This window comes from Flavobacterium ovatum, assembly GCF_040703125.1.
Taxonomy (GTDB): Bacteria; Bacteroidota; Bacteroidia; order Flavobacteriales; family Flavobacteriaceae; genus Flavobacterium; species Flavobacterium ovatum.
On sequence record NZ_CP160035.1, the window covers coordinates 1,038,085 to 1,095,755 of the forward strand.

General features: G+C 34.1%; 42 protein-coding genes and 1 tRNA gene (2 of these 43 only partly in view). 32 read left to right on the forward strand and 11 right to left on the reverse strand.

Annotated features, from left to right (window positions below):
• Positions 1-273, forward strand: the final stretch of a protein-coding gene (locus ABZP37_RS04625) for a hypothetical protein (RefSeq protein WP_366186019.1). Its footprint begins 684 nt before the window's first position; only the last 273 of its 957 coding nucleotides appear in the window; its start codon lies beyond the left edge, outside the window; it ends in the stop codon at positions 271-273.
• Between the two features lie 547 nt (positions 274-820).
• On the opposite strand, the gene ABZP37_RS04630 is transcribed toward ABZP37_RS04625, so the two are convergent.
• Positions 821-891 (reverse strand) — tRNA-Trp (locus ABZP37_RS04630).
• Positions 892-1,457: 566 nt separating this feature from the next.
• Between ABZP37_RS04630 and ABZP37_RS04635 the strand changes: the two genes are divergently transcribed.
• From ABZP37_RS04635 to ABZP37_RS04645, 3 genes are all read left to right on the forward strand, one after another.
• Entirely contained in the window at positions 1,458-2,852 is a 1,395-nt protein-coding gene (locus tag ABZP37_RS04635; protein WP_366186021.1) for a HAMP domain-containing sensor histidine kinase, read from the forward strand.
• Positions 2,853-2,917: 65 nt separating this feature from the next.
• Entirely contained in the window at positions 2,918-3,088 is a 171-nt protein-coding gene (locus ABZP37_RS04640; RefSeq protein ID WP_366186023.1) for a hypothetical protein, read from the forward strand.
• A 96-nt stretch (positions 3,089-3,184) separates the two neighbouring features.
• A complete protein-coding gene (locus tag ABZP37_RS04645) occupies positions 3,185-3,724 on the forward strand; it encodes a hypothetical protein (protein WP_366186025.1) in 540 nt (179 codons plus the stop codon).
• Between the two features lie 178 nt (positions 3,725-3,902).
• Here the strand turns inward: ABZP37_RS04645 and ABZP37_RS04650 are convergent, their stop codons facing one another.
• Together ABZP37_RS04650 and ABZP37_RS04655 are read right to left on the reverse strand one after the other, a co-directional pair.
• Positions 3,903-5,513: a DUF1501 domain-containing protein gene (locus ABZP37_RS04650; protein WP_366186026.1), complete on the reverse strand. Its 1,611-nt coding sequence runs from the start codon at positions 5,511-5,513 to the stop codon at positions 3,903-3,905.
• Between the two features lie 12 nt (positions 5,514-5,525).
• Positions 5,526-7,319 (reverse strand): DUF1800 family protein, encoded by a 1,794-nt coding sequence (locus ABZP37_RS04655; RefSeq protein ID WP_366186028.1) that lies wholly within the window; start codon positions 7,317-7,319, stop codon positions 5,526-5,528.
• Positions 7,320-7,817: 498 nt separating this feature from the next.
• On the opposite strand from ABZP37_RS04655, the gene ABZP37_RS04660 reads away from it, so the two are divergent.
• The 21 genes from ABZP37_RS04660 (at position 7,818) to ABZP37_RS04760 (ending at position 36,438) form a co-directional block, all read left to right on the forward strand.
• On the forward strand, positions 7,818-10,082 hold the full coding sequence (locus tag ABZP37_RS04660) for a heparinase II/III family protein (protein WP_366186030.1): 2,265 nt from the start codon (positions 7,818-7,820) through the stop codon (positions 10,080-10,082).
• 6 nt (positions 10,083-10,088) lie between these two features.
• On the forward strand, positions 10,089-10,448 hold the full coding sequence (locus ABZP37_RS04665; RefSeq protein ID WP_366186031.1) for a cupin domain-containing protein: 360 nt from the start codon (positions 10,089-10,091) through the stop codon (positions 10,446-10,448).
• A gap of 267 nt (positions 10,449-10,715) precedes the next feature.
• On the forward strand, positions 10,716-11,582 hold the full coding sequence (locus ABZP37_RS04670; RefSeq protein WP_366186032.1) for a polysaccharide lyase family 7 protein: 867 nt from the start codon (positions 10,716-10,718) through the stop codon (positions 11,580-11,582).
• A gap of 107 nt (positions 11,583-11,689) precedes the next feature.
• Complete coding sequence (locus tag ABZP37_RS04675; RefSeq protein ID WP_366186033.1) at positions 11,690-12,397, forward strand: FadR/GntR family transcriptional regulator; 708 nt, start codon at positions 11,690-11,692, stop codon at positions 12,395-12,397.
• Between the two features lie 178 nt (positions 12,398-12,575).
• Positions 12,576-13,841 (forward strand): MFS transporter, encoded by a 1,266-nt coding sequence (locus ABZP37_RS04680; RefSeq protein ID WP_366186034.1) that lies wholly within the window; start codon positions 12,576-12,578, stop codon positions 13,839-13,841.
• Positions 13,842-13,903: 62 nt separating this feature from the next.
• Positions 13,904-14,668 (forward strand): SDR family NAD(P)-dependent oxidoreductase, encoded by a 765-nt coding sequence (locus ABZP37_RS04685; RefSeq protein WP_366186035.1) that lies wholly within the window; start codon positions 13,904-13,906, stop codon positions 14,666-14,668.
• A 356-nt stretch (positions 14,669-15,024) separates the two neighbouring features.
• Positions 15,025-16,047 carry a sugar kinase gene (locus tag ABZP37_RS04690; RefSeq protein ID WP_366186036.1) on the forward strand — a complete coding sequence of 341 codons (1,023 nt, stop codon included), beginning with the start codon at positions 15,025-15,027 and terminating at the stop codon, positions 16,045-16,047.
• Between the two features lie 11 nt (positions 16,048-16,058).
• Complete coding sequence (locus ABZP37_RS04695) at positions 16,059-16,727, forward strand: bifunctional 4-hydroxy-2-oxoglutarate aldolase/2-dehydro-3-deoxy-phosphogluconate aldolase (RefSeq protein ID WP_366186038.1); 669 nt, start codon at positions 16,059-16,061, stop codon at positions 16,725-16,727.
• Positions 16,728-17,401: 674 nt separating this feature from the next.
• Positions 17,402-20,431, forward strand: coding sequence for a TonB-dependent receptor (locus ABZP37_RS04700; RefSeq protein ID WP_366186040.1), 3,030 nt, complete (start codon positions 17,402-17,404; stop codon positions 20,429-20,431).
• A 22-nt stretch (positions 20,432-20,453) separates the two neighbouring features.
• Positions 20,454-21,995: a RagB/SusD family nutrient uptake outer membrane protein gene (locus ABZP37_RS04705; RefSeq protein ID WP_366186042.1), complete on the forward strand. Its 1,542-nt coding sequence runs from the start codon at positions 20,454-20,456 to the stop codon at positions 21,993-21,995.
• A 446-nt stretch (positions 21,996-22,441) separates the two neighbouring features.
• Positions 22,442-23,272 (forward strand): cupin domain-containing protein, encoded by an 831-nt coding sequence (locus tag ABZP37_RS04710; RefSeq protein ID WP_366186044.1) that lies wholly within the window; start codon positions 22,442-22,444, stop codon positions 23,270-23,272.
• Between the two features lie 430 nt (positions 23,273-23,702).
• Positions 23,703-26,528, forward strand: coding sequence for a chondroitinase-B domain-containing protein (locus tag ABZP37_RS04715; RefSeq protein WP_366186046.1), 2,826 nt, complete (start codon positions 23,703-23,705; stop codon positions 26,526-26,528).
• Between the two features lie 183 nt (positions 26,529-26,711).
• The gene (locus ABZP37_RS04720) at positions 26,712-28,010 is read left to right on the forward strand and encodes a T9SS type A sorting domain-containing protein (protein WP_366186048.1); all 1,299 of its coding nucleotides are present in this window, start codon (positions 26,712-26,714) and stop codon (positions 28,008-28,010) included.
• A 174-nt stretch (positions 28,011-28,184) separates the two neighbouring features.
• Positions 28,185-29,456 carry a serine--tRNA ligase gene (gene serS / locus ABZP37_RS04725; RefSeq protein ID WP_366186050.1) on the forward strand — a complete coding sequence of 424 codons (1,272 nt, stop codon included), beginning with the start codon at positions 28,185-28,187 and terminating at the stop codon, positions 29,454-29,456.
• 175 nt (positions 29,457-29,631) lie between these two features.
• The gene (locus tag ABZP37_RS04730; protein ID WP_366186052.1) at positions 29,632-31,410 is read left to right on the forward strand and encodes a tetratricopeptide repeat protein; all 1,779 of its coding nucleotides are present in this window, start codon (positions 29,632-29,634) and stop codon (positions 31,408-31,410) included.
• Between the two features lie 57 nt (positions 31,411-31,467).
• On the forward strand, positions 31,468-31,779 hold the full coding sequence (locus ABZP37_RS04735) for a DUF4286 family protein (RefSeq protein ID WP_366186054.1): 312 nt from the start codon (positions 31,468-31,470) through the stop codon (positions 31,777-31,779).
• Between the two features lie 209 nt (positions 31,780-31,988).
• The gene (gene rsmA, locus ABZP37_RS04740) at positions 31,989-32,777 is read left to right on the forward strand and encodes a 16S rRNA (adenine(1518)-N(6)/adenine(1519)-N(6))-dimethyltransferase RsmA (RefSeq protein ID WP_366186056.1); all 789 of its coding nucleotides are present in this window, start codon (positions 31,989-31,991) and stop codon (positions 32,775-32,777) included.
• Positions 32,758-34,110, forward strand: a complete 1,353-nt coding sequence (mgtE, locus tag ABZP37_RS04745) for a magnesium transporter (protein ID WP_366186058.1) — start codon at positions 32,758-32,760, stop codon at positions 34,108-34,110. The genes rsmA and mgtE overlap by 20 nt, the downstream gene beginning before the upstream one ends.
• Positions 34,111-34,194: 84 nt before the next feature.
• Positions 34,195-34,974 carry a pyrroline-5-carboxylate reductase gene (gene proC / locus ABZP37_RS04750; RefSeq protein WP_366186060.1) on the forward strand — a complete coding sequence of 260 codons (780 nt, stop codon included), beginning with the start codon at positions 34,195-34,197 and terminating at the stop codon, positions 34,972-34,974.
• Between the two features lie 151 nt (positions 34,975-35,125).
• Positions 35,126-36,031 carry a 2-hydroxyacid dehydrogenase gene (locus tag ABZP37_RS04755; protein WP_366187479.1) on the forward strand — a complete coding sequence of 302 codons (906 nt, stop codon included), beginning with the start codon at positions 35,126-35,128 and terminating at the stop codon, positions 36,029-36,031.
• 125 nt (positions 36,032-36,156) lie between these two features.
• Positions 36,157-36,438: a TM2 domain-containing protein gene (locus ABZP37_RS04760; protein WP_366186061.1), complete on the forward strand. Its 282-nt coding sequence runs from the start codon at positions 36,157-36,159 to the stop codon at positions 36,436-36,438.
• Between the two features lie 33 nt (positions 36,439-36,471).
• On the opposite strand, the gene ABZP37_RS04765 is transcribed toward ABZP37_RS04760, so the two are convergent.
• A complete protein-coding gene (locus ABZP37_RS04765) occupies positions 36,472-38,289 on the reverse strand; it encodes a GNAT family N-acyltransferase (RefSeq protein WP_366186062.1) in 1,818 nt (605 codons plus the stop codon).
• Between the two features lie 141 nt (positions 38,290-38,430).
• On the opposite strand from ABZP37_RS04765, the gene ABZP37_RS04770 reads away from it, so the two are divergent.
• The 3 genes from ABZP37_RS04770 to ABZP37_RS04780 all read left to right on the forward strand — a co-directional run bounded on the left by ABZP37_RS04770 (position 38,431) and on the right by ABZP37_RS04780 (position 41,306).
• Positions 38,431-39,195 (forward strand): exodeoxyribonuclease III, encoded by a 765-nt coding sequence (locus tag ABZP37_RS04770; protein ID WP_366186064.1) that lies wholly within the window; start codon positions 38,431-38,433, stop codon positions 39,193-39,195.
• A 29-nt stretch (positions 39,196-39,224) separates the two neighbouring features.
• Positions 39,225-40,166: an OmpA family protein gene (locus ABZP37_RS04775; RefSeq protein ID WP_366186066.1), complete on the forward strand. Its 942-nt coding sequence runs from the start codon at positions 39,225-39,227 to the stop codon at positions 40,164-40,166.
• A gap of 99 nt (positions 40,167-40,265) precedes the next feature.
• Positions 40,266-41,306: an aldo/keto reductase gene (locus ABZP37_RS04780; RefSeq protein ID WP_366186067.1), complete on the forward strand. Its 1,041-nt coding sequence runs from the start codon at positions 40,266-40,268 to the stop codon at positions 41,304-41,306.
• Positions 41,307-41,388: 82 nt separating this feature from the next.
• Here ABZP37_RS04780 and ABZP37_RS04785 read toward each other — a convergent pair whose 3' ends face one another.
• The 7 genes from ABZP37_RS04785 to panC form a co-directional block, all read right to left on the reverse strand.
• A complete protein-coding gene (locus ABZP37_RS04785) occupies positions 41,389-42,900 on the reverse strand; it encodes a T9SS type A sorting domain-containing protein (RefSeq protein ID WP_366186069.1) in 1,512 nt (503 codons plus the stop codon).
• A 106-nt stretch (positions 42,901-43,006) separates the two neighbouring features.
• Complete coding sequence (locus ABZP37_RS04790) at positions 43,007-44,509, reverse strand: tetratricopeptide repeat protein (protein ID WP_366186071.1); 1,503 nt, start codon at positions 44,507-44,509, stop codon at positions 43,007-43,009.
• A 144-nt stretch (positions 44,510-44,653) separates the two neighbouring features.
• Positions 44,654-46,639: a biosynthetic peptidoglycan transglycosylase gene (locus tag ABZP37_RS04795; RefSeq protein WP_366186073.1), complete on the reverse strand. Its 1,986-nt coding sequence runs from the start codon at positions 46,637-46,639 to the stop codon at positions 44,654-44,656.
• 155 nt (positions 46,640-46,794) lie between these two features.
• Positions 46,795-47,202, reverse strand: a complete 408-nt coding sequence (locus ABZP37_RS04800; RefSeq protein ID WP_366186075.1) for a hypothetical protein — start codon at positions 47,200-47,202, stop codon at positions 46,795-46,797.
• Between the two features lie 455 nt (positions 47,203-47,657).
• Positions 47,658-49,019, reverse strand: coding sequence for a DNA repair protein RadA (gene radA, locus ABZP37_RS04805; RefSeq protein WP_366186077.1), 1,362 nt, complete (start codon positions 49,017-49,019; stop codon positions 47,658-47,660).
• A 307-nt stretch (positions 49,020-49,326) separates the two neighbouring features.
• Positions 49,327-49,677, reverse strand: a complete 351-nt coding sequence (panD, locus tag ABZP37_RS04810) for an aspartate 1-decarboxylase (protein WP_366186079.1) — start codon at positions 49,675-49,677, stop codon at positions 49,327-49,329.
• Positions 49,678-49,691: 14 nt separating this feature from the next.
• Entirely contained in the window at positions 49,692-50,570 is an 879-nt protein-coding gene (panC, locus tag ABZP37_RS04815) for a pantoate--beta-alanine ligase (RefSeq protein ID WP_366186081.1), read from the reverse strand.
• A gap of 78 nt (positions 50,571-50,648) precedes the next feature.
• Between panC and ABZP37_RS04820 the strand changes: the two genes are divergently transcribed.
• The 4 genes from ABZP37_RS04820 to ABZP37_RS04835 form a co-directional block, all read left to right on the forward strand.
• Positions 50,649-51,455, forward strand: a complete 807-nt coding sequence (locus ABZP37_RS04820) for a glycogen/starch synthase (protein WP_366186083.1) — start codon at positions 50,649-50,651, stop codon at positions 51,453-51,455.
• Between the two features lie 18 nt (positions 51,456-51,473).
• A complete protein-coding gene (locus ABZP37_RS04825; protein ID WP_366186085.1) occupies positions 51,474-53,030 on the forward strand; it encodes a DUF4270 domain-containing protein in 1,557 nt (518 codons plus the stop codon).
• A 9-nt stretch (positions 53,031-53,039) separates the two neighbouring features.
• The gene (glmS, locus tag ABZP37_RS04830; protein ID WP_366186087.1) at positions 53,040-54,884 is read left to right on the forward strand and encodes a glutamine--fructose-6-phosphate transaminase (isomerizing); all 1,845 of its coding nucleotides are present in this window, start codon (positions 53,040-53,042) and stop codon (positions 54,882-54,884) included.
• Positions 54,885-55,188: 304 nt separating this feature from the next.
• On the forward strand, positions 55,189-57,671 hold the 5' portion of the coding sequence (locus ABZP37_RS04835) for a TonB-dependent receptor (protein ID WP_366186088.1). It continues 292 nt past the right edge of the window; 2,483 of the gene's 2,775 nt are visible here — the first part of the coding sequence; its start codon is at positions 55,189-55,191; the stop codon falls past the right edge of the window.

Here is a 57,671-nt window from a genome sequence, read left to right on the forward strand (position 1 = left end):
TGGGCTGCAAATCAAACTGCAGAAGTTGCTTATCAAGTTGGCGAAATACTTGCAACAGTAGATCCATCGTCATCATGTTTTGGAGAGGTCAAAGCGCTTACTAATAAAATTGCTGCGAGGGTGAAAGAAATTGATGCTCGTGAATGGAAATATACTTTAAAACAGCAAGCTCAAGAAAGTGAAAGAATTAAAGCTTATAGAGACATCGGAGTAGCTTATGGCAACGGACCAAAAGCCACCGTTGTTAAATATAACATCAGAGGTTGGTGGTAATATTAAAACTCCTTATGGCGCTCATGGCTGAAATTAATCATTCTGGCACTGCGGTTTTGTATACTTTCCTGATATTTAAAGTCAAAAGTAATTGAAATAGTACATGATATTTTATATAGACATATTGATTGTCTTTTGACTTAGTTTGTCGGTACGTAATGCATAAACAATGGTCAATTGATTTTTAATGCAACCTCATTGATCCGTTTATTTACCTTTACAACTTAAATAATAGATTCAACACCATGCCAAAGGACCTGAAAAAAACACCAAAAACAAAGCCTTGCATAACAAATTGCTCAATAAAAAGAAGAAAGTGTCTTGCGTTTGAAAACTTTGGTGACCAAAATAAACTAACAGAAGGGTAATTAAGTAGGTGTAAATCGACTTTTCTTTTCTACCTTTTACTATGCACAACACGTATCAGAAGAATGCCCTTTACTGATTAATTTTTGTCCAGAACTTGTCTTAAAAATAAAAATGATTTTAATTTAAATGATAAAGTCTAAGGTATAACCCTTAGACTTTATCATTTAAATTTAACTTGCACGGGCGGAGGGATTCGAACCCCCATCAACGGTTTTGGAGACCGCTATTCTACCCTTGAACTACGCCCGTAGTACAGAAAGCGGAAGCTGTTTTCAAGAAACAAATATACATTTATTTGGCATAAAAACTATCAACAACGGGCGGTATAGCCAATAAATTATACATATTTCCGTAATGAATTGGAAGTCAGATGATACTATTTAATTCCAAATAGACTACTTTCATATTCATTAATACAAATACATTTGCAGACTGGACAGATGTAAAGTACGCCATGCTAATTAGGTATAGTTTTATAGGTCAAGACAAGCGCTTTTTAAAAAAAAAAAGGAACCGATTACAAAACCAAAGAAGTCAAAGAATTTGCCCTTGAATTAAAGAATAATAAAAAACGATAACTAGACACTAATAAAATAGAAAAATTAAAAGATGCATTTGAAAACTTTTTGCCAAGTATATTTAACCATCTCCAATGATTAAACTTAGGTAACCATATCATAAATATATAGTTGGGGCTATATACATCAAAAAAAACCAATAACTTCTACCTATAATAGTAAGGATTATATTAAAATAGATATATTTTTGTAAAACCACGAATTCAAATAAGCCAAAAACAAAGATTGTAGCTAATTATGGAAACCCTTAATCAATTTTCGAAATTATTTCTATTGGAAATTCGCAATACAATGGGATTGTTGTTTTGGGGAAACTTGGTTTTGGCTGCGCTTGTTTTTACTTTTCGATTTGCACTTTTTAGCAAGGATAGCCAAAGACACTTATTGGTATTTGGATTTTCCAAAATTTTTCAAACTCTTGCTTGGATGGCTTTTTTTCTAAGAACAAATACGGTTACATTCAATGCAATCATTATTCTTATCCCTAACACACTAATTTTTGCCAGTTATTACCTAGAGTCTATCGCTATGTTAATGTTGGTTAAGGGTAGTTCTAAGAAAGCGTATCGAATACAAACCATTCTTTTTGCACTAGGTTTATTGAGTTTTTATTATGTTGTTTGGATACAATCGGCAAGTAATATTCTTGTTTCATTGGCTTCATTAAATATTTTTTTACTGTTAATTATTCCGGCTTTGCGATTTTTAACAGAGACGCGCAGTAGTTTATTCAAAAAAATTCTAGGGTTTAATTATATTATTTTATTAGTAGTCTTAATTTTTAGAATGATTTACCCACTTATTAAAACATCAACTACTTTATATTCCGTAGATGTAACGCAGAAAATTATATTCTTAATTGTGTTTCTTATGATGATGATTAGCGGAGTGGGTTATTTGCTTTTATTACAAGAAGAAAAAGAAATACAGATCAAAAAACTACTTGAAGATAAAGACAAATTCTTTTCTATTATTGCTCACGATTTAAGAGGTCCTTTTAATGGTATTATTGGTTTATCAGAATTGCTTTTGGAAAAAGACAATCAATTGGAGCCAAAGGAAACTAATGAATTCATTCATTTGATTCATCAATCCTCAAAAAACACTTTCTCACTTCTAGAAAACCTGTTAACTTGGGCGAAATCTCAAACAGGAAGCCTAGAGTTTAGTCCAGTACAATTAGAAATAAGTGCCATAACTAATAAAACAATTAGCCTATTGGCTAATATTGCCAAAAGTAAAAATATTACACTACGATCTGAAATAGTGGGTAATCAATATGTGGTTGCTGATAAAAATATGCTTGAAACTATTTTCCGGAACTTGATTACAAATGCACTGAAATTTACGGAAGCTGATGGTGAAGTTCGGATTTCGATAAAAAAAGAAAAAAACCAAACTATATTTTCCATAAAAGACAATGGTATTGGAATTGCTCCTCAAAAAATAACGAATCTATTTGCTATTAATTACAGGAAAAATACTTTAGGTACAAACGATGAAACGGGATCAGGATTAGGATTAATGCTGTGTAAGGATTTTGTTGAAAAACATAATGGTGAAATTTGGGTAGAGAGTGAAGTTGGAAAAGGAAGTGAATTCAAGTTTAGTATACCTGATACTTTTGATTAATTTGAACTCTTAAGCAAATCCCTTTTATTTATCTTTACGCTCGTAATCATAATAGATTCAGCACCATGGCAAAAGGACCCGAAAAAAACACCAAAAACAAAGCTTTGCATACCAAATTACTCAACCGTAAAAAGGCAAAGCTACAAGCAGAAAAAAAAGTAAGCGCCTTGCGTCTGAAAGCTTTGGTGACCAAAATGAATCAGCAAAACAACAGGAACGATTCGGATAGCGAGTAAATCTGTGCTAATCTTTGAAATCTGTGTTCAAAAAGATTTCATCCTTCAGTTTTTTACCCGAAATTTGCTTTTTCAACTCTTTAAAACAATAATTCCATGGAATTTGGTACAATCATAATCTCAGAAACTGCAGCCAATAGTGGCAATCCACAAGACATCATCAACTCCAATATATCGGTTATCAACCTTATGCGTGAAGAAAAAATCGATGACGATTTGATTCACGAAGATGCGATTATGAGTTACTACATGGATTATTACGTTTCGCTATGCACTCAAGGGAATTTTGCGCAGTTTGTCTATAATTCAAAATGGAACATGGAATTGAACGGACTCATCGCTGATGGCTTGGAATTGCTAGGCGCGCCAAAGCATTTGGAATTGTTTCAAGCGCAATGCAAGAAAGTGAACTTGATGAGCAGCGTTAAAAGAGATAAATTTTTTAAAAGTAAATTGGAAGGCGTGAATCCAATTCGCGATCTAATCAACAACGATACTTTTTTCGAAATAGAAGAAAATTTGGTGGAACTAAATGCCGCTTTCTTAAAAGAACATCCAGACACACAAATTCTTTCTGTTGATGGAATGTTTGAATTATTAGAAGATTTCGTGGGAAGAGCCATTAAAAGAGAATAAGGCAATTGCGCAGAGATTCGCTAAGGTAGACACAGAGATTCGCAAAAGCTTTTTTTGTAAATAGAATAAAGGGCACGAAGTTTTAAAAATACTTTATGCCCTTTTTATATGGTTGTTTGTAATGTCACATTGTCCCGAAATTTCGGGATAGACGGACATTCGATTCTGAATAATTATTTTAAGAAATAATCACTTTTGTGCGGAATTTATGGTTGTTGTATTCAACTTCTAAAATATAAATACCTGTTGCTATTGCATTTTCAAGTGGCACCGTCAAGAAGTTGCCGTTGATATTAAATGGTTTTTGGAATACCAAAGTTCCTTGCATGCTGAATAGTTTTAGATTCACATAACCATTCAAGCTGTCTTTAAAGTTGATATTGATGATTTGGTCCGTAATAGGGTTAGGGTATACAGCCATAAAAGACACTTCTTCAAATGAGGCAGTGCTTAAACCTGAATTTTTGAAAATAGGTATTTTAGCAAAATTTGCTCCTAAAACTTCTGTTGCCTGTGTCTCAGTCATGCACAACCAATCTTGCATAATCGAGGAGTATATTTGACGGAAATCAAATTGCATTTCGACTTGGTCATTTACTGCCGCATTCAAAGGTAAATTGGGAGATTTCCCAATCATTCCTGGAACAGGTTGTGCAGTTCCTGCCACTGTAGTTGGGCTTGTGTTTAATGCCGCACCAAAGAAAAAAACAGGGGCTCCAGCACCATGATCGGTTCCTAAACTGGCGTTGCTTTTTATTCTTCGACCAAATTCGCTAAAAGTCATTCCAGTAACCAAGTCCGACTTGCCCATTAATTCTAAATCCTGCTGAAAAGCTCCAATTGCTTGGGATAATACACTCAAATTGTTTCGATGGGAACCTATTGTTTTGTCATTTGTGTCTACTTGTGCGCTATGAAGATCAGAAGTGTTAGGGTGATTAACAATGTAAATTGGGGTTTGCAACCCGCCGTTGATGAGCTTAGCAACAATTTTTAATTGGTCGCCTAGTTTGTTTGATGATGGATAAGTTGCGGATTGTGATTGAGTTGTATTATACGCATTTTGTATTGCAGTTCGGTACACGTTACTTTGGTCTTTCATCAATCGTAAAAAGGTCAGCTCCGTACCGTAATCAGAATTGGGAGCAGGGTCTGTAATTTGATTGATGACATTCAAAAGTGCGTTAGGGTCTGGAGCGTTATAGCCCATATTGATAGTTGGTCCTTGTAATGAGAACGGTAAGGTAGATCCTATTTGAATTGCTAACGGATCAGGCATATCGCCATTGGGATACCCATTTGGGAAATTAGGGTAGACTTTGTCTAATGCTCTTCCTAACCAACCGCTATCTAAATCCTGATTACTGCCCGAACCTGTAAACCAAATATCGGTAGCACGAAAGTGGCTATAACTCGGATTTGGATATGATACTCCTTGAACAATCATCAATTTACCATTATCATATAAGTTTTTCATTTCGGACATTCCGGGATGTAAACCTGTAGTGGTATTGTTTGCCAAGGATAATACTGAAGATTGATTCATTAAGATATTTGAACGGGCATTATTCAAATTGGTCCATTTGTCAAGTGGAAACACCGTGTTCAAACCATCATTACCGCCATTCATTTGGATGATTACCAGTATTTTTCCGCAACTTAAGGCGGCATTCGCTAGGATATCTAAGGCGTTACTTTCCAAGTTTGAGGACGCCATTATTGGAACACCATTTAATGCTAAAGGGATAGTGGCGATAGCACTTGTTTTTATAAAACTTCTTCTTTTCATCTCTTTTATAAATTACATTAATTGGTATTCTGCTAGTTGGGTGATGGTCACTAATAAATTTTTCAATCTCGTTTTGACACTATTTTTGTTAGTGGTGTTTGATGTATCGCTTAAATATAAGTTCCAGGCTGTTGTCCAATAACTATTAGTAGTTTGATTAGATAACAATGACTGTGTTTTAATTAGATTTTTTTGGGTGGTGCTCAAATCGATTGGCAATAGATAATTCACACATTCGGCTACCAATAAGTCGGGATCGGCGCAAGTTGTAGGGCTAAATTGCTGTATAAAAGCAATTAAATCCACTTCAATACGAGTGGTGAGTCCGTTATAGGTAAGGTTGTAACCGTTGAATATTTTATTCAAAAAATCAAACCTTTTTTGGGTAGTACTGGAGTTTATCCAATACTCATGAAAAGAGGGATTTTGATAAAAAGCAGGATATCCAGATACATTCGGTACCGCCCCTATACTTTGTTCTAAACCAATTAAAATCGTACTGTTGAAATAATTCCAAACTTTATATTGTGCTTCATAATTAGTTGGGTCAGCTACTGTATAAGTGAGGTTAAAAGTGCGTAAACTACCAATCACCAAGTCAAAAGGAGATTTGATGTACACACCACGATTTGCCATATCATAAAAATGTTGGCTTTTAAAAAGCTGATTTAAAACAGGTAAAATATTCCAATTGTTGGCAACAAATGTTTGAGCCAAGGGTGTAATTATAGTCGATTCAATCGTCGTATCTATGTCGTAATACACAAAATAGCGGTAGATGCGACGGCAAATATATTCGGATACGACTTGTGATTTTGAAAAAATCATGTCAACAAAGGCATCTAATTCTGAAGCTCCAGCATTGTTGATTATCGTGTTGTTGAAGAAAGTCGAGAATTGTTTGTTGCTTGTTTCGTGTAAACTAGAGTTGAATAAGGTGTCAGGTGTAGTGGTGGTTAAATTTGAAACACGCCATCCGGTTAAGACTTTGGCGGCTTGTACCACATCCACTTCATTATATTGACTTAAGGGATCTTTCCCTAGTGTAAACAATTCCATGATTTCTCGAGCAAAATTTTCGTCAGGAGAAGTTTTTGAATTGGAGTTGTTGTTCAAATAATACATCATGGCTGGATGTGTTGCCATGGTACGTATTAACGTTTTGAAATTCATCAATGGATTGTCATAATACATTTTGGTAAATGTATAAAGCAATCGAGCAGAATGGATTCCACTAGAGACACGAACGGTCTCAAAATCAACTGGAATGAAATGATACCAAAACAAAGCTAATTTGGCTTTAATACTGGTATCTTGATTTAGGGTCAACCCAAATGTCCATTGTGCTAAAGATAAATTTCGTTGTCGATTTGTATTTCCTTGACCACTTATTAATATGTCATTAGTCCAATCAGTGCCGTAGGGCAAATTATTTTCGTCGGCAAAAGAATTATTATAACCGTTAATTGGTGGTGATGGTGGAGTTGTGTCAACCGTCAAAATAGTATTAACAGCATTGGTCATGCTCATGGTAAGTAAATTGTCTAGGTCCGCTTTTTTATAACCAAACCCAGTTCTTTTCAGGAGATGCAATGCTTCGGACTTCCCCCAAGTGCCACTATATGCAGTCAAACCACTGCTTACAGGTGCTACTCTAGCAGTTAAGTTAGTCACACTTTGGTATTTTCTACCATTAAAAACTTTTCTAGAGTATTTCTCAAATAAAGGATCTCCCTTCACTTGATTGGATTTGAAACTTCTCAGTACTAGATTAAAAAGTTTTCTGCGGTTTAAAGTTTGTGACATAGTAACTTCCTAAATTAATGTGATACGATTAGACTACTGTTTTAGTGATTTGTTTAATATGTTGTTTATGAATTTACCATTATAGAGACTGAGATTAAATGAATCTTTTTTATAAGTGATTGCTATTTTAGGATAAATTCATATTTTTAATAAAAAAAGTAAATATATATAAATAACGTATTGGTTTTTAAAAGGTTGCCAATTTTTGGTGCTTATGTGTCACTTTTGGATTGTTTTATGAGATTTTATTTAAGTTTATCAATTAAAAGTGCTAATTTCTTGCTCTTTAATTTTGATTTCCTAAAAATAGCAATATATTTGGAGAACCAAATTGGCGAACCAGTATTTTTATATGCTTTTAAAAGAGTATCGAATTTATCCTTTTCTCTTAAATAGAGTAATTAATGTGAAGGCAATACTGATTTTCAATTGGGTAAAAATTTTCTTGAAAAGGAAAGTAATTAATGGTTCCGATTTGGGATTAAACACAAAAAAACAATGATGATTTTTAAGAAAAATAATTGGTTTAAAGTTGCTGTTTTAGGATTGTTACTAATTGTATTTCAAAACGCAATCGCGCAAGGACACCCAAGATTGGTATTGACTCCAAAAGGTGTTAAGGAAATTAAAGTGCAATTAGGTAAAGTGCCCCTTTTTGATGCTTCGATAGCTGAAGTTAAAAAAGATGTAGATGTTGAAATTGAGTTAGGGATTGTAGTGCCTATTCCAAAAGATTTTTCAGGAGGTTACACACATGAACGTCATAAAAAGAACTGGTTAATCATGCAAAAAGCAGGTGTATTATACCAAATTCTTGGTGACAAAAAATACGCTATTTACGTTAAGGATATGTTGATGGCTTATGCCAAATTGTATCCTACGTTACCTTTACATCCGCAAGAACGTTCGTATGCAAGAGGAAAATTGTTTTGGCAAGCTCTTAATGACGCTAACTGGTTAGTGTATGCGAGTCAGGCTTATGATTGTGTGTACAATTTTATAGGTGCTAAAGATCGAGCGATTATTGAGAAGGACCTGTTCAAGCCTTACGCAGATTTTATTTCGATAGGTTCACCTCAGTATTTTAATAGAGTACACAATCACAGTACTTGGGGAAATGTTGCAGTTGGAATGATCGCTTTGGTAATGGATGACGCTGAATTGCTAGATCGTGCTATGAATGGCTTGAAAGAAGATAATTTACCTCCAGGAATGAGGGATAGTGATGGTGGTTTGATCAAAAAAGAAGGTCAAAAAACAGGTTTTTTAGCTAATGTAGAGGAGCCTTTTTCACCTGATGGATATTACAATGAAGGTCCTTATTACCAAAGATATGCCATGTATCCTTTTATGGTTTTTGCGGAAGCATTACAAAACACAAAACCTGAGTTAAAGATTTTTGATTTCAAGAAGGGGATCTTAATTAAATCTGCTTATGCGCTGTTGAATTTGACTAATTCTGAAGGTGAGTTTTTTCCTTTGAATGATGGGCAAAAAGGAATGTCCTACTATTCAAGAGAATTGGTTTCGGTGGTGGATATTGCTTATTTGTACGGAGGTAAAGATGCTTCTTTATTATCCATTGCTGAAAAACAGGGACGTGTGCAGTTGGATAATTCTGGTATGGCAGTGGCATTGGGAGTTAAAAATAAATTGACCAAACCATTTATCAAAAAATCAATTGATTTATCTGATGGTTCTGATGGAGAGCAAGGTGGTGTGGCTATCCTTCGAAATAAAATTAGTGATAACGAATTAACTTTAGTGATGAAATATGCGGCTCAGGGTTCGAGTCACGGACATTTTGATAAATTGTCATTTTCTTATTATCAAAATAGCGATGAGGTTTTACAAGATTATGGATTGGCTCGTTTTGTGAATATAGAACAAAAAGGTGGAGGGAATTATCTAAAAGAAAATTCTACATGGGCAAAACAAACCATTGCTCACAATACGATTATTCAAAATGAAACTTCCCATTTTAATGGGGATTTTGTAATAGGAGATAAATTTTCATCCAAAAAATATTTATATGATGTAAGTAATCCGAAAGTTCAGATTATTAGTGCAACTGAAGATAATGCATACCCAGGTACTAAAATGCACCGTACGATGGTTCTGCTAGAGACTGAAGGATATGAGAAACCTTTGTTGTTAGATATTTTTCAAGTGGATGCTAAAATAGCTAATCAATATGATTTGCCTTTTTACTATTTAGGTCAAATGATGTCTGCTAATTTTAAATATGAAATGCCAAAAACATTGGAGCCATTAGGAAAATCATTTGGTTACCAACATTTATGGAAAGAGGGAATTGGAAAAGCTACGGATGAAAACACAAAATTTTCTTGGCTATACGGAGGAAGTTTTTACACCATGACTTGGGCAACAAGTCCTGATGATGAGCTGTTGTTAGTTAGATTGGGTGCAAATGATCCCAATTTTAATTTACGAAGAGATGCGGGGATTATTATCCGTAGAAAGAATACTCAGAAAACTACATTCGTCAATGTTATAGAAGCACATGGAAGTTACAGTCCAGTGACGGAGAATGCAATAAATGCTTTTAGTTCGATTACCAATGTGGAATTGGTATATGAAGATGAAAATTATGTGGGGGTATCCATCAAAAATAAAAACGAAACCGTTAGTTTGTTTATCTTAGCAACTACGAATAGTTCTGCAACACAAAAGCACAAATTAGAAATAAAAGAGAAAACCTATACATGGGTTGGAGCACATTATAGTTCAACAATTAAATAAATTAGTATGCAAAGTTTTGGAGCAAGTAAAGAGTTTTTGTTAGGAGATGACATTAAGTGGGAAGTAGTAGGTGAAGGTGTGAAACGTAAAATCATGGGTTATGATGATACCATCATGCTTGTAAACGTAGATTTTAAAAAAGGAAGTATTGGCCCTTTGCATGAGCATTACCATGCACAAGTAACGTATGTTGTAAGTGGAGAGTTTGAAGTTACTATTGGTGATGACAAAAAATTGCTAAAAGGCGGAGATTGTTTTTACATTCCTCCTCATGTATTGCATGGCGCATTATGTTTAGCAGATGGTATTTTGATTGATGTTTTCAGTCCAATACGTGAAGACTTTATGAATAAAGAACATTATTAGTAGGGATTAAATATATTATTGGTTTAGGTTGACCGCAAAGCATTTATTTAAATGTTTTGCGGTTTTTTTGTGAAATAGTTTTATGTAAACACTTGTTTATTGGCTTATTAGGCCTTTTTTTTAGCTAATATAAAAAATAAACTCTCTTTAATTTTTTTTAGTAGAAATTTGTCTCTATATTTGGTTCTCCAAATTGGTTTACCAAATCGGTAAGGTTGTTAAAAATGGTTTTTTAGACTAACAATATTTCAAATAATATTATTAAAAATGAGTTTACAATTTTCAAAAATAGCACTTCTTGGTTTGTTTACTATTACGGCTGTTGGTTACGGTCAAGATAAAAAAGCAAAGAAAAACAAGGTTAATATTGATTTGTCACATTGGACCTTGACTACACCAGCTGAGGATCCTAATAAACCTGGCAAAACACTTAATTTGGGCTATCCTGAGATATTAGATTTTGCTACAAATGAATTGACTAATAAATATATGTATGAAGATCCAAAGGATAAATCTATTGCGTTTTATGCTTTTCCTTCGGGAACTTCTACTGCCAATAGTAGTTATTCTAGAACTGAATTAAGAGAAACGATGGAGACTGGAAGTAATAAGGTGAACTGGACTTTTGCTCAAGGAGGAAAAATGAAAGCAACTTACGCCATTGAGGATATTTCTAAAGAAGTAGATGGGAAGTACAGTCGTGTGATTGTTGCTCAAATTCACGGAGTATTGACTGATGAACAACGAGACTTGATTGGGCAAAAAGATAATAATGCAGCTCCAATTTTGAAAATTTACTGGGATAAAGGAAAAATTCGTGTAAAAACCAAAGTACTTAAAGATCTAAATGCACCATATAAAGATATGCTTTCTGATCATGCTTGGGGTGATGATGAAGGAAGGAATTTTAAAGAGAAAGTAGATTTAAACACAAAGTTTACTTTAGAAGTTAAAGTTTCTGAAGGTAGATTAGAAGTGATTCTAAATGGCTCAGAGTCTTTTGTTTATGATGATATTAACATGAAAAAATGGGGAGTATTTGAGAATTATTTCAAAGCAGGGAATTATTTTCAATCTAAAAATGCAAACTCTTTTGCTAAAGTAAAGATTTATAATTTAGAAGTGTCTCATTAGGAATTAGTTAGCTTTTAAGTTTTATTGTGTCCTTTTTGATTTTCGTGTTGTTTTTTTAATTATTTTTACAAACCAATCTGGTTTACCAGACATAAAACGTAAATAAAATGAAGTTAGAAGTAATCACTAAAAAAGATAATAAAGAATCACTAAATGCAATTATAGCTAAAATAAGAGATTATATTAATTATAAAAATTTAGAACCACAAGATAAACTTCCTTCAGAGCGAATGTTGTCTGAAAAGTTTGGGGTGAGTAGAGGTAGTGTTCGTGATGCTATCCAGAAATTAGAATTTTACGGAATACTAAAATCAATTCCTCAAAGCGGAACTTTTGTGGCTAATATTGGAAAAATAGCTATCAACGGCATAATAGATGATATTTTGAGATTAGGAGTATCAGATTTTAGATCATTAGTAGAAACTAGAATTTTGCTTGAATTAAAAACAGTGCGTTTGGCTGCTACAAGGCGAACAGAGGAGGATTTAGTAAACATCAAAGCTGCTTTAGATGCTTATGCTGATAAAGTACATACGGGTGAAGATGCTGTTCAGGAAGATTTAATATTTCATTTAGCGATTGCTAAAGCTAGTGGAAATAGTACAATTAACAACATGATGTTAATTATAACTCCTGAAATATTGACCAATTTTGAAAAGTATCATGTGTGTGATAAAAGTGGAAATGAAGGTCTTGATAGGATTAATGATCATACAGAGGTTTACGACGCCATTGTTGCTCAAAATCCACAATTAGCTAAACAGAAAATGAAACAACATTTCAAAGCATTATATGAATATTGTTATAATGTATAAGAATAATAGATAGGAATAAAAGTTCTAAAAGTACTCAGGTTCCAAAGTACTTTTAGAACTTAAAAAACAACTCTTTTTTTTAAATTAATACAATTTCGCCTAATTGAAAAATATAGGTAAGGGTAACTTTTGGCTTTTTTTAAATTAAAAATAAAGCTAAAAAAAAAACGGTAATATTATGAAAGTAAAAGGATTAAGATGGTGGATTATTACATTAATCTGTTTAGCCACAGTAATTAATTACATCGACAGAACTGCATTTGGAATTATGTGGCCAGAGATGGGTAAAGATTTGGGAATGGACGAAGCTGATTATGCTATTATGCTAAACATCTTTATGATAACATATGCAGCAGGAAAGTTTTTGTCGGGTAAATTATATGATATAATAGGAACTCGTTTAGGTTTTACTGTTTCTATTATACTATGGTCTGTAGCTTCTATTTTTCATGCTTTTGCTAGAGGGTTATTTTCACTTACTCTTTTTAGAGGACTTTTAGGACTTGGTGAAGCAGGGAATTGGCCAGGGGCTGTAAAAAGTAATGGGGAATGGTTTCCAGTGAAACAAAGAGCTATTGCACAAGGTATTTTTAATGCTGGAGCTTCGTTAGGAAGTGTAATCGCTCCCGTTCTTATTGCTTTTTTATACGGAGCATATGGATGGAGAATGACTTATATTATCATTGGTGCGATTGGAGTTTTATGGGTTATTCCATGGTTGTTTATTAATAAATCAACACCAGATAAACATCCTTGGATTACTGAGGAAGAATTGAAACTTATTGAAGCGAGTAGTAATGTTAATGATAGTAACGTTACTAAAGAAAAAGGTTTGAGTGTTATGAATATTTTAAAACACAGAGAATCATGGGGTGTACTTGTGGGTAGTTTTTTCATAGAACCTATTTGGTGGTTGTTTGTGGGTTGGATGCCATTGTATCTTCATTCTAAATATGGGTTCAGTATTGTAGAAATTGGTTCAACCATTTGGATCTCTTATTTAGGAGGAATGGCTGGAAGTATCATTGGTGGTTGGTATTGTGGTAAGTTAATTGAAACTAAGTCAGTTGATGCTGCTAGGAAAATTACAATAGGAATTGGTTGTGCGTTGATCTTAATGGGGCTTTTAGGAATTATCTTTTTGGTTGACGGTGATAGCGCTATGAGTTTTATATACATCGTTGCATTGGTATTATTTGGTTTTCAATTCGCAATTGGAAACTTGCAAACCTTATCTAGCGACTTGTTCAAAGGACCATCTGTGGGGACTTTAGCAGGTTTAGCAGGAAGTGTGGGAGCTGTATCGGTAATTATTATGAACTGGTTAATACCAAAAATTACAACAGTATCTTATACACCTGCATTTATTATTATAGCAGTATTGGCTCCGTTGACAATTGGTTCCATTATGTTTTTAATAAAAAAGATACAACCTGTAGCGTAATAATAGACGGAATAGATAATAGAGAAAAAACAAGGATTTTAAATAATTAAAATAGATTGAAAATGGGTAATTTAAATGGAAAAGTTGCAGTAATTACTGGTGCAACTGGAGGAATTGGTTTTGCAGTAGCAAAAAGATTAGGGAAAGATGGATATACTGTAATTTTAAATGGTATTGATGACGCAACTGGCGCTGAAAAAGTGGCAGAGCTTACTGCTGACGGAATTACTGCTGAATACTACGGATTTGACATGACAAATGCTGATGCTGTAACTGAAAATATTACTAAAATTGGTCAAAAATACGGGAAAATTGATGCTCTTATTAATAATACTGGTGGTATCGGTGTTAGAGCTAGATTTGAAGATATGACCAACGAAGAATACAAATTCGTAATGGCTTTGAATCTTGATTCGGTATTTTATGCTTCAAGAGCAGCTATCCCTTTCTTGAAAAAAGGTGAAAATGCATCTATCATAAACTATACTTCAAATGCAGCATGGAATGGTGCAGGTCCTGGAGCTGGTGTTTATGCAGTATCAAAAGGTGGAGTTCAATCTATTACAAGAGCTTTAGCTAAAGATTTAGCGGAGTACGGAATTAGAGTTAATGCGGTATCTCCTGGTACGATTGATACTCCTTTTCACGCTCAAATTAAAGCTACTAAGCCAGAAGTTTTTGCTTCTTGGAAAAGCAGTGTATTGTTAGGTAGATTAGGTGAGCCTGAAGAAGTTGCTGGTGTTATATCTTTCTTAGTAAGTGATGATGCTTCTTTCTTGACAGCTGAAACTATCCAAATTGGTGGTGGTCAAGCATTAGGAATATAATAACTTAAGAATTGGGCTTATGTTTTATCATGTAGCCCAAATTTCTATTATCGGTATTTAGATCGTCATTTCACAAAATAGCGGTCTTATGTGAATGTATTCACAATTGGCAGGTTGAGAAAACCATAAAGTCTTTTTAAGTCATTGTCGTGACGCTTATTGAGATGGTGGATTATTTCTTAGACTGTAATAAATAAGGTAAATTGCAATCGAATTTTGCTTAAATGCTAAAATAAATTAATTTACACTAAAAAAATGGTTATTTTTGAACCGATTTAAGATAAAAAGCAAAGGTTTTCTTTGCTTTTTATCTTTATAGTTAATTGTATTTTTTAATCAATTTGGAATTAGATAAGATGAAAAAAGTAATCACTTTTGGTGAAATTTTACTCCGTTTATCAACGGATAGACATTTGAGATTTTCTCAAGCAGAATCTTTCAAAGCTACTTATGGTGGTGGTGAATTTAATGTAGCTGTGTCATTAGCTAATTATGGTATGAATGCAGAATATGTTACTAAAATTCCTAAAAATGAATTAGGAATTAGTGCTTTGCAGGAAATGCGTAAATTGGACGTAGGTTGCAATAACGTATTGTTTGGTGGTGATCGATTAGGGATCTATTTCCTAGAAACAGGTACTAGTACACGTGCTAGTAATGTAATTTATGATAGAGCAAATAGCTCAATGTCTACCTTGAAAAAAGGTGAAATTAACTGGAGAGAAATTCTTAAAGGGGCTACTTGGTTTCATTGGAGTGGAATTACTCCAGCATTGTCTGAAGATTCAGCTGAGGCTTGTATGGAAGCTATTGAGATTGCTCACGAAATGGGATTGACTATTTCTACCGATTTGAATTACCGTGCAAAACTATGGAATTATGGTAAGCAACCTAAAGAAGTTATGCCTGCCATGTTAAAATATAGCAATGTAATCTTAGGAGACATTGATACTGCTTATTTTATGTTAGGACTTGACAAAGTGGATCCAGATTATAGTAAAGGAGAGCTTTTGCCGGATTTGTATGACACCATTTTTAAACTGTGTCCTGAAATGCAATATGTAGCCACTACTTTGCGCTATTCGGTTAGTGCTTCGCATCAACGTATTGGTGGTGTAATGTATGACGGTAAAAAAATATATAATGCTGATGTTCAGGAAGTAACGCCAGTTGTAGACAGGGTAGGAAGTGGCGATGCCTTTATGGGCGGATTAATCTATGGTTTGAACGAAGAACCTTTAGACAAACAAAGAGCTTTGAACTTTGCGGTTGCAGCTTGTTGTTTGAAACACACTATTTCTGGTGATTATAATTTAGTAACAAAAGGTGAAATCGAAAAATTGCTTACAGGTGATTTTTCTGGAAAAGTTTCAAGATAAATATAAAAAATATGGCTCAATTTACAAGAATAGAAGTAGCACAAGTAATGAAAGAAACAGGACTTGTTCCATTGTTTTATCATAAAGATATTGAAGTTAGTAAAACAGTTTTGAAAGCTTGTTATGATGGTGGTGCTCGATTACTAGAATTTACAAGCAGAGGTGATTTTGCTCATGAAATTTTTTCAGCATTAGTTAAATATGCAGTTGCAGAATTGCCAGGAATGGTTTTGGGTGTTGGTTCTGTTACCGATGCTGCTGCAGCTTCATTGTATATGCAATTGGGAGCAAATTTTATTGTTACTCCAGTTCTTAGAGAGGATATAGCTATTGTGTGTAACCGTCGTAAAGTGATGTGGTCACCAGGTTGTGGTTCGTTAACTGAAATTGCAAAAGCGGAAGAAATGGGATGCGAAGTAGTAAAATTATTCCCTGGAGAATTATATGGTCCAGCTTTTATCAACGGAATCAAAGGGCCTCAGCCTTGGACTACTATTATGCCAACTGGTGGAGTTTCGCCTACTAAAGAAAGCTTAACAGAGTGGATCACTGCAGGTGCTGTTTGCGTAGGTATGGGTTCAAAATTAATCAAAGCAGATGCTCAAGGTAATTTTGATACCGCAAAGATTGAAGCATTGACTAGAGAATGTATTGATATCATTAAAGACTTGAAAAAATAAAATTTTTTTTGAAATAGTATTGGTCGAAAGACTAATAATTATAATATCCCAACTTACAGGTAATTTGTAGGTTGGGATTTTTTTTGCATTTTAATAATGCTTTTTCCTGTTAATGAGTTGAGCTAAATTTTCATGACTATTACAGGTGGATTTAGTGTTTAATGAAATAATTATAATGATTTAATTGTGCAGTATGTTTATTTGTTTTAAATGATTTTAAGTTTTAAAGTATTAAAAATAAGGTTAATAGATTATATGTAGCGCTTTTTTTTCTTTTTCGAATATATAAATGACCTAATAATTCACGTATTTAATGATATTTTTAGCTAAGCCAATGAAATGTTAATGTTTTTTGAGTTTCTATTTCGTCTGCAGGCCTTGGTTTTGCTGAATTGTTAGTTTTTTTACTAAGGCAATATTTTTATGAGGGATTTTTTCAATTTTCAATCTTTTTATGTGGAAATAAATATGAATTTTTAGATTATTGGTATTAAAATTTTTTTAACATAAAAATAAGGCTTATATTTGGAAAACCAGATTGGTTAATCAGTTTAACAAACCAATATGGTTTAATTAGTAACCAATAAAACTTTGTCTATAAATGAAATGCAAAATTTAATTTAGAAGGTTTTTCTATCCTTTATTCAATCAATTTAATCACTAACAAATCAACTATGAATTTTAAAATTAAACTTAGTTTAATGCTTATGATGATATTTAATATATCGTTATTTGCGCAAGGCGGATATACTTTATCCGGTACAGTACTAGATGCTGGAAAAATGCCAATTCCGGGTGCAAATGTTGTTATCGCCAATTCAACCAAAAGTGCGGCAACAGACTTCGATGGAAAATTTCAATTGGAAGTTAAAAAAGGAGATGTACTTCAATTTTCGTACATAGGATTTAAAATGCAATCAATAACTATTACAAACCAAAAGACACTCAACGTTGTTCTGGTTGATAGTTCAAATGAACTAGAAGAAATTGTTATTGTGGGGTATGGTTCCCGAAAAAAGAGCGATATCACAGGAGCTGTTTCTTCTATTAAATCGGAAGAAATTAACGCATTTCCTTTAGCAAGTGCAGAGCAAGCTCTTCAAGGTCGTGCAGCTGGTGTAGTTGTTCAATCAAATAATGGTGGTGAGCCGGGAGCTCCTATTAGTATTAAAGTTAGGGGGAATACTTCTATTAATGCAGCTAGTGACCCACTTATTGTTGTTGATGGTTTTGTAGGTGCTACTATGCCGCAAGCAAGCGATATTCAATCTATTGAGGTATTGAAAGATGCATCAGCAACTGCCATCTATGGTTCTAGAGGTTCCAATGGTGTAGTTATGGTAACTACAAAAAAAGGTAGAAGTGGTAAATTAACAGTTGAGATGAATACTAACTATTCTGTTCAAAATACTTCAAACAGACTAGATTTATTAAATGCAGCTGAGTTTATTACTTATAAAAAAATAACAAATCCTAGTTTTGTTGCAGGAACTGCAGATACAGATTGGCAAGATTTACTATATAAGACAGGAAGTACTCAAAATCATCAATTTTCGTTTTCAGGTGGAAGTGATAAAATCAACTTTTATGCTTCGGCTAATTATTTTAAACAAGATGGAGTTATTATCAATTCTGACTTTGAAAAATTAACTTTCTTGTCGAACATTGATGCTCAAGTTACAGATAAATTAAAATTAGGTTTTAACCTTTTTAGCAGTAGATCTACTAAAAATGGAGTTCCTACACAATCAAATGGTTTAACAGCCAATGGTGGTGGAGATGATGTGATTTCGTTAATGTTTAGATTTAGACCTGATTATGGAGTAAAAGACCCTATAACTGGATTAAATACAACGGATAATATTGCTGATGAAGTTGATAATCCGTATGCTATCGCTACTGAAGCTGTAAATAATACTAAAGCAGACATCAATAGATCAAACTTATATGCAAATTATGATGTTTTGAAAAATCTTACTTTTAAAACTACTTTTGGTTTTAGTACAACAAATGAAACAGTTGGGTCTTTTAGACCTTCAACATTGCTAGTTACTGCAGGTAGAGGTACAGGTGGAAAAGCAGGAATTGCAAATCTTAAAAAATCAGACATATTGACAGAGAGTTACTTGACTTATAATAAAGAAGTAGGAAAAGGGACTTTAAGCTTATTGGCAGGATATTCTTATCAAAAAACAACTTCAGAAAGATTTTCTGCGGGTGCTCAAAAACTTACTGATGATAGTTTTTCTTACTATAATTTAGCTGGTAGTGCAGTTACCGTATTACCTACTTCCTCTTTTACAGAACAGGAAATTGAATCTCAGTTTGGAAGATTAAATTATGATTACAATGACAAATATTTGTTGACTGCTACTGTTAGAAGAGATGGGGCATCAAATTTTGCTGCAAATGAAAAATATGCCATTTTTCCTTCTGGTGCTTTGGGTTGGAAAGTTTCAAATGAAGATTTTTTAAAAGATAGTCAAACTGTTTCAAACTTAAAGTTAAGAGCGAGTTATGGTGTAACAGGTAACCAAGCAATTTCAGCTTATCAGTCGTTACCAAGTTTAAGTACTCTATATGCCGGGATTGCCAATGTACCTGTAGGTGCGGTTGTGCCAAATCAAGCTGCAAATCCAAATTTGAAATGGGAATCGTCTTATCAAACAAATATTGGTTTGGATTTAGGTTTGTTGAATAATAAAATTTCACTTTCATTAGATTATTATAACATTGACACAAAGGATCTTTTATTAGCAGATGCAAGTCAACCAGAATATCTTGGTTTTTTGACTTTAGCAAGTATTAGAAACGTTGGGGAGATTAATAATAAAGGTTTTGAAGTTTCGTTGAATACCAAAAATATAACTGGTCAAGATTTTAGATGGACTACAGATTTTAACTGGTCTACAAATAAAAATAAGGTAGTTAAATTGATTGGTGGTATTGATGTAATTCAGAATGCTGCACCAGGTTTCTTTAGCAATCAAGCAGGTACACATATTTTAAGAGAAGGTGAAGCTGCAGGTGTATTTTATGGTTGGGATTATCAAGGTGTTTACCAAGGTGGTACTTTACCAGCAGGTACAGCTACTACAGCTAATGCCGCAACACGTCAAGCAGGAGATCCATTGTTTATAGATGTAGATGGAAGTGGTACTATTACTACGACTGATAGAAAAATTATAGGTGATCCTAATCCAGATTGGAATATGGGTATTACTAATAACTTTAGCTACAAAAACTTTGACTTGAATATCTTTTTTCAAGGATCTTACGGTGGGGATATTTTTAACCTTACCAGAGCACAGTTGTTTAGAGGAAGTTCAAATGCACTTAAAGAAGTTCTAAATGCATGGACACCTACAAACACAAACACAGATATACCTCGTGTTATAGCTGATAGAAGAGAGATTTCTTCTCGATTTGTAGAAGACGGAAGTTATATTAGACTTAAAAATATCGCATTAGGATATAATTTACCAGATAACATTATTGAAAAGTTAGGATTAGAGAACCTTAGGTTATCTATAAGTGCACAGAATTTGTTAACTTTTTCAAAATACTCAGGTTTAGATCCTGAAGTGAGTTATTTTGGTTCTGGTTCTGGATCTACAGGACAAGCTAATACAACGAAAGGGTTTGATTTTGGAAATTTTCCAACAGTTAAATCATGGAATTTTAGTCTTAGTTTAAAATTTTAATATAAAATAAAAATATCGGAAAATGAAAAAATATAAATATATATTCGTGTTGGTAGGACTATCAATAATGGGATGTTCGGATTTAGAAGAAAAACCTGTTGGCTTATTAACCCCTGAGACTTTTTTTACGTCTGTAGATAAAATACAATTAGCGGTAAATGGAGCTTATGGTCATATGCAACATAGGAACTTTATGTCTAGAGAGATGTCGATGTCACTTATGTTAGCTAGTGATATGGTCGATCTTAATGTAAATGTTACAAACCCTGAAAGAGTTCAGTTTAATACTTTAGCTCTTCAAGCTGATAATGCAAATATTGCTGTATATTGGCCGAAATGCTATCAAATTATTGGTGCTTGTAATGACGCTATTGCAGGAGCTGATTTAGTTACAGCAGATCAAACTGCGAAAAACCCAATTGTGGCTCAGGCTCGTTTTATAAGAGCATTTGTGTATTTCCATTTAGTGAGACAATTTGGAGCTATTCCTTACCTTGAAGCGCCAGTAACAGATGTTATTGCGGCAGGTTCAATTAGTAAGACTCCAGTTGCAGATGTGTACGCAAAAATCATTGTAGATTTACAGTTTGCTAAAGAATGGTTGCCGAATTTTCAGACAGCTAGAGCGATGCCTGCTAAATCAGCAGCAAGTGCTTATTTGGCTTCAGTTTATTTAACAATGGGGCAATATGACAACGCTAATTATCAAAAAGCCTATGATGAGGCGAAAGATTGTATATCAAAAGAAGGGATTTATAAGTTAGGTTTAGAAGCAAATTTTCAAGATGTATTTGATACTTCTAAAACAGATGCTTCTCTTGAACCAATATTTGTAATAGATTTTATTGGTACGTCTGACGGAGATCAAGGAAGAGATTATCAAGCAGCATTTACAGGTATTAGAGCTGATGAACAATATGGTTCTGGTGGAGGTTGGTCTGTAGAGGTTCCATCTTTAAGCGTGTATACTAGTTGGAATGACCTTGACTATAGAAAAGCAGTTAGTTTTGATGCTACAGGAGTTTTTAAAGGTGTAAGACAACCATATACTAATTTTAAAACTTACTATAGTGCTGGTGATAACCGTCCGCATATTGCAAAGTATACTCGTAAAGCAGGTACAGCTTTAGAAGGAAATGGTAGAAACACAAAAAGCAATTACTTAATGATGCGTTATGCGGAGCTGTTGTTGATTGGCGCTGAAGCGGCGAATGAAGTAGGGCAAACAGGTGACGCAAATACATGGATAAATAGAGTAAGAGCAAGAGCAAGATCAGGTGGAGGTTTGATTACAGCTAGTGCTTTCCCAGCAGATGTTTCAGGATTAACTAAAGATGCTTTTAGAACAACAGTTCTTGATGAGCGTAAGTGGGAACTTGCTTTTGAGTTTTCAAGATGGTATGACATCGCAAGAAGAAATTTAGGACCAACAGTATTTGCAGCTGGTGGATTTGAAGGAGCTAAGTCTGGCTTTAATCCAACTAGAAATTACTTGTTTCCATTACCAGCAAATGAGTTAACTAGAAACCCTAAGTTATTGCCTCAAAACCCTGGTTATAATTAATTAAGGTCTTAGAATAAGTTTGCTTTGGGTTTATGGTATTGAATGGTAAGCCTAAAGTCAAACTAATTAAGAAAGTTGTTATTTAGTGAATAATACTATAAAAGGATGATTATAAATTTATGGACTATTCTATATGGTCCTTCGGAATAAAATTAATTTGCTTTTTATAAGATATACTGACATGAATTTCATGTTAGTATATCTTTTTTTTGTAGAAATTTTCAGAACAGATCTGAAGATGATTACGTTATAGCTGTAGCGTTTAGTAGGAATTGTTGCGGTTTATTTTGAATAAGTAATCGTAATCGTGTACGTTATTATTTCTTATTGAAAGAATAGCCCTAAAGCTGGAATAATCATAGTTGGCGTTAAAAAAAAAACTATTTTAAATCAAGAAAGTGAATTTTTAGTAAGACCTAAAATGTATTTAATTAAAAAATATTAGAATGAAAAAAAATAGTGCCATTGTGCTTTTGTTATTATCGTTTACACTAATAATACAAGCTCAAGAAATCCCGATAGAAAAGCTAAACACACAATTAACAGAAAATACTAAGCGATATTCTAAATCAATTTTAGAAAATGAAATAAAAGGGATTCATGTTGAACAAATATCTTTTACTGGTAAAAGTGGATTGGTGGATTATTCCAAGGAAGGTTACAGAACAATCTACTTGTTTTTTAAAGGAAAGGGAACTGTAAAGGCAGCTAATAAAAAGTATGAGATTGTGCCAGAAACGATTTTGTTGCCCAATGTAGCCAAAAGCATTACAATCAAAACTGCAAAAAATGACACCTTACATTATTTGAAAATTGTAACCAAACTTTCTGCTCAAGACCTCATTGAGTTAAAAGAATTCTCTGCTGAAAGCACTCAGAATGTATATTATGCAAAATTTACAGATTGCAAGCCTTATACCGAACCAATCAAAAGTCCAAACACGATCAGTCGCACGATAATGCCCAACAAAATTATTCCTAGAATAGCGATGGGAACCGTGCAAACAAAAGGTCCGGATAAAGTAGGTGCTCATAAACACCCCATGTTAGAGCAATTATTTTTGAGTCTTTCCAAAAACAACTGTGTAGTGTACGCTGATGATGCTAAGATGGCTTTACCTGAATACGCGTTACTTCATATTCCATTAGGTTCGATGCATTCTGTTTCTGTAGAAAAAGATGATGTACTATATTATGTCTGGATGGATTTCTTTATGGACAGTAAAGGGGAAGAATGGTTAAAAACACATAATGTTACCGAAGACAAGAAAAAATAAGTGCATAATTTATGATTGTGTCAAATCGCTATCATACAAGAATCCCAACCTACATCAATTTTGTAAGTTGGGATTCTTTATATTTCATGATAGTGTATGTTTAATTCAATAATTCCAATATTTTGGGTGTGCCCCTCCGTAATCACGACGCTTCGGGACGGGCCAAACATTGCAAGTCCTCAACAGGTTCTGCTATCGCTACAACTTGTTTGCAGGCTTTCCGTTTCTATCCCTCACAAATCTTTTTTAGAAACACATAAGTCGATAAAAAAGGAGTGTAAATAATGGATTTAAAGTATTGATTTAATGAATGTTATTTTTTTTAGTTAAAAAGTTTTTGATGTCGAATTTATAATTATATTTGGTTTTTTAAATTGGTAAACCAGTATGGTTTTCCAGTAAAGGATTAACTAACCAAAATGATATATTGATGAAAAAAATTACTTTTTTGAAGGGCAAAGTCTCCAAACACTTTTTTGTGTTAATGGGGTTTTTAATTTTTAATGAACTGCAAGCACAAACGACCTATACAAGTGCGAGTACGTTAATCACTGCTGTTAAAGCTGCTGGAACTAATGGAGGAACCTTTATCCTTAAGAATGGAAGTTATGCTGGTTTTCAAGGTGGATTTACTGATATGAATCAAACTACTGCCAACCCGATTATTATAAAAGCAGAAACTGTTGGAGGAGTAACTTTAACTGGAAATTCTTATTTTACTTTTAAAAGATGTGCCAATTTTATCGTTGAGGGTTTTAATATTATAGCAACAGGAAGTAGTACATTGGTAAAACTTGAAGGATCAAATAACATAAGGATAACCAGAAACATATTTGATTTGACTACAACAGTTGCAATCAAATGGGTATATATTGGTGGTGTTTATGATGATATTGTTTATCCTTATACAAACCCGAGTCACCACAACCGAATTGACCACAATGTTTTTCAAAACAAACACACTTCGGGTCATTATATTACTATTGATGGTAATAATTCAAAACACCAATCAACATACGATCAAATTGATCACAACTATTTTAAAGACAATAATCCAAGAGCAGTAAACGAGCAGGAATCGATTAGAGTAGGCTGGAGTGATATGTCAAAATCAAGTGGGTTTACAACGGTTGAATATAATTTATTTGAAGGTTGTGATGGAGATCCTGAGGTATTATCGGTTAAATCATGTGATAACACCATTAGGCATAATACATTTCGTGGAAATTACGGAACGCTTTCTTTTAGACATGGAAATAGAAATAGAGCTGAAGGGAATTATTTCTTTGGAAACGGCAGAGATATTGGAAGTGTTACAGATCCAACTACTGGAGCAGTTACTAATTTGTACACAGGAGGAATGAGAATTTATGGTACAGATCATGTAATTGTCAATAATTATTTTGAAGGATTGAATGGGACCAAATGGGATGCGCCTATTACACTTACGCAAGGTGATGCAATTGAAGGATCAAGTACTGATTTGACTAAGCATTACCGTGCAGAGCGTGTATTTATTGGATATAATACTTTGGTAAATAACGATCAAGGAATTGAAATAGGTTTTACTAACAATAATAATTATACTAAAACAGTAAGTGAGGTTACTATTGCTAATAATTTAATTACAAGTAATCGCAATAGTTTAGTTAAAATAGTAGACGGTAAAGATCAGGGAAGTGCTATTACGTGGTCTAATAATTTGATGTATCCTACAGGAGCTGCAACACTTATTTCTGGAGGAACATCGACTACATTGTCTAATTCAAGTCAAGTAATTGTTGAAAATCCTAATTTATTATTTGATAATGCCACGAGCACTTGGAGAACTTCTGCAACAACTGCATTATATGTAAATACCTTAAACACCGTAAATACAACTACAACAACACTTAATGAAGAAATTGAAGGCAAATCTAGACCTTCAACAAGTAACCCTGGAGCGCATCATTATAGTATAGAGTCAGTTCGTTATATGCCAATGGTTGCTGCAACAGTTGGGCCAACAGCTTATGAGGATATCCCGCTTTCATTATCCCCAATAACAAGTTTTACAATAGCTGGTGAAAATAAAGCAACAACAGTAACGACAAATTTGGCTTGGACAGCAACTGTTGATAGTCCGAGTTGGTTAAGCATTAATAATACTTCAGGAACCGGAAATGGTTCTATCGCAATTACTGCTACTGCTAATACAACTGGTGCAGCAAGAACAGGTCTGTTGACCGTAACGGGTGCTGGTGCTACTCCAGTTACCTTGGCTATAACGCAAGTTGGACCAACACTTACTTTGTCTGCAGTTACTAATTTTATTGCTGGAGGTGAAGCTAAGTCAACAACTGTTACATCAAATGTTGCTTGGACAGCTAATATTGATAATGCCTCTTGGTTAAGTATTAATACTGCTTCTGGAACAAACAATGGGTCAATAACGGTTACAGCTGCTGCAAATACACTTACAACTACTAGAACGGGAACTTTGACCGTAACAGGAAGTTCAATGGCACCAACAACTTTGACCATTACGCAAGCAGGAGTGCCATCGGGAGCTACGCTTATAAATACAGGTGCAGATGGAAATCCTGTTTCAGTAACTGCAACAAACACTCAATCTGGAGTTAATGTTGCAACAAATACTTTGGATAAAAGTACTAGTACAAAATGGTCTGATGACGGTACTGGTGCTCCATTTGGAACATTGACCTATGACCTTGGAGCACAATATACACTAGAATCTATAAAGATTTCAACTACTGGGACTTCTTCTAAATGGTATTATTATGGAATTCAATTCTCTACTGATGGATTGACTTATACAACTCCTGTAAATGTGCAAAGTGCAGCAGCATCTCAAACAACATATGCGATTTATCCTTTTACTAATGTAGCTCGATATGTAAAAATCATTGGAGGTGGTAATAATTCTACTGCATTTACATCTGTTTCAGAAATTGAATTTTGGGGTACAGCGAGTTCATTATCTGTTGATAAAAACCAGCTAAACAATGCTTTTGTGGTGTATCCAAACCCTGCTTCTAGTATTATTAATTTGTACTCTTCAAGTATTAAGACTGCAAGTAAAGTACTAATTTATAGTATGGATGGAAAACAAGTGCTAGATAAAAAGCTTCAAGGTTCTGATTCCAATCATTTTGTTATAGAAATCAACACGTTAGAAAGCGGAACTTATTTGTTGAAGATTTTAGATGATACAAACATGATAGTAGGAACCAAAATGATAATTGTTAGAAATTAAAGTTTTGCGTTTAAAAAGTTTTTCTGTAAGTATTTAAAAACATACTTATGTGTTTGGTTACTAAATGAATATAAAAAACTAAAAATCTTTTTTTAATTAAATAAAATACTTATGTTTGGTATTCCAAATTGGTTATCCAATTTGGAATACCATATAATAATCTAACTTAAAATCTTTAACATTATGAAAACAAAATTACTTAACAAAAATCGAATTGTTCAAGGTGTTGCTGTATTGGCAATGGCTTTGTTATGTTCTAATGCTCAGGCACAACAAGTTATCGGGCAGTTTCCAAATATGATTGGAGGGATTGAAGCAGAATCTACTACTGCTAATTTGCCAGTAGTATCTTCTACGGGTACAACACAATTTGCAAAATGGAGTATAGGATCTTCAAGTAATGCAGTTGTTCAAAAAGCATATTCTGATGGAACTGCTCGAACAGGAAATATTTATGTTTCCCAGTCTTTGGGAAGTGGTAAAACAAGTACTCGTTTACAAACACCTACAAATCCAGATACCAATTATCTTTTACCTAATACTGATTACATTATTCAATTTTATTACAGAGCTGCAGTTGACCCCACTAGTGTTCCTAATATTACAATGAGTGGTACTACGTATTTAAACGGTGTTGCTTCAGGATCTGTAAGTTCAAGTGCTGGAGCATCAACGGCTACATTTACAGCAAATACTTGGATTAAGTATGCACAAACCTTGAAAACTACTGCTACTGCTACTGCTACTTTTGCTCAAGGACCAGGTAATTTTGCCGCTGTACGTATTTCTGCTGTTAGCGCTGCTGATATTTTTACAACACAAGTTGACGTAGATGACTTTGTTGTTTACGCGGGTACTGTTCCTGATGTTATTAAGCCAGATGCAGCAACCGCACCAACCTATTCTAAATCTGGAAATGATGCGACTATAGGTTGGACAGCGTCTGGAGCAATAGACGGTGGAGGTTATGTTGTTGTACGTTACCCTTCAACTTCAACTGTTTATAGCGATAATGATCCCAATCAAAACGGAATTTACCAAGTGGGCAATACCATTACAAATGGTACAGGGGCAGTAACAGGAACTGTGGTTTATATAGGAACTGGAGTATCTGCAACAATTACAGATCCAGACACTGCCAAGTATTATTATAAAATTTATGCTGTTGATAAAGCATTTAATTATTCAGATGAAATTACCGCAAAAGATGCAAGTTTAGCTGAGCCAACTTTAAGAGTTGCTAAAAACGACATCAAAGGATTAAACGTTTATCCAAATCCTGTGAAAGATGGTAAATTGTTTATCAATACTGATAGTGGAGATGCTAAAAAAGTAGCTATTTATAATATTTTAGGAAAACAAGTATTGTCAAAAGAAGTTGCTTCTGGGCAAGTTGATGTTTCTAGCTTGAATAAAGGGGTTTACGTTTTGAAAATTACTGAAGCTGGTAAAACAAGCACAAGAAAGATTGTTATTGACTAAGTATTCAATACCATATTTTTAAAAATCACAAAAAAGATTCTCTGATAAAGAGAGTCTTTTTTGCTTTACACAACATTGTTTTAAGTTTTTCATAATGTCCACTTATATATGAAACATTTCCTTAAATTTGCTTACTTTATTGAAAAGTACAACTAGAGTTATAAAAATCAAGCTATGTTACAAATTGCATTTATTAGAGAGAATCAGGAGAAAGTAATCCAAGCTTTGGCAAAAAGAAATATGGATGCCAAAACCGTGGTGGAAGAAGTGGTACAACTAGACGAAAAACGTCGTGCTTCACAAGTTGAAATGGACAACATTTTATCTGAGTCTAATAAATTATCCAAAGACATCGGCGGATTAATGAAAAGTGGTGAAAAAGCAAAAGCCGCTATCCTTAAAGAAAAAACGGTTTCTCTTAAAGAAAAAAGTAAAGAATTAGCAGATGTTGTTGAAGCTTTAGCTAATGAGTTAACCGAAAAATTATACACATTACCAAACCTTCCTGCAGATATTGTTCCGGCAGGGAAAACTCCCGAAGAAAACCTAAACGTTTTTGAAGCTGGTGAAGTTCCTGTTTTGCATGAAGGCGCACAACCACATTGGGAATTGGTAAAGAAATACGATATCATCGATTTCGAACTAGGAAATAAAATTACGGGAGCAGGTTTTCCGGTTTACAAAGGTAAAGGAGCTCGTTTGCAACGTGCCTTAATCAATTATTTTTTAGATAAAAACACTGCAGCAGGATATAATGAAGTACAAGTGCCTCATTTTGTAAACGAAGCTTCGGCTTATGGAACGGGACAATTGCCAGACAAAGAAGGTCAAATGTACCATGACGCAACAGATAACTTATATTTAATCCCAACAGCAGAAGTTCCGGTAACCAACTTGTTTAGAGATGTGATTTTGACCGAAAGTGAATTGCCTGTCCTGACGACTGCTTATACACCTTGTTTCCGTCGTGAAGCAGGTTCTTATGGAGCACACGTACGTGGATTAAATCGTTTGCACCAATTTGACAAAGTCGAAATTGTACGTGTGGAGCATCCTGATAAATCATACGAAGCATTAGATGGAATGGTGGAACACGTCAAAGATATTTTGAACGAATTAAAATTACCTTATAGAATCCTTCGCCTTTGTGGTGGAGACATGGGGTTCACTTCAGCATTGACTTATGATTTTGAAGTGTTTTCAACAGCACAAGATCGTTGGTTGGAAATTTCTTCTGTTTCTAATTTTGAAACTTTTCAAGCCAATCGCTTGAAATTACGTTTCAAAGACAAAGACGGTAAAAACCAATTGGCACATACGTTGAACGGAAGTTCATTGGCATTGCCTAGAGTTCTAGCCGGAATCCTTGAAAATTACCAAACTCCAGAAGGAATTGTAATCCCAGAGGTTTTACGACCATACTGTGGATTTGATATAATTAATTAGTGAACAGTATTCAGTTTTTTAGTTTTCAGTTTGTAAAATAATCGATTTGAAATATTTGTAGAAATTGAATATTTGTTTTTTTTGATTGCTGTTCTGATTACTAAAAAGCTGAATACGGAACACTTTTTGCTTACTGCTCTGAATACTAAAAAGCTGAATACTGAACACTTTTAGAATGAAAAACCTAATTTTATATATTGCTTTATTATTCTCGCTAGTTAGTTTCTCTCAGAACGAACAATTGGCGCAGTATTACTACGATAAAGGCGATTTCGAAAAAGCAAAAATCAGTTACCAAGAGTTGTTAGAATCGGTGCCTCAAAACCTGCAGTATTTTCTAAGAACCGTAGATTGTCTTCAACAATTGCAACAGTTTGAACAAGCTGAAAAAATTCTTATCACTCAGCTAAATAAATACAAGCAAGCCAGTATTTTGGTTGAGTTAGGTTACAATTATCAGTTACAAAAAAACGAACCTAAAGCCAAAGATTATTACCAACAAGCGATTGATAAAATCAACGCGAATGCTTACGAAGTGTATGGAGTTTCGGCTTCTTTTGAGAAAAAAGTATTATTGGATTATGCCTTAAAGTCCTATGAAACGGCAGAACTAAAAATGCCGAATCTTAGTTTTAATTATCAAAAAGGTTTATTGTACGGACAATTAGGTAATATGGAAAAGATGGTGGATACTTTTCTAGAGGAAGCATATCTTAACCCTCAAAATTCTGTTTTAATTCAAAATCAAATGTCCCGCTACATGACGGGTGAGGGAGATTCGACCTTTAGTGATTTGTTGAAAAAAGCTTTGGTTATTCGAGTTCAGAAAAATCAAGATGTTTTTTGGAATCATTATTTGAGTTGGTTCTATATGCAACAAAAAGAATTTTCCAAAGCCTTTATTCAAGAAAAATCCATTTACAAACGCAATCCCGTTTCTCTTTCAAATATTGTGAATTTAGCACAAACTTGCATTGAGGAAGAGGATAGCGAGACAGCAATAACAGTCCTGGGTTTTGTTTTGGAAAACACAAAGGATTTAGAATTGTTGATTCAAGCCAATGCATATTTGGTACAAATGAAAATCGATAAAGCATTGCCTAAAGAGTATCCAGTAATCCAAACGGAACTAGAAGCCTTGCTCAAACAATATGAAATCAGTCCTTTTAGTTTATCTTTGCAGCTGATTCAGGCACATTTTGTGGCTTTTAATTTGAATAAACCGGAAGAAGCTAAAGCGATTATCAAAAAAGCACTGGATTTACAGTTGAACGAATATCAAAAAGCACAAGTCAAAATGGAGCTAGCCGATGTTTTCCTTTTTGAAGAAAAATTCAACCAAGCGTTGTTGTATTATTCCCAAATTGAATTGGATTTAAAGAATGACGCAGTAGCACACGAAGCAAGTTTGAAAGCGGCCAAAACCAGTTATTTTAAAGGTGACTTTGATTGGGCTTTAAAACAGTTCAAAGAATTAAAATCGGCCAGTACACAGCTGATTGCCAATGATGCTTTGGAGTATTTTTTATTGATAAACGACAATACGGTTGCGGATTCGACTCAAACGGCATTAAAGGAATTTGCCAAAGGAGATTATCTTTTGTATCAAAATAGAAATGAAGAAGCTATTGCGCAATTTCAAGTCATTTTGAAGAAACACAAAGGAGACGAGATTGAAGGCGTGACTTTATTGCGATTGGGGAAAATATATGAAAAATTAGGTGATTTTCCTTTGGCATTAAGCCAATATCAAACAATAATAGACAAGCACAGAGACGGAATATACATTGACGAAGCACTTTATTTTTCGGCAGAGATTTACAATAAAAAATTAAAAGAAACCGAAAAAGCAAAGGCCTTATACGAGAAAATACTCTTTAACCATCAAGACAGTATTTATTTTGTTGAAGCCAGAAAGAATTTTAGAATATTAAGAGGAGATACAAATCTGTAAAAGTGGTTTAATGGTTATTTGTTTAGCCGATAAACCCTTTAATAAATAAATTAAGTTATGATTATTTACAACGTTACTACAAACATACACGAAAGCGTACACGACCAATGGATGATCTGGATGCAGCACAAACACATTCCTGAAATGATCGCTACGGGCAAATTTATTTCGGCGCGATTGGTGCGTGTTTTGGTTGAAGAAGAGATGGGCGGAGTTACCTATTCTGCACAATACACAACCGATAGTAAAGAAACTTTGGAAAAATATTATCAAGAAAACGCAGGGAATTTTCAGGTAGAAGGGCAAAAGTTGTTTGGAGAAAAAATGCTCATTTTCCGTACGGAATTACAAGTGATATCAGAGCATTAGAATTAGAATTCAGTCGCAGTACTTTAGCCTCAGTTTTTTAGTCATTGCTGTAGATTATGGGTTGGTTCCTTAGCGGGAAAATGGATGCAGAATATAAAGTAATTTGCGTCTTTTAGCCTTAGCGGCTTAAAAGATTATAGTATAAAAAAATTAGCGCCTTAGCGTCTTCGCGGTTAAAAAAATAGATACTGAAATAAATTCAGCATAATATGGAAAAAGTAAAAGCAAAAAAACACCTCGGACAACATTTCTTAAAAGACGAAAGCATTGCCAAGGCAATTGCCGACACCTTGAATTTAGAAGGGTACGATGATGTTTTGGAAATTGGACCAGGAATGGGAGTGCTAACGAAATATTTGTTAGAAAAACCCGTGACGACTTATGTAGTCGAAATTGATACCGAATCGGTCGAATATTTGGATGCTAATTATCCAAAATTAAAAGATAAAATTATCTCTAAAGATTTCTTAAAATACGATATCAACGAGATTTTTGCAGGGAAGCAATTCGCAATCATAGGGAATTTCCCGTATAACATTTCGACTCAAATTGTGTTCCGAATGTTAGAATTCAAGGAGCAAGTTCCTGAGTTCTCTGGGATGTTCCAAAAAGAGGTGGCAGAACGTATTTGCGAGAAGAAAGGAACCAAGGCTTACGGTATATTATCGGTCTTGGCACAAGCTTTTTATGATGCTGAATATCTGTTTACGGTTGATGAACACGTGTTCAACCCACCGCCAAAAGTAAAATCAGGCGTGTTGCGTTTGCGTCGTAAAAAAGATTTCAGTTTACCATGTAGCCAGAAGTTATTTTTTACGGTAGTTAAAACCGCCTTTCAACAACGTAGAAAGACTTTGCGCAATAGTTTAAAAACCCTAAATTTGTCCGACGCTCTGAGAGAAGACGAAGTTTTTAACCTTAGACCTGAACAATTAAACGTAGCCCAATTTATAGAATTGACCCAAAAAATAGAAGCCGATGGAATTCAAAATCAGTAAAGCATTAATACTCGAACTAGAGCAGCACATTGTAAATAAAAACGATAGGGAATTAGAATTCTTGTTGAATGATATGCACCATGCTGATATAGCCGAGATATTAGATGAACTGGATTTTGATGAAGCAACCTATATTTTTAAGGTATTAGATTCTGAGAAAACCGCGGAGATTCTTCTAGAACTAGAAGATGATTTGCGTGAAAATATATTAAGTCGCCTTTCGGCAAAAGAAATTGCGGAGGAATTAGACGAGTTGGATACCGATGATGCGGCGGATATTATTGCCGAATTATCACAAGCCAAAAAAGAAGAGGTTATCTCTGAATTGGAAGATTTAGAGCATGCCAAAGATATTATTGACTTGTTGCGCTACGATGAAGATACCGCTGGTGGACTCATGGGGAAAGAACTTGTCAAGGTCAATGAAAACTGGAATGTCTTGACTTGTGTCAAAGAAATGAGAGCACAAGCCGAAAACGTTTCTCGTGTGCATTCTATTTATGTGGTTGATGACGAAAACCGATTGAAAGGACGTTTGTCACTCAAAGATTTATTGACTACCTCAACCAAAGCACAAATTTCTGAAATTTATATCAACAACGTAACTTCGGTTAGTGTAGATGCTGAGGATGTTGAGGTAGCGCGTATCATGCAAAAATACGATTTAGAAGCCATTCCTGTAATTGATGCCATGGGCCGATTAGTAGGCCGAATCACCATTGATGATATTATCGATGTAATTCGTGAAGAAGCGGACAAGGATTACCAGTTAGCAGCAGGTATCTCCAAAGATGTTGAAGCAGATGATAGTATTCTTGAATTGACCAAAGCCCGTTTGCCGTGGTTGGTCCTCGCTCTTTTGGGTGGTTTTATCACCGTTAGAGTGTTAGGATTGTTTGAAGGGGCTATGTTACAACACGGAAAATTATTTTTTTTCACCCCGCTTATTGCTGCAATGGCAGGAAATGTAGGCGTACAATCTTCGGCAATTATTGTGCAAGGTTTGGCAAATGATACCTTGAGTGGTTCGTTGTTCAACCGACTCATTAAAGAAATTTCCTTAAGTTTATTAAACGGAGCTATTCTGGCTGTAATTCTCTTTATAGGAAGTTATTTCCTTTTGGGAGAGCCTTTGATTATTGGTTTTGTGGTGTGTTCTGCTTTGATTTCGGTAATTATAATTGCTTCATTAATTGGAACTTTCGTTCCCTTATTACTGGATAAATTTGGAATTGACCCCGCTTTAGCAACAGGCCCATTTATCACAACCAGTAACGATATTTGTGGAATATTAATTTATTTTTCCATAGCAAGATTGATTTTGGGATTTTAGAAAACAAAAAATAGTAAGGAACACTTTCCGTTATACTCCTTTTTCTTCGGATAGGGTTGGGGAGAGTAAATTAAATAAATAATCATGAAAATACATATTATAGGTGGCGGAAATCTTGGAGTTTCAGTTGCGGTAGGAATTGCTAAATTCACCGAAGGAAATCAAGTAACTGTTACTCGTCGTAACGTAGCGAACATTAAACACCTAGAGTCCCTGGGTATTATTGTTTCTTCTGATAACAAACATAACATTCAAGAAGCCGATGTTGTTCTTTTGACAATCAAACCGTACCAAGTAGATTTAGTTTTGGCTGAAATACTTCCTGTACTGTCAGACAAAATCATCGCTTCGGCAGTGAGTGGTTTGTCAATTGAGTCCCTTCAAAATAAAATTGGGACAGAGCATCACGCTATCCGTGTGATGCCAAATATTGCTGCTCAATTTGGTGAATCTGCAACTTGTATCACTTTTCAAGAAGACAAAGCAAGCTATGGACAACAATTAGTGACTTTGTTCGAAGGGCTAGGAACTGCTCCTGTTATTGACGAAAAATTAATGGATGCAGCCACCGTTTTAGCGGCTAGCGGAACCGCATTTGCTTTGCGCTATATGCGTGCGTCGATGCAAGCTGGAATCGAAATTGGTTTTGACTGGAAAACGGCTTTGCAGATTTCTGCACAAACTGTAAAAGGTGCCGCGGAAATGTTAATGCAAGAACAAATTCACCCAGAGCAATTAATTGACCGTGTTACAACGCCGCAAGGCTGTACCATTGCAGGATTAAGCGAAATGGAATCTCATGGTTTCAGTTCGTCCTTGATTCGTGGAATCAAAGCAGCTTTGAAACAAATTAAAGGGAAATAAAAAATTTGTGATTAACGAATGAAGATTAACTATTTTTGATTTTACATCTGAAATCAAAAATAGTTAATCCTCAATCTGAAATAATTTAAGTTTAAAATAAAATATTTTGAGAGAAATTAAGATTCTTCATATCGATAGCAACAATCCCGTTATGATGGAACAATTGCAAACTGCTGGTTTTGTGAATCACGAAGATTTCACGTCTTCCAAAGAAGCAATCGAATCTAAAATCCAAGACTATAACGGAATTGTAATTCGCAGTCGTTTCAAGATTGATAAAGCCTTTTTGGACAAAGCGACCAATTTGCAATTCATCGCTAGAGTAGGAGCAGGACTAGAAAGTATTGATTGTGACTATGCTAAAACTAAAAACATTACGTTAATCGCCGCGCCCGAAGGAAACCGCAACGCGGTAGCCGAACACACACTTGGAATGATTTTGTCTTTATTCAACAACCTCAATCAAGCTGATAGAGAAATCCGTTCTGGACAATGGAACCGCGAAAGCAACCGTGGTCATGAACTAGATGGAAAAACAGTTGGAATTATTGGGTATGGTAATATGGGGAAATCGTTCGCCAAAAAACTAAGAGGTTTTAATGTCGATGTAATTTGTTACGATATTCAAGAAAATGTGGGCGATGAAAACTGCAAACAAGTTTCATTGCAAGAACTCCAACAGAAAGTAGATGTTCTCAGCTTGCACATTCCGTGGACGCCAGAGACCAACGGGATGGTCAATAAAGTATTTATAGATGGATTTGTCAAACCTTTTTGGATTATGAACACATCAAGAGGTAATAACATCGTTACGTCTGATCTGGTAGCTGCAATGCGGTCTGGAAAAGTCTTGGGCGCTGGCTTAGATGTGTTAGAATATGAAAAACTATCCTTTGAAACTCTTTTTCAAGAAAACGACACCCCCGAGGCTTTTCAATATTTGCTAGATGCTTCAAATGTAATTTTGTCTCCTCACGTTGCTGGTTGGACTTTTGAAAGTCACGAACGACTGGCACAAGTGATTGTAGATAAGATTATGATGAAGTATGCTTTATAAGTATTTATTAGATGTAATTAGTTATAAAACAATATGTTGGAATGACTCTCTGGTGATTGTGTAATTAGTAATTCCGTTTTTTTTCGTATATTTAAAGGACAATTAACCCTCTAAATTACTTTATCATGGAAAATTCAAGTCATACGCATTGGAGTGACCCGCATTCCTATGAGGAAGATAGTAAACGATTAGCAGCGGGAATTTTAGCCATTATTTTAGGGCCTCTCGGAATTCATAAATTCCTATTAGGATATAATATACAAGGTGTTTTATGGATTATTCTGAGTATGGCTACCTTTGGTTCTTTGACCGCTTTACTGGGGCTAGTTGAAGGAATTATTTATTTGTCAAAATCAGATCAAGAGTTTTACGATACCTACCAACTCCATCATAAAAAATGGTTTTAAATAAAAAAGTCTCGATATATCGAGACTTTTTTGCTATAATTCAGATTCGTGTTCTCCTTTTTCATTGAGTTTTCGTTCGAGTTCTGCTTGAAATTCTTCCATAACGGGTTTCATTGTGCTTTCTGGAATATCTTCTACTCTTATGTACATTAGTCCATCAACGGCATTGTTAAATAGTGGGTCAACATTAAAAGCAACAACTCTAGCATTTTGTTTGATGTATTTTTTAATCAAAACAGGTAAACGTAAAACACCTGGTTCTAGTTCGTCAATGATTTTGTCAAACTTATTCAAATCGGCTTCCGTTTCATTAAAGATGAAATCTTTATCGGCATCCTTTAATTTTACTTTATAGGCTTTTTTTGGATGAATGTATTGCGCAATATAGGGATCATAATAATTAGACTTCATAAACTGAATCATCAATGATTTAGAAAAATCTGAAAATTGATTACTAATACTGACACCTCCCATTAAATATTTGTGTTCAGGAAAACGCAAAGTAGTATGGATAATTCCTTTCCATAGCAAGAACAAAGGCATTGGTTTTTGTTGGTATTCTTTGATGATAAAAGCGCGTCCCATTTCGATGCTTTTGCTCATCATATCATGTAATTCCGGTTCAAAACGGAAAAGGTCATTCAAATAGAATCCTTCGATGCCGTGGTTTTTATAAATTTCAGAACCCAATCCCATGCGGTAAGCTCCTGCAATTTTTTTACCTTCTTCATCCCAAAGGAAAAGATGGTGGTAATATTGGTCAAATTTATCCAAGTCAATCGGTTCATTCGTTCCCTCGCCTACTTCTCTAAAAGTGATTTCACGAAGGCGACCTATTTCATGTAGGATATTTGGGATAGATTTTGCCTGCGCAAAAAATACTTCGTAATTTTTACTTTGCAAAAGGCGGCAATCTGTATCTCTTAATGCTTTTACTTCGCTTATAATGTTGTCAACATTTGCTGGGGTTACAATTTCCTTTGGGCTTCTTGGTATTTTTAAGCTCGGAGTAGAAATCAATTTGCTTTCCTTTTCAAAAGGATTAGCAAGTATGTACGTTTTCTTTCTCAAAAATTCAGAGTAGGATTCAAGCGTTTTGTGCTCATTTTGTTCGTTTACGGAAATAGGTTTTCCAATACGTACTTTAATGATTCTGTTTTTTTGACTAAAAACTTCCGAGGGTAATTTGGCGGTACGAAGTGTTCCACTAATTTTGGAAAGTAAATAAAATAAACCGCTATTTTTAGCATGAAAATATATAGGAACTACAGGAACTTGTGCTTTTCTAATCACTTTGATCGCTCCTTCTTCCCAAGGTTTATCTACCATTAATTTCCCGTCTTTATAACTAGAAACTTCTCCTGCTGGAAACATGCCCAGAGGTTTCCCATCACTCAAATGGCGTAAAGTTTCCTTGATTCCTACCACACTTGATTTAGCATCCTTGTGATTTTCAAAAGGATTTACGGGCATGATGTATTGTTTCAAAGGTTCAATACGATGCAAAAGAAAGTTGGCGATAATTTTAAAATTGGGTTCTCTTTCGAGCATTAATTTCAATAATAAAACGCCATCGATTCCGCCTAGGGGATGATTGGAAATAGTGATATAAGCACCGCTTTTTGGTAGGCGTTTTAAGTCTTCTTCTGGTATTTCAAATTTAATTTGTAAGTCATCTACAATACCATCTAAAAAAGCAAGCTCTTTTAGATGTTTATTTCTGTTGTAAACTTTGTTTAACGTTGAAATTCTCAGAATCTTCATTAATAGCCACCCTGAAAAAGTCCCTAAAATTCCGTATTTCTCAAGATTGATAGCTTTCGCAACTTCTTTGGCACTAACTAAACCCATGTGTTTTTTTGTTTTTGAGCGAAAAACAAAGATAGAAAAAAACTCCATTATTCAACTATGACCGAATTCTATTTTCGGGTTTTGTGCTACATCCTTTTTATTTTTTAGTACTTTTGAGACAATAAAAAAAATAGATTCAGTATGAAAATTATATCCTATAATGTGAATGGAATACGTGCAGCCATTTCTAAAGGGTTCATTGATTGGTTAAAACAAGCAAATCCAGATGTGATTTGTCTTCAAGAAATTAAAGCAACTCCAGAGCAAGTGCCGTTGGCAGATTTTGAAGCGGCGGGTTACCCCTATCATTATTGGTTTCCTGCCACAAAAAAAGGATATAGTGGTGTGGCTATATTGTCAAAAATAAAACCTAATAATGTGGTTTATGGCACGGGAATTGAGCATATGGATTTCGAAGGACGAAACATTAGAGTCGATTTTGATTCAGTTTCAGTCATGAGTTTATATTTGCCATCTGGGACTAACAGTGAGCGATTGAGTCATAAGTTTATGTTTATGGACGATTTTCAAGAATATATTACACAACTGAAACAAGAAATTCCTAATCTAGTGATTTGTGGGGATTATAATATTTGCCATGAAGCGATAGATATTCATGACCCTGTGCGAAATAAAAAAACATCTGGATTTTTGCCAGAAGAAAGAGCTTGGTTAGATGTTTTTTTAAAAAATGGATTCATCGACAGTTTTCGTTTTTTGAACAAAGAACCGGATAATTATACCTGGTGGACGATGCGTTTTCCTTCTGCGAGATTAAATAATAAAGGATGGCGTATTGATTATTGTCTGGTGAGTGAGCCTTTGAAGGACAGAATTACAAGAGCCTTAATTTTGCCCGAAGCCAAACATTCTGACCATTGTCCGATTGTAGTTGAAATAGAATAGTTTATTAATAAATATTTAAATTTAAATTGATGATAAAAAAAGTTTCCATCGGATTGTTGCTAATTGCAATGACGAGTTCTTGTGTTTCAAAAAAAATATACACCGAACTAGAAAATAAATACACCGACTTAAAAAAAGAAAACAGAAGCCTTTCTGATGAAAATGCAGATCTTTTGAAAAGTAAAAACCAATTAGAACTGGATCAGGATGCCTTGAAGTTAGACTTAGCCAAAGTAAAAGCAGAACGTGAAAAACTCAATGCAGATTATGCTGGACTGACTGATAAGATGAATAATCTTGATGCTTCATACAAAGCATTAGAAAAAAACAGTAACGAGGCATTGCAAGCCAATATGAGTAAAAATCGTGATTTGCTTTCACAATTAGATACAAAATCTAAAGCCTTAGCTATTGAACAAGAACGTTTGAATAAAAATGCACAACGTTTACAGGAATTAGAATCCTTGATCGCAGCTAAAGAGGAAAACATGCGCAAGCTGAAAGAAACTTTGTCGAATGCCTTGAACGGATTTGAAGGTAAAGGTTTGACTGTAGAACAAAAGAATGGGAAAGTATATGTGTCTATGGAAAATAAATTATTGTTTGGTTCTGGAAGTTGGTCAGTAGGATCTGAAGGACGTAAAGCAGTGGTTGAAGTAGGGAAGGTTTTGGGAGATAACCCTGAAATTTCAGTATTAATTGAAGGACATACAGATGATGATCCTTATTTAGCGTCAGGACCTATTGCTAATAACTGGGATTTATCTACTAAAAGAGCGACTGCTATTGTTTCAATCTTAAGTGAGAACAAAATGATTAATAAACAAAATCTCACGGCAGCTGGAAGAGGTGAGTTTTCTCCTTTAGCAACTAATGCTACGGCGGAAGGAAAAGCTAAAAACCGTAGAATTGAAATTATCTTAACGCCAAGATTAGATGAAATATCTAAAATGTTGAATGAAATCAATTAATTTACAATATTCTTTAAATTTTAAGAAAAGGTTCAGAGTTATTCTTTGAACCTTTTTTCTTTTTTAGATACTTTTGTCATTCAATAAAGAAATAAGTAAATGCAATATAATAAATTACCTCAGACTGACATTAAAGTGAGTGAAGTGTGTCTTGGTACCATGACTTTTGGACAACAAAATACGGAGGCTGAAGGTCACGCTCAAATGGATTATGCTTTTGAAAAAGGGGTTAATTTCTTTGATACTGCCGAGATGTATTCTATTCCTGGTCATAAAGAAACCTACGGAAGTACTGAAAAGATAATTGGTTCTTGGTTCAAAAATTCAGGAAAAAGAGATAAAATTGTTTTGGCGAGTAAAATTGCAGGCCCAAGTCCTATTTTTGGCTATATGCGCGAAAAATTAGATTTTTCGCCTGTAAGCTTACAATACGCTTTGGATAATAGCTTAAAGCGTTTGCAAACAGAGTACATTGATTTATACCAACTGCATTGGCCAGAACGCAAAACTAATTTTTTTGGACAACATGGCTTTAAAGTTCAAACGGATGAATGGCAAGATAATATTCATCAAGTTTTAGAGACTTTGGATGGTTTTGTCAAATCAGGAAAAATCAAAGCTGTAGGAGTCTCTAATGAGAATCCTTGGGGTTTAATGCGTTTTCTAGAAGAAAGTAAATATCATAATTTGCCAAGAATAGCAACTGTTCAAAATCCGTATTCCTTATTAAATCGTCAATTTGAAGTAGGTTCAGCTGAAATTTGTCATCGAGAAAATGTTGGTTTGTTGGCTTATTCTCCTTTGGGTTTTGGAGTTTTGACAGGGAAGTTCTTAGAAGGAATGGAGAAACACCCAAAAGCAAGATTGAATTTGTTTCCACAGTACAATCGCTATAGTAGCGAACAAAGCGTAGCGGCGACTAAAATGTATCATAAAATTGCAACCAAACATGGGCTAAGTTTAACGCAATTATCTTTAGCTTTTATAAACCAGCAAAAATATGTCACTAGTACTATTATCGGCGCAACATCAATCCCGCAACTAAAAGAAAATATTGAAGCTTTTACTGTTAAACTAACAGAAGAAATTTTGAAAGAGATTGATACTGTTCAGGCAATTTACCCTAATCCAGCACCTTAAAGTTTAAAGTGTAAAACTATTGAAACCGACTTTTCAGATTTTTTATTCTGAAGAGTCGGTTTTTTTTGTTCCAAAAACAATATTATTGTTTAATCAATTTGAATGTTTGTTTAGATGTGCCTTTTTCAATTGTAAGTAGATACAAACCAGCAGGAAGTCCAGTAACTGTAATAGTTTTTCCAATTGCCATTCCTTCACGAACCAGACTTGATTCTATATTATGTATCTTGAATCGGAAGTCTGAGGGTTCAAAGTTGTAAACTTCAAAATCGTCAATAGCTGGATTTGGGAAAATATAAGGTGCAGATGTTGGGTTTTTTATACTGTTGGTTGTTGACGTAAATTCGCTAGTTTCTACTTCACTGATCATTTCAATAACATTATTAGATACCTTTTTTTCTGTTGTTTTGTTCGTAGCTGGTAAAACTTCAACAATCGGGCTATTGTTTGAAGAGGAACAGGCTTTTTGAATAAATGTTTCTAGATTTTTGAGGTAATATTTTTTTTCATAATTCAATTCTCTTGATTTTTGAAAATAATCACAAGCTTTCTTTTTTTGACCTAAATCATAGTAAATAACACCTAAATACTTATTGGCAACGGAATTCTTATCATTGATATTTAAAGCCTCGTTCAAATCAGTAATTCCTAATTCTGTTTGTCCCGTCTTATGATAAGCGAGTCCTCTAATAGTTCTTAAATCATTTTCAGCGGTTCCTCTTCCAAATTTATAAATGTTGTCTTCTTTTAATATTGAAATATTTATAGGAGCAATAACTTTTTCATATTCTTCAAGTTCTAAATAAATACTTGCTAATCCCCAATTGGCAAAAGCGTGTTGAGGTGCTTTTTTAAGAACTTCATTGTAATAATGAATCGCTAGTCGGGGTTGGCCTGTTTCAAGTAAATAAGCCCCAAGGTTATTATTATATCGAGAGTCTTCTGGATTGGTATCAATGGCTAGTAAGTGGTATTCAATGGATTTATTTGCCATACCAAAGGCTGAATAAATGTAGGCCAAACTGTCATATAAACTTGCCAAGGATTTATTTATTCCCACTAATTTCTCTGGAGACATCTCTTTGGTAGTGCCCTTAATTTTTTCGATAATTTTTTTTAATTTTAAATAATCAAATTCAGCTAAAATGTAATTGCCCAAAAAACTATTTAAAGAGGCTCTTTGATGTATTAGACTGATGTTATTTGGTTTTTCAGCTAATTGGATGTTGACTTCATCAAGTTTTGCTTCTCTTTCTTCTACAATTTGTTTTGTTTTGATGGTGTGTTCAGAGAAGTGATTGGTTTGTTTAATTAGTGTGCCGTGATCAAATAGCCATGTGGTTTTAAGTTTTCCTTCACTGTTGATTAGGGTGATATTTCCATTATATTTTGACTGTTTGTCAAGATAAACTACTTCTTTTATACCGCCTATATTATGGTAGGTTTTAATGCTGTCCACTTTTTTATTATCGTCAAACCACATTTCGAGTGCAATCAATCCGTTTTGATGATAGCTTTTTTTAACAAATTTAGATTGTGCTGTAAGGAAAAGCGGGGTTAAAATTAAAAAGCGGATAAAGTATTTATTTTTCATTTGGTATAGTTATAGTGTTTATTTTGTTTTATTTACCTTAAATTCAATTGTTTGTGCCTTTTTTACCAAGGAAAAAGTATTTCAATTTGTGGTAGAAACCAAAATATTATTGTTTGATTAATTTGAAAGTTTGTTTAGACGTTCCTTTTTCAATTGTAAGAAGGTATAATCCAGTAGGAAGTCCAGTAACTGTAATAGTTTTTCCAATTGCCATTCCTTCACGAACCAAACGTGATTCAATATTGTGTATTTTGAAACGGAAATCTGATGAGTCAAAATTGTAAACTTCAAAATCGTCAATAGCTGGATTTGGGGAAATATAAGGTGCAGATGTTGGGTTTTTTATACTGTTGGTTGTTGACGTAAATTCGCTAGCTTCAACTTCGCTGATGATTTCAATTACCGTGTTTTTTTCTATTTTATGGTTTGACACTAATAGGGTTTTGTCAGTATGTTGATCTGTAGTAGGTGTACAGGTTTTTTGGATTAATTGTTCTAGATTTTTGAGATAATATTTTTTTTCATAATTTAATTCTCTCGATTTTTGAAAGTAACCGCAAGCCTTCTCTTTTTGACCTAGATCATAATAAATAACACCTAGGTATTTATTCGCAATAGAGTTTTTATCATTAATTTTTAAAGCTTCGTTCAAATCAGTAATTCCTAATTCTGTTTGTCCTGTCTTATGATAGGCGAGTCCTCTAATGGTTCTTGGGTCACTTTCTGTTATTCCTCTTTCGTACTTGTAGAGGTTTTCTTCTTTTAATAAGGCAGTATTAATATGTTCAATTACTTTGTCATATTCCTCTAACTCCAAAAGTGTGCCTCCTAAGCCCCAATTAGAAAAAGGATGTTTTGGACTTTTTTTAAGAACTTCATTATAATAATGTATTGCTAATCGATATTGCCCCGTTCGGTATAAATAGGTGCCCAAATTATTAGTATAACGAAGCTCTTGTGGATAGGTTTCAATGGCTAATAAGTGGTGTTTTATGGCTTTGTTTGCCATTCCAAAATTAGCGTAGATGTGAGCCAGATGATCATAAGCGTTAGCTAAGGTCTTATTTATAAATATGTTTTTTTCCGGTGGCATTTCTGTTCTAGTACTTTTAAATTTCTCAAAAGCATTTTTAATCTTTAAAAAATCATATTCAGCTAATATGAAATTTTCTAGTTCAGTATTCAAATAAGCTCTGCTGAATATTAAACTTGTATTATTAGGTGTCTTTGCTAGCTTGATATTTATACTATCAAGTCTGGCTTCTTTTCCTTTAACGTACTGTTTCGTTTTGGTGGTGTATTCTGAGAAGTGATTGGTTTGTTTGATGAGCGTTCCATGATCAAATACCCATGTAGTTTTAAGTTTTCCTTCACTGTTGGTCAGGGTTATATTTCCATGGTATTTAGTTTGTTTATCAAGATAGACTGCTTCTTTGATGCCGCCTACATTGTGATAAGTCTTTATACTGTCCACTTGTTTGTTGCTGTCAAACCACATTTCGTGGGCAATCAGTCCATTTTGATGATAGCTTTTTTTAACAAATTTAGATTGCGCTGTAAGGAAAAGCGGGGTTAAAATTAAAAAGCGGATAAAGTATGGTTTTCTCATATTGGTGAAGCAGTTTTTATAGTTTTTAAAAATACTATAAAAATCAATTCAAATACACATCAATGAGAATATTTTCTTACGGTCTTTAAATGGATTAAGGAAATATATAAGCTTAGTCAAAAAAACTACCTATAAAACGTTAGTTTATTTTTTGATTTTAGACATAATTGGTTGTGGTGCTAATTTTGAAATAAACAATGAATCGACTTTAATTGAATCCTTGACTTTTATCCTGATTAAAGATCTCGCAGAACCTGAGATAATCACGGGCTGTGATTTGTAAATGGTATCCTCAATAGTCAATACGCCTCTTTTAATCATGATGTTGGTTAGGAAGGATTCTACTTTTTTAGAGGAGTCTTTTAAGTTTCCATCGGTATTAAAATGGTACATAAACTTATTTGGACTTGGGATAATTCTAGCCAAATACAAACATTCATTTAACGTTAAATCAATAGGCTTTTTTTGGAAATAATACTGACTCGCTTCACCAATACCATACACATTTGGTCCCCATTCGATAATATTAAAATAGACTTCCAACATGCGTTCTTTACTCGAAATTCTATTGTTTTCTAATAAATAGACCAATAGAATTTCTTCTAATTTTCGTGACAATGTTTTTTCACGAGTAAGAAAAACGTTTTTGACTAACTGCATACTAATGGTGCTGGCGCCACGGGAAAATTTCTTGGTCTTAATGTTTTTTACAATAGATTGTTTAAAGGCTTCATTAATAAAACCAAGATGATTGAAAAAGGATGGGTCTTCAGATGTCAAAACACATTTTTGTAAATAAGGCGAAATTTGATCTAAAGGCGTGAAGTTTGGGTTGCCAGTTCCCACCAAAATGGGACGTTGTAAAACATCCTTTATGATAGCGCGGTATGTAAACTCACCATTAATTTTGTTTAAGTTGGCTTCACCATATTTGGTGATTTGCAAGTTTTCTTTTTTAAGATTACTGTCAAATGCCAATTGATCAGGCTTGTTTTTATTGAATTTAAAATTCAATTTATAGTCAAAATCACCCGTAGCTTCCATTCCTTCAAAATGAGTAAATAATCCATCAGGAAGTGAAGTAATAAAGTCTTGGGTTTTCATTTTTGCAATAGTCACTTTGAGTCTGTAAATAGTGTCCTCTTCGGTATCGTAGGACAAATACGGATGCAGTTTTATTTTGTTTAATTGAACAGTAGAACTGCTGTCTATCGAAATAAAGTCAGATCCGAAAAGGAAACGGTAGTCAAAACGAGCGTTTTTTATAACCACATCTTTTCTAGCTATTTTAGGATGATTGATTTTTAAATTAACGATGGAGGCAAAACCATCTAAATGAAATTCACCACTACTTTTTTCTATATTTTGAATGTTTAAACGAATGGAATCAAAGCTGGAAATAAGGTTGTAACGTTCGTCAAAGTAAGGTAATTTAATAGCCCCAGAATCTAAATTGAAGAATCGGATGTCTGCTTGCTTATTTCGTGGATCTGCTAATCCTTTGATTTTCCAGCGTTGTGCAAAAGTATTGGTTTGAACATGAATAGCTGTTTCAAGATTTTTGTTGATAAGAACTAGTTTTTTGATGTCAATAGTTGCCTTTTTTCCGTTGTCATCGATTTTGAAAACTAGTTTTTCGATCTTCATGTCGGTTGGGACCAAGTTTAAAAGTTTAGAAATGGTTTTATAGCCAAATGAAGCATAATTTAATTTGTCTGTGATGGTAGTTTCTGTGCTGTCTTTTTTTATAAATGCAGCAAAATTTTTCCTTTTTCCTTTTTGGGTTAATTGTACGTAACCATTATTTATTTTTAATGTTCCAAGTTGAACCTCACCCAGGAATAAATGCCAAAAGTTAATGGTAGTTTCAATCTTTTGAATGTTAAAAAGGGTATCTGCATTCTTTGGAGCAAGGACAATTTTGGTCAATTTTATGCCAGATAAACCTTCAAAAGAGCCTTCTTTTATCGTGAAATTACAATCGTATTTGATGCTCGCTTTTGCAGTTGTTTTGGATAAGAGTTGTTGTAATAGCGAATTTCTAAAACTAAAAAGACCAATGATTGCAATGATAGTTAAGGCGATAACTATTCTTAAAAATATAAATGTCTTTTGTTTTAGCGTTTTCATGAATTATAGAACATTTCTGTATGAAGCTAAAGTAATGACTTTTTTTAACTCATCGATTATCTATCTCTAAAGTTTAATAAACTTTGCTTTAGGTACAAAAAAAAACTACAATAGAAGTTGTAATTCTTTTGAACGAGTATTTAAAAACGAAGTAATTAATTATAGAATTTTTTAACTTGTGCTACAATCTGATTAGGCGTCATGCTATCTGCAGTTTCAACTAATTTCAGTTTACTGGCAATATCAGTTTTTTCTTCATTTATTTTTTGTTGTAATTTATTTTTGGTTTCGGCTGGGCCAAAAATATACAGTTCATCTGATTCTTGAAGTGAAGTAATAACGTCCTTGAGGTAGGTATTGGTTTGGTTCTTTTTTCTTTCGTCAAATGTTTTTTCAGAATTCACATGTTGATTTCCGAAGAAAGAACCTTTGTTTCCTTCATTGTCATGATGTACAGGGTTTTCTATGTCTGATATAATTTCAGTTATAGATTCATTTTCGCCTTCTAGTGTTACAATGATTGCTTTTTTTGAGTCTATCCAAATGCCAGTTTGCTTTTTCATTATTATGGGTTTTAGTTAGTTAATAATTTTGATATGTGATACTTGTATCGTAGTTATTGAAAAACAACATTTAGCGGTTTAGTTCTCGCTTTTTGTGTTTCTTAATTCGTTTGAACCCCAATCGCTAATAATAATCAATTTTAAATTTACAGGTAAATACATAAAAAGAATGTGTTTTTAGAAAGGATTCTTGGGTTTAGCGATTCTCTTTATTTTAATAAAAACATATTTTTTCAAATGAGGTGTCATGATTTAAATTTTCACCAATTTGTTAGTAAAAAGGATCTATTGTTTCGATTCTTGGTTTTACTTTTGAAATATTTTAAAGAAGAAAATGGCTTCTTATAAAGATACAAAATAATAACAATAATAAATCGTTATTTGATAATTAAATATTTAATTATCAGTGATTAAGGAGTCAAGTAAGGTGTTTTATATTGCGTAATATTCTGTTTTTATCCAAACAACATACTTGCCACATCTTCGATTTTGGCAACCAATTCAATTTTAATTCCTGTGTTTTTCGAGGCTATTTTATTGTATTTGGATACAAAAATAGTCGAAAAGCCTAATTTTTCGGCCTCTTGAATGCGCTGATCTACTCGGTTTACAGGTCGGATTTCGCCCGATAAGCCCACTTCGCCAGCAAAGCAAAAGCCTTTGTTAACCGGAATGTCTTCGTTAGAAGATAAAATGGCCGCAACAACAGCTAAATCAATAGCAGGATCGTCAACAGAAATCCCTCCGGTTACGTTTAAGAAAACATCTTTGGCACCTAATCTGAAGCCCGCTCTTTTTTCGAGAACGGCTAGAATCATATTTAATCTTTTGGCGTTATAGCCTGTAGTGCTGCGTTGCGGTGTTCCATAAACAGCTGTGCTGACTAAAGATTGAATTTCGATCATCAATGGTCGCATTCCTTCAAGTGTGGTGGCTATGGCGGTTCCTGATAATTCTTCGTCTTTGTGTGAAATTAAAATTTCAGACGGATTGGAAACTTCACGCAATCCGCTTCCTAGCATTTCGTAAATTCCGATTTCGGCTGTGGAGCCAAAACGATTTTTTAGGGAGCGTAAAATACGATAAACATGATTGCGGTCGCCTTCAAATTGAAGCACGGTGTCGACCATGTGTTCAAGAATTTTGGGACCAGCTATGTTTCCGTCTTTGGTGATGTGGCCAATCAAAATCACGGGAATATTAGATTCTTTTGCAAACTTAATCAACTCGGCGGTGGTTTCTCGAATCTGGGAGATGCTTCCTGCGGTAGATTCTATGTAATCGGTATGCAGTGTTTGTATGGAATCGATGATGACGATTTCGGGTTTGATGGCTTCAATTTGTTTGAAAATATTTTGTGTTTTCGTTTCGGTTAGAATGTAGCAGTTGTCGCTGGAATCGGTGATGCGTTCTGCCCGCATTTTGATTTGTTTTTGACTTTCTTCACCAGAAACATACAAGGTTTTGTAAGGTAATTTTAGTGAAATTTGTAGCAACAAGGTACTTTTACCAATTCCGGGTTCGCCTCCCAAAAGGGTTAAGGATCCAGGAACCAAACCACCGCCAAGAACACGATTCAATTCGGCATCGGTAGTGTTCATTCGAACTTCTTGAGTCGAATCAATTTCGGTAATCTTTAAAGGTTTTGAGGCTCTATTGGTTGGAGTTGATTCACTTTTCCAAGCTACTTTTTCTTGTTTTTGAATGATTTCTTCGGCTATGGTATTCCATTCTTTGCAGGAATTACATTGTCCTTGCCATTTGGCATATTGTGCTCCGCAATTTTGACAAAAAAAAGTAGTTTTCACTTTGGCCATAGCTTGAAATTAAATCGTTGTTTAAGGTTTCAAAAATAGCGTAAAAATAAACGATTTCATAGGGAGAGAAATGGTTTTGTTAATTATTAACCTTTTGTGAAATATATCGATTTGTGTGGGTATTGCGTGAGGGATAGTAGTGGAAATCCTTTTATAGTATGGAGCGATAGCGGGATACTATAAAAGATTGTAACGAATAGCCCGACCCGCTTTTTTTGGCGGGGCACGCCCAAAATTATTATATATTATACAAAAAGGAGTCTGCTTGGGTAAACAGACTCCTTAGAATATAATTTTATGAAGCTAATTATGTTAGCGAATTGTCTTTTTCATTTGGGAAAATAATCCAAGGGTTGAAGGTTTTCGCCTCTTCAAAGTCCAAAGTAGCATAGGATATGATGATGATGATATCGTCTTTTTGAACTTTACGAGCTGCTGGTCCATTCAAGGTGATTTCACCTGAATTTCTTTCACCTTTGATGGCGTAAGTGTCAAAACGTTCTCCGTTATTAATGTTCACGATGGCTACTTTTTCTCCTTCAATGATGTTTGAAGCTTCTAGTAGTGTTTCATCAATTGTAATACTGCCAATGTAATTTAAATCGGCACCAGTTACTTTTACGCGATGAATTTTTGATTTTAGTACTTGAATTTGCATGGCGCAAAAGTAAATTATTTTAGTGAAATTGTATCAATCAAACGTATATTATTAACAAAAACAGCTATAAATGCGCGATAATTTTTATCTTCTAATTTGTCAATACATGGCAAAAGCGTTTCTTCTTCAGCAATTTCAAAATATTCTAACTCAAATGTTGCGTTGTTGTTAAAGGCTGATTGAACCCACTGATTTACTTCATAAGCACTTTGGTTTTGAAATATTTCTTTAGCTTGAATTATAGTTTGATAAATCATATTTGCTTCATCTCTTTGTTGCGATGTAAGGCGTTCGTTTCTTGAACTCATTGCAAGTCCATTGGTTTCTCTATGAATAGGGCATCCTACAATTGTGACTGGGAGCATGCTTTTTTGAGTCATTTTCTTGACTATTTGCAATTGTTGAAAATCTTTTTCGCCAAAATAAGCATTAGTCGGTTCAATAATTTCGAACAAGCGTTTTACAATTGTGCCCACTCCGTCAAAGTGTCCTGGTCTGAACTTGCCCTCCATTTGGTTTTCTAATCCGTCAAAATCAAAAGTTTCTGAGTTGGTATTGCCTTCGTATATGTCTTCAACGGAAGGAGCGTAGACGATAATTTCGGGATTTAATCCGTTGATTTTTTCAGTATCTTGTTCTAACGTTCTAGGGTATTTAGAAAGATCTTCAGGGTTGTTGAATTGTGTTGGATTTACAAAAATGCTTACAACCGTATGTTGATTTTCATTCAATGATTGTTGCATCAAAGAAAGGTGTCCTTGATGTAATGCTCCCATGGTAGGAACAAAGCCAATAGTTGTGTTTTTGTTTTTGAAAGACTTCAAATAAGTCATCAAAGCTGCTTTTCCGTAGAAAATTGGCATGGCTGTTTTATTAAAATTAACTGCAAACATAATATTTTAGTTAATAACTGCATAAAATTTCGTAATTTTGCATGGTTTTTATTGCCAATAAATAAAGCAAATTACAATATGAAAGACAAGAGGATATTATATGTATCATCTGAAGTGGTGCCTTATCTTGCTGAAAATGAAGTTTCTTTGATGTCTTACGATGTTCCGAAGATGGTAAATGATCAAGGTGGACAAATCAGAATTTTTATGCCGAGATATGGAAATATTAATGAAAGAAGACATCAGTTACACGAAGTAATCAGACTATCTGGGATGAATTTAGTAGTGAATGACTTAGATATGCCATTGATTATCAAAGTAGCTTCTATTCCAAAAGAAAGAATTCAGGTGTATTTTATTGATAACGATGAATATTTCAAAAGAAAAGCAACTTTTGCTGATGAAGACGGTGTAATGTATCCGGATAATGACGAACGTGCTATCTTTTTTGCTAAAGGTGTGGTTGAAACTGTTAAGAAATTAAATTGGGTTCCAGACATTATACATGTTCACGGTTGGATGGCAGCGATGCTTCCGGTTTACATGAAGCATTATTACAAAAATGAGGCTTTGTTCTCTGAAACAAAAATTATAACATCAGTGTATGGACAGTCTTTTGAAGGTAGTCTTGATGCAGAGATGATTAATAAAGTAAAACTTGATGGAGTTCCTGAAGAAGCTATTTCAGATTTAGTGACTCCTGATTATGAAGGTGTTATTAAGGCTGCGGTTAAGCATTCTGACGGTGTTATAATCGCTTCAGAAAGTCTATCAGCAAGTTTAACAAAATTTATAGAATCATCGGGTAAACCTTTTTTACCTTTCGTGCCTAAAGATGCATTTGCGGAAGCATATAGCAATTTTTACAATAGCGAAAATCTATAATTAATTTTAGTATCAGATATGTACAGTAAATCTTTTTTGAAAAAAGTCCTTATAATATGTAGTATTGTTTTTTTGTATTCTTGTGATAAAGATTATAATTCAATTGGCGGTGACTTAATTGGTGGTAATCACTTTGATTATGCAAAGTACCCTTCTGAAGTAGTGGCGTACAATCAAAAATTAACGGCGATACAATCTAATAATCAAACTATAAATCCATTAGGGATCTATGAAGATCCTGATTTTGGAACGACTACTGCAAATTTTGTTACGCAATTATCTTTAGTAACTGTTAGTCCAACTATTGGTGTTAGTCCTATAGTAGAAAGTGTAGTGTTATCCATCCCTTATTTTGTAGATAATACTCAAACGGTTGCTAATAGTAATGGTGGTAATGATTACGTGTTGGATTCTATTTATGGAGATGTGAATGCGAAATTGAAGTTAAGCGTTTTTCGTTCAGGTTATTTTTTAAGAAATTTAGATCCAATAGGAGGTTTTGTAGATGCGCAGAAATATTATACAGATCAAAATTCGGTTTTCAATAATGTGAAAGTAGATGCTAGATTAAATGATGATGTTGTAGATGTAGGTCAAAATGATGCCTTTTTCTTTGATAAAACACAGCATTCTGTAACGACTATCGTTGATGGTGTAAGTACAGTTACTTATTCTGTTCCAGCTATGTCGTTGAAGCTTAATAAAACGTATTTTCAAAATAAAATTGTTGATGCTGTGGCTTCTGGGAAGTTAGCTTCGAACGATGTTTTTAGAGATTATTTTAGAGGTTTGTATTTTCAAGTTGAAAAATCAGGTGCTAATACATCCAATTTGGCGATGTTGAATTTTGCTGGTGGTACCATCACCATTAATTTCAAAGAAGGAGAGACAGGTGCCAGAGTTGATAATTCTATAGTACTTAACTTAACAGGTAATAGTGTAAGTTTATTGGAGCAATCAGATACTAAAACAAAATACTCAACAACCACTAATGCAGCAAATGCTACTTTAGGAGATAGTAGATTGTATGTGAAAGGTGGTGAAGGTGCAATGTCCGTTGTTACTCTTTTTGATAGAGGTGATTTGGCTACAATCAAAGGTAATGGATGGTTAGTTAACGAGGCTAATTTAATTTTTTATGTTGATAATTCTTCTTTTACGGGAGTTTATAAACCGCAACGTTTGTATTTGTATGATTATACTAATCACAGGCCACTTGTTGACTATTACTATGATGTAACTTCAGGAACAACTTCTAAAAATGGTAAAACTACTTATGGAGGAATGTTAACAAAAGACGCTTCGGGTAATAGTATTTATAAGTTTAGAATAACTAATCATGTTAGGAATTTGATACAAAAAGATTCAACAAATATAAAATTAGGTTTGGTAGTAACAGAGAATATTAATAATATTACTTCAGCGAAACTAAAAACAACAAATAGTACTCAGGCTCCTCAGGCTTCAGTGATGAATCCTTTAGGGATTGTTTTATTCGGGAATAACATTCCTATGGGAGATCCGAATTATGATAAGCGTGTGAAATTAGAAATTTATTATACAAAACCAAATTAATCTAAATATATGTGTGGAATTGTTGGATATATAGGTCATAGAGAAGCATACCCTATTATTATAAAAGGGTTAAAGCGTTTAGAGTATAGGGGTTATGACAGTGCAGGTGTCATGACTTATGATGGTAATGATATAACGATTTGTAAGACTAAAGGTAAAGTTGCTGATCTTGAAGCTAAAGCTGATAAAGAATGTAACAATGGTTCTATTGGAATTGGCCATACTCGATGGGCTACTCATGGTGTTCCAAATGATATCAATTCACATCCGCATCTTTCTAATTCGGGTGAATTAGTTATTATTCACAATGGAATTATTGAGAATTATGCACCATTAAAAGAAGAATTAATAAAAAGAGGATATTCGTTCAAATCTGATACTGATACTGAGGTTTTAGTGAATTTAATTGAAGAAATTCAAAAGAACGAAAAATTAAAATTAGGAAAGGCAGTTCAGTTAGCTTTAAATCAAGTGGTGGGTGCTTATGCAATTGCTGTTTTTGATAAAAAAAAGCCTGACGAAATTGTTGCTGCTCGATTAGGAAGTCCGCTTGCGATAGGTGTTGGTGAAGGAGAATATTTTATTGCTTCAGATGCTTCTCCTTTTATCGAATATACCTCTAACGCGGTTTATTTAGAAGATGGCGAGATTGCTATAATTAAGAAAGATCAGCCTTTAAAAGTTCGTAAAATATCTAGTGATGCTCCTGTGGACGCTTATATTCAAGAGTTGCAAATGAATTTGGAACAAATTGAAAAAGGCGGTTACGAGCATTTTATGTTAAAAGAGATTTATGAACAGCCTAATGTAATCAAAGATACTTATAGAGGAAGATTGCTTGCGGATAAAGGTATTGTCCAGATGGCTGGTGTTGAGGATAATATTGAAAAATTTTTAAACGCTAACCGTATTATTATTATTGCTTGTGGAACGTCATGGCATGCGGGGTTGGTTGCAGAATATATTTTTGAGGAATTTGCACGTATTTCTGTAGAAGTAGAATACGCTTCTGAATTTAGATATCGTAATCCAATTATTAATAGCAATGATGTGGTGATTGCCATTTCTCAATCTGGTGAAACCGCTGATACTATGGCGGCTATTAAATTGGCAAAAGAAGCAGGTGCTTTTGTTTTTGGTGTATGTAATGTAGTCGGTTCTTCTATTTCAAGAGAGACTCATGCGGGTGCTTATACCCATGCAGGTCCTGAAATTGGTGTTGCTTCTACAAAAGCATTTACAACGCAGATTACAGTGTTGACAATGATTGCCCTTCGTTTAGCTAAAGCTAAAGGGACTTTGTCACAATCAGATTTTCACCGTTATTTATTGGAGTTAGAGTTGATTCCTGAAAAAGTAAAAGAAGCTTTAGAAACAAATAAAATTACTGAAGAAATTGCTGCAACATTTAAAGATGTAGCTAATTGTCTATATTTAGGTAGAGGGTATAATTTTCCAGTAGCATTAGAAGGGGCGTTGAAATTAAAAGAGATATCATATATTCATGCCGAAGGTTACCCGGCAGCTGAAATGAAACACGGACCCATTGCTTTAATTGATGAACATATGCCAGTAATTGTTGTGGCTCCTATTCAAGGTCACTACGATAAAATTGTAAGTAATATTCAAGAAATAAAATCTAGAAGCGGAAGGATTATTGCAATTGTTACTAAAGGCGATACGGAAGTTAGAAAATTAGCAGATTATGTCATTGAAATTCCCGAAACGTCAGATGCATTATCACCATTAATAACTACTATTCCTTTGCAATTATTATCTTATCACATTGCTGTTTTAAGAGGTTGTAATGTAGATCAACCGCGTAACTTGGCTAAGTCTGTCACGGTGGAGTAGCATTTTAGATGTTAGAATATAGTATTTATTGCTTAAAAACATTAAGAGATTCCCTTATAAAAGGGGATCTCTTTTTTTTTGGTGATTTTTATGATAAATTAAATTTATTTGCCAATATTTTATATGCACGCATACAAAATATTGCTTTTTAACGAAATATCACTATTAAATTCAAAAAACATATTGTGTGTTTGTTATTGTTCTTCTTTTTTTATTGTGATATTTTATTTTTTTTAACATTTTTTTTTGAAAATAGTAATAAATAAAGTAATTTAGAGTCAGTAAATTCTTAAAACCTTAACCTATGAAAATTAAATTGCTTTTTACTGTGTTATTTTTTACTTCTGTCTGTATTGCTCAGAATTCAATTTCCGGATTGGTTACTAGTGCGGATAATGAGAATCTTTTTGGTGTTAATGTTAAAATCGTTGGAGATAATTCTGGTACGGTGACAGATAGCAATGGGAAGTTTGTGTTGAAATCTAATAAAAAATTCCCATGGAAGGTTGAGTTTTCTAGTGTTGGTTTTGAGTCAAAAAAAGTAAATGTTGATTCAAATAATCAAAATGTTAGTATTGTACTCAGCGACGAACATAATAAATTAGATGAAATTGTTATTTCGGCTTCTAGGACACCAGAGAGAATTATCGAATCGCCAGTGACAATTGAAAGAATGGGGACGGCAGATATTAAAAAATCTGCATCTGCTACCTTTTATGATGGTCTTGAAAATCTAAAAGAGGTTCAGATGAATACGAGTAGTTTGACCTTTAAGTCTATAAATACCCGTGGATTTGCAACTGTAGCCAATACTCGTTTTATGCAATTGGTGGATGGTATGGATAATTCCTCTCCTTTACTAAATTTTGTGTTAGGGAATATGATTGGTGTTTCTGAAATTGACGTTCAAAGTGTAGAGTTATTGCCTGGAGCTTCTTCTGCTTTATATGGTGCAAATGCTTTTAATGGGATTATGTTTATGAACAGTAAAAGTCCGTTTAATAGCCCGGGGATTTCTACTTATTTAAAGTATGGTCAGACTAGTCAAAAAGCAGCAGGTAATAATAGTTATTATGATTTTGGAATTAGAATGGCTCATGCTTTTGATAAACATTTTGCAGCTAAATTTAATTTCACGCACATGGAAGGTACTGATTGGTTTGCTACAAATTACGATGATAGAACTGTGCAGGGTAGAACAAGAAGTCATCAAAACTACGATGGTGTGAATGTGTATGGTGATGAGGTTAGTCAAGCTTTATCAGCTGTTGGACTTAGTAATGTTTCCAGAACAGGTTACAATGAAACAGATTTGACTAACAATAAAGCAAGTAATACTAAAGTAGATTTTGCGTTGCATTTTAGACCACTTGGTGATGAAAGATTAGAAATTATTTGGCTTAGTAAATTTGGTTTAGGAAATGCAGTTTATCAAGGAGCAAATAGATATTACTTGAATAACTTTTTTATGCAACAACATAAACTAGAAGTGAAAGGGAAAAACTTTTTTGTGCGTGGTTATACAACGTCTGAAGATGGTGGAGAGTCCTATGATATGCAATTCACAGCTTGGAACGTAAATAGAGCTTGGAAATCAGACAAAGATTGGTTTACTCAGTACGCGACTACATATGCACAGGCTATGGGAGGAGCATTTGGTGCTGCCAATGCAAATGTAACTAGTGCTAATTCATTGGCGCGTACAAATGCAGATACTGGAAGATTAATCCCTGGAACTCCTGCTTTTATTGCAGCATTCAATAAAGTAATTGCGGATCCAGATATATTAACAGGTTCTAAACTTGTAGATAATTCAAAAATTTACCATTCGGATGTTAATTACAATTTAAAAGACCTAATAAAATTTGGAGAAATTCAAGTAGGTGGTTCTTATAGACTTTATTCCTTAAATTCCCATGGTAGAATTTACACTGATGCAAATGGAAAAATTGATTATAGAGAGTATGGTGTGTACACACAATTACAAAAGAAATTTATGGAAGACAGAATGAAGTTTACTGGTTCTATCCGTTACGATAAAGCACAAAATTTTTCTGGTAATTATTCCCCTAGAGTATCTTTAGTTTATGCTGGTGGTAGTGAAAAACAACATAATTTTAGAGCATCGTTTCAAACTGGGTTTAGAAACCCAACAACTCAAGATCAGTACATAGGTTTTAATGTTGGTCCAGCAGTTTTAGTTGGGTCTGCACCAGATAATTTAACTAGATATAATGAGGTTTTGCCGATAACAGGTGCTGTAAGTCAGCTTTTGGCTAATGGAGCAACTGTTGCAGTAGATGGTAATAATGCTTATTATAAATCTTATACAAAGTCTTCTATAGACACGGGGAATCCCGCACTGTGGAAAAAAACCAATGTAGGCTTGGTTAAGCCAGAAGAAGTGAAAGCATTTGAGTTAGGGTACCGTTCGCAAGTAAAAGGAGTTTACATAGACTTGAATGGTTACTATAACATTTATAATAATTTTATAGGTAATTCAACTGTGTTAGCGCCGCTATATGGCGTGGTGCAAGATGCTCCGGCTACCCCTAATGCTACCAATTTATTTACAGATACTGGAGCGCAATCAGTTCATGCGATTTCAACAGGAAATTATAGAGCTTATCAAATATATACTAATACACCATTAACAATTAATTCGTTTGGTGTTGGGGTTGGTTTGTCTAAAAAAATGTTTGGGGATTATGATTTTGGAGTTAATTATAATTACGCACAATTTGATTTTGACCAAGCACAGGATCCAGGTTTTGAGGCAGGTTTCAA

What these genes read in the sequence shown, in the direction of transcription:
- ABZP37_RS04730 (WP_366186052.1), top strand. Translation starts at nt 29,632, where the DNA reads ATGAAAAACCTAATTTTATATATTGCTTTATTATTCTCGCTAGTTAGT.
- ABZP37_RS04780 (WP_366186067.1), top strand. Translation starts at nt 40,266, where the DNA reads ATGCAATATAATAAATTACCTCAGACTGACATTAAAGTGAGTGAAGTG.
- ABZP37_RS04665 (WP_366186031.1), top strand. Translation starts at nt 10,089, where the DNA reads ATGCAAAGTTTTGGAGCAAGTAAAGAGTTTTTGTTAGGAGATGACATT.
- ABZP37_RS04705 (WP_366186042.1), top strand. Translation starts at nt 20,454, where the DNA reads ATGAAAAAATATAAATATATATTCGTGTTGGTAGGACTATCAATAATG.
- ABZP37_RS04650 (WP_366186026.1), bottom strand. Translation starts at nt 5,513, where the DNA reads ATGAAAAGAAGAAGTTTTATAAAAACAAGTGCTATCGCCACTATCCCT.
- ABZP37_RS04795 (WP_366186073.1), bottom strand. Translation starts at nt 46,639, where the DNA reads ATGAAAACGCTAAAACAAAAGACATTTATATTTTTAAGAATAGTTATC.
- ABZP37_RS04825 (WP_366186085.1), top strand. Translation starts at nt 51,474, where the DNA reads ATGTACAGTAAATCTTTTTTGAAAAAAGTCCTTATAATATGTAGTATT.
- ABZP37_RS04720 (WP_366186048.1), top strand. Translation starts at nt 26,712, where the DNA reads ATGAAAACAAAATTACTTAACAAAAATCGAATTGTTCAAGGTGTTGCT.
- ABZP37_RS04775 (WP_366186066.1), top strand. Translation starts at nt 39,225, where the DNA reads ATGATAAAAAAAGTTTCCATCGGATTGTTGCTAATTGCAATGACGAGT.
- glmS (WP_366186087.1), top strand. Translation starts at nt 53,040, where the DNA reads ATGTGTGGAATTGTTGGATATATAGGTCATAGAGAAGCATACCCTATT.
- ABZP37_RS04710 (WP_366186044.1), top strand. Translation starts at nt 22,442, where the DNA reads ATGAAAAAAAATAGTGCCATTGTGCTTTTGTTATTATCGTTTACACTA.
- radA (WP_366186077.1), bottom strand. Translation starts at nt 49,019, where the DNA reads ATGGCCAAAGTGAAAACTACTTTTTTTTGTCAAAATTGCGGAGCACAA.
- panC (WP_366186081.1), bottom strand. Translation starts at nt 50,570, where the DNA reads ATGTTTGCAGTTAATTTTAATAAAACAGCCATGCCAATTTTCTACGGA.
- ABZP37_RS04715 (WP_366186046.1), top strand. Translation starts at nt 23,703, where the DNA reads ATGAAAAAAATTACTTTTTTGAAGGGCAAAGTCTCCAAACACTTTTTT.
- ABZP37_RS04820 (WP_366186083.1), top strand. Translation starts at nt 50,649, where the DNA reads ATGAAAGACAAGAGGATATTATATGTATCATCTGAAGTGGTGCCTTAT.
- panD (WP_366186079.1), bottom strand. Translation starts at nt 49,677, where the DNA reads ATGCAAATTCAAGTACTAAAATCAAAAATTCATCGCGTAAAAGTAACT.
- proC (WP_366186060.1), top strand. Translation starts at nt 34,195, where the DNA reads ATGAAAATACATATTATAGGTGGCGGAAATCTTGGAGTTTCAGTTGCG.
- ABZP37_RS04685 (WP_366186035.1), top strand. Translation starts at nt 13,904, where the DNA reads ATGGGTAATTTAAATGGAAAAGTTGCAGTAATTACTGGTGCAACTGGA.
- ABZP37_RS04675 (WP_366186033.1), top strand. Translation starts at nt 11,690, where the DNA reads ATGAAGTTAGAAGTAATCACTAAAAAAGATAATAAAGAATCACTAAAT.
- ABZP37_RS04635 (WP_366186021.1), top strand. Translation starts at nt 1,458, where the DNA reads ATGGAAACCCTTAATCAATTTTCGAAATTATTTCTATTGGAAATTCGC.
- ABZP37_RS04770 (WP_366186064.1), top strand. Translation starts at nt 38,431, where the DNA reads ATGAAAATTATATCCTATAATGTGAATGGAATACGTGCAGCCATTTCT.
- ABZP37_RS04680 (WP_366186034.1), top strand. Translation starts at nt 12,576, where the DNA reads ATGAAAGTAAAAGGATTAAGATGGTGGATTATTACATTAATCTGTTTA.
- ABZP37_RS04785 (WP_366186069.1), bottom strand. Translation starts at nt 42,900, where the DNA reads ATGAAAAATAAATACTTTATCCGCTTTTTAATTTTAACCCCGCTTTTC.
- ABZP37_RS04660 (WP_366186030.1), top strand. Translation starts at nt 7,818, where the DNA reads ATGATGATTTTTAAGAAAAATAATTGGTTTAAAGTTGCTGTTTTAGGA.
- ABZP37_RS04670 (WP_366186032.1), top strand. Translation starts at nt 10,716, where the DNA reads ATGAGTTTACAATTTTCAAAAATAGCACTTCTTGGTTTGTTTACTATT.
- ABZP37_RS04690 (WP_366186036.1), top strand. Translation starts at nt 15,025, where the DNA reads ATGAAAAAAGTAATCACTTTTGGTGAAATTTTACTCCGTTTATCAACG.
- ABZP37_RS04735 (WP_366186054.1), top strand. Translation starts at nt 31,468, where the DNA reads ATGATTATTTACAACGTTACTACAAACATACACGAAAGCGTACACGAC.
- ABZP37_RS04800 (WP_366186075.1), bottom strand. Translation starts at nt 47,202, where the DNA reads ATGAAAAAGCAAACTGGCATTTGGATAGACTCAAAAAAAGCAATCATT.
- ABZP37_RS04645 (WP_366186025.1), top strand. Translation starts at nt 3,185, where the DNA reads ATGGAATTTGGTACAATCATAATCTCAGAAACTGCAGCCAATAGTGGC.
- ABZP37_RS04760 (WP_366186061.1), top strand. Translation starts at nt 36,157, where the DNA reads ATGGAAAATTCAAGTCATACGCATTGGAGTGACCCGCATTCCTATGAG.
- ABZP37_RS04765 (WP_366186062.1), bottom strand. Translation starts at nt 38,289, where the DNA reads ATGGGTTTAGTTAGTGCCAAAGAAGTTGCGAAAGCTATCAATCTTGAG.
- ABZP37_RS04640 (WP_366186023.1), top strand. Translation starts at nt 2,918, where the DNA reads ATGGCAAAAGGACCCGAAAAAAACACCAAAAACAAAGCTTTGCATACC.
- rsmA (WP_366186056.1), top strand. Translation starts at nt 31,989, where the DNA reads ATGGAAAAAGTAAAAGCAAAAAAACACCTCGGACAACATTTCTTAAAA.
- ABZP37_RS04755 (WP_366187479.1), top strand. Translation starts at nt 35,126, where the DNA reads ATGATGGAACAATTGCAAACTGCTGGTTTTGTGAATCACGAAGATTTC.
- mgtE (WP_366186058.1), top strand. Translation starts at nt 32,758, where the DNA reads ATGGAATTCAAAATCAGTAAAGCATTAATACTCGAACTAGAGCAGCAC.
- ABZP37_RS04790 (WP_366186071.1), bottom strand. Translation starts at nt 44,509, where the DNA reads ATGAGAAAACCATACTTTATCCGCTTTTTAATTTTAACCCCGCTTTTC.
- ABZP37_RS04695 (WP_366186038.1), top strand. Translation starts at nt 16,059, where the DNA reads ATGGCTCAATTTACAAGAATAGAAGTAGCACAAGTAATGAAAGAAACA.
- ABZP37_RS04655 (WP_366186028.1), bottom strand. Translation starts at nt 7,319, where the DNA reads ATGTCACAAACTTTAAACCGCAGAAAACTTTTTAATCTAGTACTGAGA.
- serS (WP_366186050.1), top strand. Translation starts at nt 28,185, where the DNA reads ATGTTACAAATTGCATTTATTAGAGAGAATCAGGAGAAAGTAATCCAA.
- ABZP37_RS04700 (WP_366186040.1), top strand. Translation starts at nt 17,402, where the DNA reads ATGAATTTTAAAATTAAACTTAGTTTAATGCTTATGATGATATTTAAT.